Genomic DNA, 57,671 nt, shown 5'->3' with positions numbered 1-57,671 from the left:
GATCATGACCGATGCGGGCTACGGGCTGTTGCTGCTGGCGCTGTTGTTCGCCTTCCGTGGCCGATTTTCCGGCTCGCCGACCAGCCGGCGGATGCTGGTGATGGGATATTGGCTGGCGCTGTCCACTACGGTATTTGGCGTGCTGACCGGCAGTTATTTCGGCGTCGAGCCAAAGGCGGGCACCGTCTTCGCCCGCCTCAATCTGGTGGATCTTGCCAATGTGGACGCGATGATGAAGGTCACCGTCGGCATCGGCGTTCTGCATCTCGTCATCGCCAATCTGGTGAGTGCCTGGCACGGGCGGGGGACCGTCGGCCGGTTGCCGCCGCTCGGCTGGTGCCTGGTGGCACTGGGTGGGCTCACCGCCTATCTCGCCGGCGGAACGGGCGTGATCGCCGATCTCGGTATTGCCGGCATCGGTCTTGGGCTTGGCGTCGTGGCGGTCTTCGCCAGCGACCGCCCGGTCTCTTCCCTGCGCGGTCTTGGCGCGCGGGTGGCCGCCGGGCTCATGGGCCTGGCCCGGGTGGTGAATATCTTCAGCGATGTGCTCAGCTACATGCGCCTGTTCGCCCTCGGCCTTGCCGCTGCGTCGCTGGCGGCGACCATCAACGCCCAGGCCGGGCAACTGGTACATGCGGTGCCCGGCGTCGGCGTGCTGCTGGCGCTGGTGGTGCTGGTGGCCGGGCATGCCATCAACATGGGGCTGGGGCTGATCGCCGGCACTGTTCACGGGCTGCGGCTCAACGTCATCGAATTCTTCAATTGGGGTATGTCGGAAGAGGGGCGTCCATTCCGCCCATTCCGCAAAGAGGAGACACGCTTGTGACTGAACTCCTTCTCGTTCTTGGGTGGGTCGGTCTCTTCGCGCCGGTGGCGCTCGGGGCCATCGGCAGCAGCATTGGCTGTGCCCGCGCCGGCAGCGCGGCGATCGGTGCGATGCTCGACACCGAGTCCGGTTATGGCCGGTTCATCGGCGTGTCGCTGATGCCGTCCTCCCAGGTGATCTACGGCATCGTCATCATGTTCTCGCTGCAGCGCGATCCGATGACCGCCGAGGCCGCAACCGCGATCTTCGGCATCGGCCTGCTGGCGGGCATTGCCCTTCTGTACATCGGCCTGCGCCAGGGCGACGTGCTCGCCTCTGCCATCAGCGCCTCCAAGGCCAAGCCGGAAATCTTCGGCATCTCGCTGGCGCCGGCGGCGGTGCTGGAAGGCTTCGCGGTGTTCGCGCTGGTGTTCGCGCTGGTGCTGAGCGGTACCATTCCGGGGTAACCACGCCGCAACGAACGGGAACAGGATCATGGCAAAGACGGGCGACAACAACACCGTTCCAAGCGCGGCGGGCGAGGGCGTTCAGGCGCTGATCGACCGGTTGCGCGGCGAGGGGATCGCCGCCGGGCAAGAGCAGGCCGAGGCCCTGCTGGCCTCCGCCCGTGCCAAGGCGGAGGCGATCATCGCCGAGGCGGAGGCCCAGGCGGCACATCTGCGCGACGCGGCGCACCGGGATGCGGAAGCGGAAAAGGCGGCGACGGCGGATGCCCTGAAGATCGCTGCCCGCGATGTGGTGCTCAGCCTGCGCAACGAGATCGCCGCACGCATTGGCGAGGAAACCTCCCGCCTTTTGCGCGAATCCTTCGCCGACGAGGCTTTCCTGCAAAAGCTGATCCTGGCGATGGCCGGACGCGCGCGGCAGGATGCGGACATGGACAACGCCGATCAGGTGGAGATCGAGTTGCCGGAGCGGGTCGTCACCTTCGAGGAATTGCGCCGCTCTCCCGAAGAGGCGCGCGAGGGCACCCTCAGCCATTTCGTCGTGTCGCTGGCCGCCAATGTGCTGCGCGAGGGTGTGACCTTCAGCGCGGGGGCGGGGTTCGAGGGCATTCGCATTCGCATTGTCAACAAGGACCTGACGGTCAACATCACCGAGGAGGCGATTGCGCCGCTGCTGATGAAGCACCTTCAGCCGCGCTTCCATGCGGTGATGGATGGCGTGGTGCGCTGATCTGATGCCCGGCCGCTACGAGTATGTCACCCTTGCCGCCAGTCTTCCCTATCTGGGGCGGCTCTTCACCGAGGCGCATCTGCCGATCTCCCGGTTTCGGCTGGAAGCCCGGCTGGAACAGCTTAGTGCGGAGCATCGGGCATTGCTTGACGAGGTCGTCGCGGCGATTGCCTGGGACCGGGTGGCGCAACTGGACAGCGATGCGCAGATCATCGATCGCTGCCGGCAGGTGATGGGGCGGCTTGGGGCTTATCCGGCCTTGCAGGAGATCCTGCGGGCCCGGCTGGAGACGCGCACCATCGTCGCGGCCTTGCGGCGGCGGCGGGACGGGGCGGGTGATGCGGGCGAGATTGCCGACTGGGGCTATGGCCGCTGGCTTGGCACCATGCGCGCCAACTGGTCCGATCCCGCCTTCGGTCTCGGCCATTTCATGCCCTGGGTCGGCGAGGCGCAGGCAAAGCTGGCGAAGGATGACCGCATCGGTCTGGAGCGGGTGATCCTGTCGGAGGCCTTCCGGCAGATGGACCGGCTGGCCGAGGGCCACGAATTCGATTTCGAGGCGGTGGTGATCTACGTGCTGCGCTGGCGGCTGGTGGAGCGCTGGCGCCAGTATGACGCGGAGCGGGCTACGGCGCGGCTCGGCGGTTTGCTCGACGCGGCCATGGACGCCGCGCCCTCCGACGGTATTGCCGCCGGTGTGTTCACCCATCGGGAGATCGCTTCATGACCCGGGATGCTGCCCTGCCCGAACCGACCGCCGAGGTCATCGCCGTTCAGGATGACCTGGTGTCCATTGCCCCGCTGGGCGATGCGCCGCTGGTCAAGAACGAGGTGATCTACATCATCCCGCACGGCCCGGAGCGGCTGGGCCGCCCCCGCGAATATCTGAAGGCGGAGGTCCTGCGTGTGCGCGGCACATCCGCCGAGGCGCAGGTGTTCGAAAGCACGCAAGGGGTGCGGATCGGCGACAAGGTGATCCAGAGCGGCGAGATGCTCTCGGCGATGCTCGGACCGGGCCTGCTCAGCGGTGTGTTCGACGGCATGCAGACGCCGCTTGCCGAGGTCGCGGCCAGCCATGGCTTCTTCCTGCCGCGCGGCGTGCTGGTGCCCGCCCTCGACACCCGGCGCAAGTGGGCCTTCACCCCGACGGTGGCCTCCGGCGATGTGGTCCGCGCCGGCGACACCTTGGGCACGGTGCCGGAGGGGCGCTTTGCCCACCGGATCATGGTGCCCTTCGGCTTTCGCGGCAGCTTTACCGTGGAGCGGGTGCGGGAAGGGGCCTTCACCATCGAGGAGGTGGTTGCGACCTTGCGCGATGCGCGCGGCGAGCGCCATGACCTGACCTTGATGCAGCGCTGGCCCGTGCGCCGGTCGATCCCCGAGGCACTGACCCGCACTGGTCAGAGCGAGCGGCTTTACCCGTCCGAACCGCTGATCACCACCATTCGCCTGATCGACACCTTCTTTCCCATCGCCCGTGGTGGAACGGGCTGCATTCCCGGGCCGTTCGGCGCCGGCAAGACCGTGCTGCAATCGCTGATCTCGCGGTTTTCCGCCGTCGATATCGTTATCGTGGTTGCCTGCGGCGAGCGCGCCGGCGAGGTGGTGGAGACGATCACCGAGTTTCCCAGCCAGCCGGATCCGTCCGGCGACGGCACGCTGATGGACCGCACCGTTCTGGTCTGCAACACCTCCTCCATGCCGGTGGCGGCGCGCGAGGCCTCGATCTACACGGGCATCACGCTGGGCGAGTACTACCGGCAGATGGGCTACGACGTGTTGCTGATCGCCGATTCCACCTCGCGCTGGGCGCAGGCCATGCGCGAGACCTCCGGGCGACTGGAGGAAATCCCCGGCGAGGAGGCGTTCCCGGCCTATCTGGATTCGGCCATCAAGGGCATCTACGAGCGCGCCGGCGTGTTCCGTACCGCCCATGGCGAGACCGGCAGCCTGACGGTGATGGGCACGGTGTCGCCGGCCGGCGGCAATTTCGAGGAGCCGGTGACCCAGTCGACCCTCGGCACGGTCAAGACCTTTCTCGGCCTGTCCTATGACCGCGCCTACAAGCGGTTCTATCCGGCGGTCGATCCGCTGCTGTCCTGGTCGCGCTACCGCCCGCAACTCGCCGACTGGTACGCCCGCGAAGCCGGGGATGATTGGGGCGAGCGTGTCGATGAGATGGTGGAACTGCTCAGGCGCGGCGACGAGATCGCCCGCATGATGCAGGTGACCGGCGAGGACGGCGTGACCACCGAGGATTTCGTCACCCAGCAGAAGGCGCTGTTCCTGGATATGGTCTATCTGCAGCAGGATGCCTTTGACGATGTGGATGCCTCCGCGCCGTTGCCGCGCCAGAAGGAGACCTTCGATCTGGTCTATCAGGTGGCGGCGCAGGAGTTCGAATTTCCGGACAAAGCCGCCGTGCGGGCGTTCTTCACCCGGCTGACCGGCCAGTTCCGCAATCTCAACTACGCGGCCGATGGCAGCACGGGGCGGGCGGAACAGATCGCCCATATCCGCCAGACGCTTGCCAGCGCGCCGACGGCCTACAGGGACGCTGCACAATGACCGGGACGAACCAACCGATGAGGGCGGAAGCACAACCCCAGGCGATCCTGTTCGATCTCGATGGGACGCTGATCGATTCCGTGCCGGACCTGACCACATCGGTGAACCTGTTGCTGGAGGCGCGCGGCGAGCCGCCGCTGTCCTCCGATGAGGTGCGGGCGATGGTCGGCAACGGCATCGCCAAGCTGGTGGAGCGGGCGTTTGCCGCGCGGGGACATATGCTTGCGGGCGAAAGGTTCGATGGCGAGGTCGCCGCGATGATGGAGATCTACGGTCGCCATCTCGTCGACGAGACGGTGCTGCTGCCCGGCGCGGCGGACATTCTTGCATTTTGTGCGCAACGCGGCATCGCGGCGGCGGTGGTGACCAACAAGCCCGAGGCCCTGTCCCGCAGGATCGTCAGCCATTTCGGTCTGGATGCGTACGTGGCCCTGATCCTTGGCGGCGACAGCGGACCGGTGCGCAAGCCCGCGCCGGACATGCTTCTTCATACGGCCACCGCGCTCGGGTTTCCGGTCTCCGGCTGCGTGATGGTTGGCGACAGCCCTGCCGATATCGACGCGGCGAAGGCGGCTGCCATGGCCTCCATTGCCGTGCGTGGCGGCTACACCACCGTCCCGGCGGAGGATCTTGGCGCCGATCTTTTGATCGACAGTCTTGAGGACCTGCCCCAGGCACTCACCCGCCTGGGCGTCCCGGCCTGAAGAGGGGGTGAGGCGAGCACGGCCCAAGTGATGCGCTCCGGCGCCGGTGGATGACCTGCCGGCGCCGGAGTTTGTCGGATCAGGCTGCGTCGAAACCGCTGATCACGATCTTGCCCCTGGCGGTTCCGGTTTCGATGCGCCGGTGCGCCTCGCGCAAGGTCGCCGCGTTGATCGGCGATAGCTCCGTGTCGAGGGTGGTGCGAAGAAAGCCGCGGTCGATCTGGTCGGCGATGAAGCACAGCAGCCGGTGCTGCTCGATCATGTCCGGCGTCCGGAACATGGCGCGGGTGAACATCAGTTCCCAGTGCAGACTGGCTGCCTTGGTCTTCATCAGCTCCATGGGCATCGGCAGATCGGTGTCGTCGATGGAGACGATGCCACCCTGCGGCCGGATCAGTTCGACGGCCTCCGCCCAGTGACGCATGTCGTTGAAGATGGCGATGTGATCCACGTGCTCCATGCCAAGCGCCCGCACCTGCTCGACCATCGGTTCGCGGTGATTGATCACGTGATCCGCGCCAAGCTCCTTCACCCAGGCGATGGTTTCAGGGCGCGAGGCGGTGGCAAGCACGGTGAGCCCGGCGCGCTTGGCGAGCTGGATGCCGATCGAGCCGACCCCGCCGGCGCCGCCGATGATCAGGAGTGTCTGGCCGGCATCGGCGCCATCCCGGTCAATGCCGAGCCGGTGAAAGAACGCCTCATAGGCGGTGATCGAGGTTAGCGGCAGGGCGGCCGCCTCCGCGTGACTGAGGCTCTTCGGCTTGCGCCCGACGATCCGCTCATCCACCAGCTGGAATTGCTGGTTGCTGCCGGGGCGGGTGATGTCGCCGGCGTAGAACACCGCATCGCCCGGCTGGAACAGGGTCACATCCGGACCGACCGCCTCGACGACGCCGCTGGCGTCCCAACCCAGAACGCGCGGGGCCTCCTCGACCGCATCCTTGGGGGCGCGTATCTTCGTGTCGACCGGATTGACCGCGACCGCCTTGACCGCGACGAGAAGGTCGCGGCCTTGCGGCTGCGGACGGGGCAGGTCGACATCCAGGAGCGCTTCCGGATCATCGATCGGCAGATAGCGGGTGAGGGCAATGGCTTTCATGGCAGGCTCCATGCGAGAGGGAAGGCGCACGCCGGACCGCCAGCAAGATGTCTTGTCGGTCCAGGGCGTACGCCATCTGTGTGACCGGAGCCTAGCCTCGTTGGTGAGGCACGGAGAATTACCGGAATCACGGAAACAGTATTCGGAATAGCCGAATGCTGGAGCCGCAAGGCGTGGCACCGCCCTGCGTCTGCACGGCAAGCTGTGCGGGCAGGCCGTGGAGCGGGGTACGGGCGATGACGAGACTGGTTCTGAGGCCTCCTTGGAAGCCGTCCGGTCTCCTCCGGGCCGGACGCTGGATCAATGATCTTTGCGGAAGAGACTGAACTGGAAAGACTGCGGCTTTCCCCATGGGGTCTGGTGCAGGTGGTGCCGCTGCGCGACAAGCGCGAAGCGCTCCCCAAGAACCTCGGCAAGGCCTTCCGGGCTGTACCGGGCAACCGGGAGGCCGCTGCAGGTCTCGGGCCCGTCCGGCGCGAAGGTCGCGATCATCGCATGGCCACCAACGACCAATCCTTTTGTGAGGTTGTTCAGATAGGCCGCGCGGTCTTCGGCATCGACCAGGAAATGGAACACGGCCCTGTCGTGCCAGAAATCATACTGGCGGTCGGGGCTCCAGGTTGTGATGTCGGCGGCAACCCAGGTCACGGCGTCGCCGGCTTGTCCCAGCCGCTGCCGCGCCGCATCGAGAGCGACTTGGGAAAGGTCGAGGACCGTGACGTCCCGGAGCCCCAGATCCAGCAGCGTTCCAGCAAATCGGGATGTGCCGCCGCCGATGTCGATGGCGGAGGAGGTGGCGGAAATGCCCGCCAGTTTGGCCAGTTCCAGCGAGAGCTGCGCCTCCTCCTGGTGCCAGCTCAGTTGCATCTCGGACTTCTGGTCATAAACCGTGTCCCAGTGCGCTTTTCTCTTGTCGGTCATGGTGTCTCCGTCATCGCTTGTGCCGCACAGGCGACGCTCAAGCGGATAGCACCTCGACCGGGGCGACTCCAGAGCTTTGCAATGCACGGATGTCATTGCGGCGCGCGAGGATCACGACACGCCGGAAGGAACCGGGATGCTGCAGGAAGGTACGATCAGGCCGACCTGTCCGGCGCGATCTGACGTGCGGGATAAGGGGCGATCTGGGCGCGCGGCCTCTGGCGGAACGGTGGCCATCTCGAGAATTGCACGCAAAAAGAGTATTAAAAGAGAAAACAACCAACAATATCGATATGATTATTTATCTGATCAAATTTTGAGTCGTGGTCCTCCCAGAGGGAGGGCAACCTATTGAAATAAAAGAGACTCAAAAATTCAATAGCGAGTTCGGTTGCGCCTGCGCGTTTTGGTTGTATCATGCATGCGCACTACCGAAATTGAGGTTCCAGCTTTTCGAGAGAGGAATATGTTTACCGGTCGAATAGGTCTGGCAGCGACTGGCGGGGTGGGGTCGATCTCGTCGGTTTGTCGTTCCGGTCAAAGCCCTGAGGTGTGGCAGGCGCGCGCGGTCGCCTGCTTGCGTTGACGAATACGTCTCTCGACCCGCTCCCCAAAACCGAACATGAGAAGGCATTCGATGAATCTCAGGAGGTTACGGTTTTTCGTCACCGTCGCGGAAGAGTTGCATTTCGGACGCGCTGCCGAGCGGTTGTGCATGACACAGCCCCCTTTGAGCCAGGCCATTCTTGCCTTGGAACAGGAACTGTCGGTCACCTTGTTCGAGCGGACGAAGCGCCATGTGGCGCTAACGCCCGTCGGCAAACAATTGCTGCCTCATGTCACCAGGCTGCTGGAGGAGGTGGAGGAGTTGCCCGGCCTTGCCCGCGAGCTGGCGCGCGGAGAGGTCGGGGCGCTGAATCTGGGGTTCGTGACCACTGCGGATTACAGCTTGCTGCCCACGCTGATTGGCCGCTATCGGCAGAGCTATCCCAAGGTGAAGATTTCCTTGCGGGAGATGAACAGCGACCTTCAGGTCGAGGCTCTGTTGCAGGGGGAGATCGATGCCGGATTGATGACCCCGCTGCATACGACCTTGCACGCCTCGTTGTCCTATCTGCCGCTGCACCACGAACCGCTGGTGGCGGCGGTGCCGGAAGCATGGGTCGCGAGCGGACGTCTCACGCCGGTCGAGGGACGGCTGCCACTGGCTGAGGTGGCGCGCGAGCCCCTGGTGCTCTTTCCCCGGCGCAGCGCTCCAGTCTTTCACGATATCATCACCAACTATTTCGAGGTCAACGGCACCCGGCCGGTCATCGGCCAGGAGGCGATCCAGATGCAGACGATCATCAGTCTGGTCTCCGCCGGGATCGGGGTGGCACTGGTGCCTGGCTCGCTGTGTCAGCTTGCCCGGCCCGGTGTGCGCTACCTGTCGCTTGCCGAGAAGCCCCCAACCATCGAGACCGGCCTCGCCTGGCGCCGGGACGATCCGTCGCCGACGGTGAACCGCCTCGTTGAGGCCGCCGAGGCGCAAGGGGACGTGGAAGATATGCCCACGCTGACCCCGGTCCTGATGGCCGCAACGAGAGAGCGGCACCGTCAGAACGGGGCGATCTAGAGGTCACCCAAACGGCGGCGGCCCTCGCATATTCCCCGGTTCAATGGGGCGGGAAACTCGCGTCCCGCCCCTTTCCGGGCCGCCCCTCCGGCAGCGCTCTGATCTGGCCCAAGACCCACCCTGTCGCAGGACATAAAAGGGGTGTCAGCTTCGCGTTGTCTGCGCGGCGATGGCAAAGCCACCAATAAAAACAAATGCGCAACAGGTGTTAAGACGCTACCATCTGGGTAGAACCCGAAGAAAAGGGGCGTCAGAGGGGAAGACGATTTCCCGAATAAAGCGATGTTTGGACGTGGGAGGAGCTGGCGGGCTTCCCTCACACTGAAATTTGTTTTTCCATATCCAGAGATTTTCGTGTGCCTTTGCGGCAGGTCGCCCATGAGGGCGGACGATAGTGAGCATACGGCTCGAGAGGGGCGACGGAGGACAGGCGGATGGGGCGGGATCTGACGGGACGCTGTTACGTGGTCACCGGCGGGGCCTCGGGGATCGGCCTTGCCACCGCGCGCCGGCTGTTGGCGGATGGGGCGCGGGTCGCACTCCTCGATCTCGATGAAGACCGGCTCGCCGAGGCGCAACGGTTGTTGTTGCAGGAGGCGCCTGACCCGGCAGATGAAAGGGTCGCCACGGAGCTGGTGGATATTTGCGACGAGGACAGCGTGTTTGCCGCCTTTGCGGCTGTGCGGGGGCACTTCATGGCGTCGCTCTCCGGCCTCGTCAACTGCGCCGGGATTGCGCGCAATGTGCCATTTGTCGACACTTCGGCGGCGATGATGCGTCAGGTGCTCGATGTCAATGTGGTCGGCACATTCCTGTGTGCGCGGGCCTTTGTCGACAGCGGTCCTGAGGAGGGGGCGGCGATCGTCAACATCACCTCGGTCTCCGGCATGACCGGCAACACCGGCCGTTCCGCCTATGGCGCGTCCAAGGGCGCGGTGATCGCCTTGACCCGGGTGATGGCGACCGAACTTGCCGAACTCGGCATTCGCGTCAACGCGGTGGCGCCCGGGCCGGTGCGCACGCCCATGGTCACCGCGCTCCATGCGGAAGGAGGCGCGGATCAATGGACCGCGCGTATTCCGCTGCGCCGCTATGGCGAGCCGGAAGAGCTGGCCGAGGCAATTGGCTTTCTGGTGTCCCCATCCGCCAGTTTCGTTACCGGAGAGGTGATGGTCGTGGATGGCGGATTCCTGTCAGCGGGCGTCTAGGGCATATCCGCAGCACTGCCCCCGTGTCAGATATGCAGCGCCTTGCCGAGGGCGGCGAGGCAGGCTTCCTGCACGGCTTCGCTCTGGGTCGGATGGGCGTGGATCACCGCGCCGATGTCATCGAGCCGGGCGCCCATCTCGATGGCGGTGGAAAACGCGGCGGAAAGTTCCGAGACGCCGGCGCCGACTGCCTGCAACCCGAGGAGGATGTTGTTGTCCTCGCGGGCGACGGCGCGCACGAAACCGCTCTCTGCCTGCATCGTCATCGCCCGGCCATTGGCGGCGAAGGGGAACTGGCCGGTGCGGATGGCGATCCCTTGCGCCTTTGCCTCCTCCGGAGACAGCCCGCAGGTGACGATCTCCGGATCGGTGAAACAGACGGCGGGAATACAGCGCGCGTCCCACTGGCGACGATGGCCGGCGACGATCTCAGCCACCATTTCCCCTTGCGCCATCGCCCGATGCGCCAGCATCGGCTCGCCGGTGACGTCGCCAATGGCGAAGACGCCGCGCATGGAGGTGCGGCAGGTCGCGTCGATGCGGATGAACCCGCCGTCCATGGTGAGACCGAGATCGGGAATGCCGGCGCCGTCCGACCGGGGCCGCCGGCCAACGGTGACGAGGATCCGGTCCGCCGGCAGGTCGAGGGGCTCCGCGCCGTCTTCACCGCGCCCGACCTGAAGGCCATCATCCGACAGGCCGAGCGCGCGGGTGTCGATCATCACTGTGACCCCCAGCGCCTTGAGGGACGCGAGCACAGGCTTCGTCAACGCGGCGTCGTACTGCGGCAGGATGCGGTTTGTGGCCTCGACCACGGTGACCTGTGACCCAAGCTTGGCAAAGGCCGTGCCGATCTCAAGCCCGATGTAGCCGCCACCGACCACGACCAGCCGTTCCGGCACCGCATCGAGGGCAAGCGCTTCAGTGGAACCGATCACCTTGCCGTCAAAGGGCAGGAACGGCAGCTCCACCGGCGCGGAACCGGTGGCGATCACCACCGCCTCGGCATGAACCTCGCGCACGCCTTCCGGCCCGCGTACCCGCACGGTCTTGCCATCGACGAATTCCGCTCGCCCGGCGAGAATGCGGGTTCCGGCTTTTTTCAAGAGCCCGGCAACGCCCCGGGTCAGGCGTTCGACGATGCCGTCCTTCCAGGAGAGGGTGGCGGCAAGATCGATGGCAGGGGCCTTGGCGGAGATGCCAAGGGGGGAGGTGCCGCCGGCAAAACCGCGCAGCTTGTGAAACTCCTCCGCCGCGTGGATCAACGCCTTGGAGGGAATGCAACCGACGGTCAGGCAGGTTCCGCCGGGGGTGTCTTCCTCCACGAGGATCGTGTCGATGCCGAGCTGGCCGGCACGGATGCCGCAGACATAGCCGCCGGGGCCGCCGCCGATGATCAGAAGCTTGCAGGTCTCTACGCGCATCGGCTCAGTCCTCGATGAACAACAGGGCAGGGGTCTCCAGCAGCTTCTTCAGTGCCTGCACGAACACCGCCGCGTCCCAGCCGTCGATCACCCGGTGATCGAAGGCGCAGGAGATGTTCATCATCTTGCGCGGCTGGAAGGCCTGGCCGTCCCAGATCGGCCGGACCGCCATCTTGTTGATGCCGACGATGGCCACCTCCGGGTGGTTGATGATCGGTGTGGTGGCGATGGCCCCGAGCGGGCCGAGCGAGGTGATGGTGATGGTCGAGCCGGACAGCTCCTCGCGGGTCGCCGCGCCGCTGCGCGCCGCCTCCGCAAGCCGGGTCAGCTCTTCGGCACTGTCCCAGAGCCCGTGGGTTTCCACATGCCCGGCGACCGGCACGGTCAAGCCGGCGCCGGTCTGGGTGGCGATGCCGATATGCACCCCGTCGAACTGGCGGATCACGCCGGCCTCGTCGTCATAATGGGCGTTCATCTCCGGCTGCTCGCGCAGGGCGGTGACGATGGCCCGCATGACGAAGGGCAGCAGCGTCAGCTTGCCGCGCGCGGCGCCATGCCGGGCGTTGAGGCTCGCCCGCAGGTCTTCCAACGCGGAGACATCCACCTCCTCGACAATGGTGATATGCGGGATGCGCGCCTTGGCCAGAGCCATCTTCTCGGCGATCTTGCGGCGCATGCCGACCACCTTGATCTCGCGCACGCCCGTCGCCGGTGGGCGGGCAATACGCCGTGGCGCGGTGCCCGCGGAGCCAGAGGACGGCTCCGCCCAGGCATCGAGATCCTCATGCAGGATGCGCCCTTCCGGGCCGCTGCCGGTGAGAAGGCGCAAGTCGATGCCACTTTCCTGCGCACGCCGACGCACCGAAGGTGCGGCCAGCGGTTTTTCGCCAATGGCCAGCGGCCGGCTGCGGGGCCCGGCGGCAGGAACGCCGGTTCTGGCCTTGCCATTGCCGGTGGCATTCGTGGCCGCAGGCAGAGGAGTTTCGGCGGGTTTCGCCGGCGCAGAGGCGGTTGGCTCCGGTTCCGGTTCCGCTGCGGGGGGCGGTGGCGGCGTTTCGGCTTTCACCGCCGGCGCAGCGGCCGCCTTGTCGGTGTTGCCCGGCCCCTCGACCTCGATCTGAATGAACTTGCCGCCGATGGGAATGAAATCGCCGGGCTCGCCGCACAGCCAGGCCACGGTGCCGGATACGGTCGAGGGCACCTCCACCGCCGCCTTGTCTGTCATCACGATGCCGAGAACGTCGTCCTCTTCCACATGATCGCCGATGGCCACGTTCCATTCGGTCAGTTCCGCTTCAGCGATGCCCTCGCCGACGTCGGGCAGGGTGATCGTGTAAATGCCCATGCCTCAGCCCTCCAGAACCGCTTTGAACGCCCGGCGGATCCGGTCCGGGCCGGGGAAGTAGGCCCATTCCTGCGCATGCGGATAGGGGGTGTCCCAGCCGGTCACCCGCACCACCGGCGCCTCCAGGTGATAGAAGCAGGTCTCCTGCACCAGGGCGCTCAGCTCCGCGCCGAAACCGGAGGTGCGGGTCGCCTCATGCACGACAACGCAGCGGCCGGTCTTCTTCACCGAGGCGGTGATGGTCTCAAGGTCGTAGGGGATGAGGGTGCGCAGATCGATCACCTCCGCATCGACGCCTGCGTCCTCCGCCGCCGCCTCGGCCACATGCACCATGGTGCCATAGGCCAGCACGGTGAGAGCCGAGCCCGGACGGCGGATTGCCGCCTTGCCAAGCGGAACGGTGTAGGGGCCGTCCTCCACCTCGCCCAGCGGATGGGCCTTCCACGGCACCACCGGCCGGTCGTGATGACCGTCGAACGGGCCGTTGTAGAGCCGTTTAGGCTCCAGGAAGATTACCGGATCCGGATCCTCGATGGCGGCAAGCAGCAGGCCCTTGGCGTCCTGCGGGTTCGACGGCACCACCACCTTCAGTCCGGAAACATGGGTGAACAGCGCTTCCGGGCTCTGGCTGTGAGTCTGGCCGCCGAAGATGCCGCCGCCGGTCGGCATGCGGATCACCATCTGGCAGGTGAACTGGCCGGCGGAGCGGTGGCGCATGCGCGCCGCCTCGCTGACGATCTGGTCATAGGCGGGGTACATGTAGTCGGCGAACTGGATCTCCACCACCGGCTTCAGCCCGTAGGCGGCCATGCCGATGCCCGCTCCGACGATGCCGCTTTCGTTGATTGGCGCATCGAAACAGCGGCTGCTGCCGTATTTCTTCTGCAAGCCGGCGGTGCAGCGGAAAACGCCGCCGAAGTAGCCGACATCCTCGCCGAAGACGACGACCCGCTCGTCCCGCTCCATGGCAAGGTCATGGGCGCTGCGGATCGCCTCGATCATGGTCATGCGTGCCATGTCAGTACCCCGCTTCCTGGCGTTGCCTGACGAGGTGGGCCGGCATCTCGGCATAGACATCGTCGAACATGGCGCGCGGGGAGGGATGCGGGCCGGTGATCAGCGTGCCGTTGGCCTCCGCCGCCTTCTGCGCGCTGCGCACCGCGTCGGTGATTTCCGCCAGCGCCTGGCTGTGCCGCTCCTCGGACCATTCGCCGATGGTGACGAGATGCCTCTTCAGCCGGTCGATCGGATCGCCGAGCGGCCAGGCATCGCATTCTTCCTTGGAGCGGTAGGCGGAGGGATCGTCCGAGGTGGAATGGGCGCCGGCCCGGTAGGTGACATGCTCGATCAAAGTGGGGCCGAGGCCGGCGCGGGCCCGCTCCGCCGCCCAACGCGCCACCGCATGCACCGCCAGATAGTCGTTGCCATCGACCCGGATTGCCGGAATGCCGAACCCGTGCCCCCGGGCGGCGAAGGTGACCGCGCCGCCGCGGGCCATGCCCTGGAAGGTGGAGATCGCCCACTGGTTGTTGACGATGTTGAGAATGACCGGCGCCTGGTAACTGGAGGCGAAGACCATGGCCGCGTGGAAGTCGTTCTCCGAAGTGGAGCCATCGCCGATCCAGGCGGCGGCGATGCGGGTGTCGCGGGCAATCGCCGAGGCCATGGCCCAGCCGACCGCCTGGATGAACTGGGTGCCGAGATTGCCCGAGACGGTGAAGAACCCGTGATCGCGCGCCGAATACATCACCGGCAACTGGCGCCCCTTCAGCGGATCCGCGCCATTGGAGAAGATCTGGTTCATCATCTCGGTGAGTGGATAGCCGCCGGCGATCAGCAGACCCGCCTGACGATAGGTCGGAAAGTTCATGTCGCCGTCTTCCAGCGCCATGCGGAAGGCGCAGGCAACCGCTTCCTCGCCGAGGTTCTGCACGTAGAAACTGGTCTTTCCCTGGCGCTGGGCCTTCAACATCCGTTCGTCGAACTGGCGCAGCGTCAGCATGTGTCTGAGACCGGCGCGCAGGTCGTCGGCGGTCAGCCGTCCGGCCCAGGGCCCGACCGCCTCGCCGGCCTTGTTGAGCACCCGCACCACGGAAAAGGCCATGTCGCGCATGTCCTCCGGTGCCTCGTCGATGCCCGGTCGCCGGACCGCACCGGCGCGGGGGATTTCGAACTCGGAGAAGTCCGGTGCATCGCCCGGCCGCACGCCCGGTTCGGGAACGTGAAGCTGGAGCGGTTTGTGTCGCGGGCCTGAAACGGTCTCGTTCATGACGGTCTCCTGTGCCGGAGGATGCAAAGGACGCGAAAGATGTCAGTGCCGGGAGGCGTGGCCCGGATGAGGTAGCGTTGCCGCGATTTTACTCTCTCAGCGGCCGAAATATCCTGCCAGAAGCCCTTATTCTTGGGCAGAATGCGAAATAATCTACTTCGTATCTCCGAAGGGAAGAAGGATCTCTTCTTCGAGGGAGCGGGGCGCGGTCCCTCAGGTTGCACGGGTCTCGGTTGCCGAAAGGGCGGAAAGCATTGAAAAACTCTCCGTCAGAGCGGGATAAAGAGCGGCATAGGCGGAGTAGAGCTCCCGGTAGCGCGCACCGTCGTGCCGGTCGGGGTGTTGCACGGTGAGGGGGCGGCAGAGGCGGGCGGCCTCGCCGGAATCCCTCCAAACGCCGCAGCCGACACCGGCCAGCAGCGCGGCGCCGAAGGCCGCGCCCTCCGCCGCGCCCTCGGTGGTGACCACGTCGCAATCGAACAGATCCGCCTGGATCTGCCGCCACAGCGGCGCGCTGGCCCCGCCGCCGGAGGCCTTGATCAGGCTCCCCTCCACTCCGAGGCGGCGCATCAGCGCGAAGATGTCGTAGAGCGCGAAAACAACCCCCTCCATGGTGGCGCGCACCATGTCGCCGGCGCCATGCCGGGCGGTGAGGCCGATGAAGCCGCCGCGTGCGGCCGGGTCCGGATGGGGGCAGCGCTCACCGTTGAGATAGGGCAGGAACAGCAGGCCGCCGGCGCCGGGGACGCTCTTTTCCGCCGCCGCGACCAGACTGTCGAACGTGGGCGGGGAGCCGGTCCCTTCGGACAACACGTCCCGGAGCCAGGCCATTGCGCCGCCGGCATTGAGCGAAACCCCCATGCAATGCCAGCTCTCCGGCGCCACGTTGCAGAAGATCTGCAACCGTCCATCGTCATTGTCGCGCGGGGCATCGAGCACGGCGGCGAGAATGCCGGCGGTGCCGATGGTGGTTTGCAATTCGCCCGGCGCGGTGATGCCGGAGCCGAGGGTCTGGACCACCGCATCGCCGCCGCCGCCGATCACGGGCGTACCCTCGCTAAGGCCGAACAGCGCGGCGCCGCTCCGGCTTACCCGGCCCGTGACCTCGGAGGATTCGAAACACGGCGGCAGCAGCGCTGCATCGAAGGGCATCCGCGCGAGCAGCTCATCGGACCATTGCCGTCGGTGCGTGTCGAAAAGCCCGGTACCGGAGGCGTCCGACACTTCGGTCGCCACCTCGCCGGTCAGTACCAGCCGGAGATAGTCCTTCGGGTTGAGGGCGTGCCGCATCCGCTCGAACAGATGCGGTTCGTGCCGTTGCAGCCACAGGATCTTGCCGCCGGTGTAGCCGGCCAGCATCCGGTTGTTGGTCATCTGCCGCAGCGCCGCCGAGCCGCCGGCAAGCCGGGTCAGTTCCTCGGCCTCATGGGCGTTGCGCTGATCGTTCCACAGGATCGCCGGGCGCAGCACCTTGTGATCCCGGTCGACCGGCGTCAGCCCGTGCATCTGGCCGGTGAGGCCGATGCCGGCGATCTCATTGGGGCGTACCACGGCCAGAACGCCGGCAAGCGCGGAGCGGACGGCCTCGATCCACAGGGTGGGGTCCTGTTCGCTCCAGCCGGGGCGGGGCTGGGCCAGCCCATAGGCGGCGGTGCCGCGCGCCAGAATCTGCCCTTCCGCCGACAGGGTCAGGATCTTGCAGGCGGAGGTGCCGATGTCGATCCCGAGAAACGCTTCGCCCATGCCGCATCCTCCCCCATAGAAAAGCCCAAGAGCCGCAACAGGTAACGGCGTCCTGTCGAAGGATGCAAGGCAAGGCGCGTGAAGGCTGTGTCAGGCGTCGTCGGGGGAAGGGGCCGTCAGTCGCTTGATCTCTTGCGCCAGCAATTCGCAGATGAAGATCTTGGCGATGGCGGGGCTGGTCTCGCCCCGTTCAGGCAGCGGCGAAAGCGGGGTGGCCAGCAGGATCGTGTCGCACAGGGCACCGAGCTGCGGCATGCGCCGGCCGGAAACGGCGATGGTGTGGGCGCCCGACTTTCGCGCAAGCCGCAGAAGTCCTTCGTTGTGACGGGTCAGCCCGGTTTCGGAAATCACCATGAAGACCGAGCGCCCGCCGGGCTTGTTGGCGACCTCGGCGGCGGCGACCCCGTCCTGAAAGGCGCGGGCGACAAGCCCCAGCCGGGAAAAGCGATAGGCGAACAGCTCGGCGACGATGCCGGACACACCGGAGCCGAACAGGTTGATGCAGCGGGCCGCGATCAACATCCGTGCGACCTGGGTGATCTCGTCATTGGACAGGGCGGCGGAGGTGGCCAGAACGGCGGCATTGACCCGAGCCACCGCCTCCGGCACCGCGTGCGGCTGGGCGCGCTGCTGATAGGCGATGTCGGAGGCCAGGGCGATCTTGAAGTCGCGGAAGCCCTTGTAGCCGAGAAACCGGCAGAAGCGGACGATGCTGGCTTCACCGCTGCCGCACAGTTCCGCCAGCTCCGCCATCGAGGCGCGGGCGGAGCGTTCGGGCTCGCGGGTGATGTAGCTGGCAATGCGCGACAGCGCCTTGGGACAGGTGTCGATGGTGGCTTCGATGCGGGCGATGGTGCCTTGTCCGAAGCCATTTTTTCCGTTCCACTCCGCCGCCATCTCCGTCTCCTCCTCCGCGATGCCGTGTGTGGCGTTGCTGCCTTGCGCCCGTGGGCGCAAGGCGTCGGTCCTCAGGGGGACGGTATGCCGATGGCCGTGTCGGTCAGAACCAGTGCGGGTTCGTCCAGGCGCGCTTGCCTGCCGCATCGGTGACGATCAGGCGCATCCAGGGGCTGCCCTTCAGGCCGTCGAGCGGCAGGACCACCCGGCTGAGGCACTGGCCGAACTGGAAGCTGTACTGGTAGCCCTGACCGATGGCGACGATGCCGGAGGCCGGGCTGCATTCCACCACGATGCCCTCGTCGGTGAGCGCGACCATGTTGATCTGCGGCCCTTGCGTGGAATAGTAGCTGCCGCCCTTCAGCGCTTCGAGGATCGCCTCGGGAGAGCGGTCGGCGGCGCGCAGGTGGATCCAGCCGCCACCGAAGTCCGGCGATTTGAAATGGGCGTCGTCGCAGGCGTAGGTGAGCATCCGGTGGCCCTTGTCGGCCAGCCCGTCGAGCATGTAGGCGCCGTCGCCCTTGTCATGCATCAGGTGGCAGCCGTGATTGTAGATCTCGACCGCATGGCAATGCTCGACCAGCGTTTCCGCGTCATCGAGGGACAGCTCGTACCAGGCCGGATGCGCCATGCCGACGAAGGCACCGGCCTCATAGGCGCGGCGGGCAAGAGCGGGGCCATCCTCGTCGGACCGGGTCGGCGCGAAATCGCGCGGCAGACCAACGGCGACCAGGTGCCACAGATCGCTCATTTCCGTGCGCGGCGCGTGCAGTTCCGCGCCGTGAAGCGGGGTGAAGCTGCTATCGGCGAAGGTCGAGATATCCGTCAGCGGAAAGTCGAACTGCGCCAGGAAATGGTCGGTCATGCACAGGAAGTCATAGCCGCCGGCCTTGTAGCGGCGCACCACTTCCTCCGGCGGCAGGGCGCCGTCGGACCGGGTGGAATGGGTATGAATGTTGCCCTTGAGAAGCGGGCCGGTGCGGTCGAAGGGAGGAAGCGGGGTCATCTCGTCAGTCTCATCGGTTGGGGGCGGACGAATGCAGGTAGTCCTGCAGCTCGGCCATGGAATGAAGGCAGATTTCGGCGCCGGCGGCCAGCAGTTGCGCGGGCGTGCCGTCAGTGATGTGGCTGCCGCCGCAAAAACCGATGGCCCGGGCGCCCGCCGCCCGCGCACCGGCGATGCCGGACACGCTGTCGTCAATGGTGATGCAGCGTGAGGGATCGACGCCAAAGGCTGCTGCGGCGTGCCGGAACAGGTCGGGCGCCGGCTTGGGCGCGGCCACGTCCTCGGCGCTGAACACGTTGCGTCCGAAGTAGCGCAGCAGATCGGTGGTCTTCAGCGTCAGCGCAAGCCGCGAATGGGTGCTGTTGGAGGTGACGCAGACCGGCGCGGAACAAGTCTCCAGCACCTGGCGGATGCCGGCGATCTCGCGCAGCTCCTCGGTGAAACGGCGCATGAGGGCCGCTTCGTGCCGGGCGGCATAGTCCTCCGGCAGCGTCACGTCGTACCGTTCGGCGACCAGCCTGGCCGCATCGCCAATGGTCTTGCCGGTGAAGATGCGGATGGCGTCCTGGACGCTGAGGGCGATGCCGTGTTCGGCAAGGATCTCGCTGGTGGTCGCGGCGGAGAGCACTTCGCTGTCGACCAGCACTCCATCGCAATCGAAAAAGAAAAGCTCTCTCAAATCTTGCTCGTTTCTCTGAAGAAGGGCGCCGCCGGAGGCGGGGCGCTCCGGCTGTAGGCGGAGCGGGTCCGGAACCGGCCCGCCAGAACCAGGGTCCTGGCGGGCCGGGAACCCAGGCTTACTTGCCGATCAGGGCGTTGGTCTCATCGACCATCTCGGCCAGACCGTCCTCGACGGACAGGTCGCCGGCCATCACCGCGCTGATGATGTCGCGCTGGGTGCGCCAGATCTCGACCGCGTTGGTGCCCGGGTAGCCGCCCCACGGGATCGCCCGCTCAAGCTGGTTCAGCGAGGTCTTCCAGTTGGGGTTCTTGGCGTAGAAGTCACCAAGCAGTTCCGGCGCCATCGCCAGCTGGTTGGTGGGCATGTAGCCGGAACCGAGCACGGCGAGCTTCTGTCCCTCGGGGCTCGCAGCGAACTTGATGTACTCGAAGGCGGCCTTCTGCCGTTCTGCGTCCTGGGTGGTGATGATACCGCCGTTGCCGCCGGTCGGCACCTTGCCGTTCGCCTTGTCGGCAACCGGGTAGATGGTCGAGCCGACGGTGAATTTGCCCTTGGCCAGCTCTTCGAAGGAGCGTGCGGAGTTGACCGACTGAATGGTGAAGCCCGTGAGGCCAGCGGCGAACTGCTGACGGCTCTGCGAGAACTCCATCTGCTTCATGCCGGCGTCCTTGACGAAGCGCACGGCCAGTTCCAGGGCCTTCTTGCCGCTGTCGTCATTCCAGGCAACGGCGGTGCCGTCCTCGTTCATGAACGGGGCGCCCTGCTGCGAGATCAGCGCGCGCCACAGCCAGTCGTCCGGCCAGGCGTCGACCGCATAGGACATGCCGGTGATGTCATCGCCGAGCGCGTCGACCTTGCCGGCCAGCTCGATCCAGCCGTCCCAGTCCTCAGGCATGTTGTCCAGATCGCCGCCGGCCTTCTTGACCAGGTCCGCGTTGTAGAAAACGATCGGCGTGGAAGCGTTGAACGGCAGGCCGTAGATCTCACCCTTCACGGTGGTCAGGTTGATCATCGCCGGATTGTAGTTCTTCTCCAGCCATTCGGCACCGCCGGCGGCCTCGATGAACGGGGCAAGCGGCACATCCAGCTCGCGCGCCTGAAGCTGCTCGATCAGCTCCGGCAGCAGGTGGTAGCCGGAGAAGACGATATCCGGGAGATTGCCGGTCAGCGCATCGCGGATGATCGCCTGGTGAGCCTGGTCGTAGCTCTCGGCCGGGGCGAGGAAGTTGATCTTGATGTCCGGGTTCTTCTCCATGAAGGCGTTGGCGACGTCTTCATGGAAGTGGCGGTGGCCCGGCCATGCGTGCAGCACATTCAACGTGACCTCGGCTTGTGCCGCGACCGTGCTTGCCAGTAGAGTTGCGCCAAGGGCGGCGGTGCTAAGCAACTGTTTCATCGTTTTCCCTGTCGAAGGGGGGAGTATCCCCGTTTGATGCGGCCTCAGGGCCGCGGGTTGCGCGGGGGTGGTGGCAGCCACCTTCCGCGTCTCGCGCTTGTCAACGCGATCTCGTCGGGGAGCGGGCCTTGACCTCATGGCGGCCCGGCTCCCGATTTGTCAGCAAGGCGCTTATTTCACGCCGGTCATGGTGATGCCGCGGATGAACTGGCGCTGGGCGAAGAGGAAGGCCAGCATCAGGGGCGCGGTCAGGATGGTGGCGGTTGCCATCAGCGCGCCGTAGTTCTCGCCGCTTTCGGAATCCGCGAAATAGGCCAGCCCCAGCGGCGGCGTCATCAGCTCGTTGGAGCGGATCACGATCATCGGCCAGTAGAGGTCGTTCCAGTGGCTGGTCAGCGAGAACACCGAGAAGGCGGCGATGGCGGGAACCGAGCCGGGCACGACGATGGTCCACAGGATCGCCCATTCCGACATGCCGTCGAGCCGCGCCGCGTGGATGATCTCATCCGGATAGGACTTGAAGCTCTGGCGGAACAGGAAGATCGCGAACACCGAGAGGAAGAACGGCATCATAGCGGCGAAGTAGGTGTCGAGCGCGCCAATCGCGTTGAGCCCGAGAAAGAGCGGCAGCGCCGGCACCTGGATCGGCACCGTCAAGGCGAAGATGACGATGGCGAACAGCAGCTTGCGGCCGCGAAATTCGAACTTGGCCAGCGCATAGGCGCACGGGATCGCCGTCAGCAGTTGCACCAGCAGAATGCCGAGGGAGATGATCACGCCGTTCTTCATGAAGGTCAGCACCGGCGTGGCAGTCAGCGACTCGATGTAATAATGCGCGCCAGTAAAGACTTGCGGCAGCCAGTTGAACTCCGGCGTGAACAGCTCCTGCGGTGCCCGGAACGAGGTCACCAGCATCACGTAGAACGGGAACATGAAGATGAACGCCAGCGCCAGCAGGAATGCATGGGAGGCGAACTGGCCGAGGGTGTAGCGCATGCCGGCGCCGGCCTGTCGGGTCTTTGACATCAGTAGTGCACCTTCCGGTCCAGCACCCGCGCCTGAAGAAAGGCGAAGATCATGATGATGGCGAGGAAGACGACGGTCATCGCCGCCGCCGAACCCATGCGGAAGTAGGTGAAGCCTTCCAGATAGGTGGTGTAGAGCAGCACGTCCGAGGCTCCGCGACGGGGACCGCCCCGGGTGATCACCGCCACCGTGTCGAACACCTTGAAGGCGGTGATGGTGGAGGTGATGATCACGAACATCGTGGTCGGCCCGAGCAGCGGCAGGGTCACGGAAAAGAAGCGGTCGAGCGGGTTTTCCATGCCATCGACCGACGCGGCGTCGTAAAGCTCCTCCGGGATCGCGGTCAGCCCGGCGATGAACAGCACCATGTTGAACCCGGCAAGGCTCCAGATGTTGATCAGGGCAAGGCCGCCCAGCACCAGGTCCGGGTCGCTGAAGAAGTCGATGGCTGGCAGGCCCCAGGATTTCAGCAGCAGGTTGAACGGACCGATGGTGCCGTGCAGCAGGTACTTCCAGACGGTGGCCATGGCGACGAGCGTCGCGGTGACCGGCAGGAAGAAGATGAGCTGGTAGATCTTGCGACCGCGGGTGAGGCCGTTGATCAGCACCGCCAGCAACAGGCCGAGAAAGACGCTGGCCGGCACCACCATCGCCACATAGGTGAAGGTGTTGCCGAGCGCTCGCCAGAAGGCGCGGTCGCTGTTCAGGTCGACGTAGTTGTCGAGCCCGACGAAGGACACCTCCAGCGCGCCGAAGCGGTAGTCGGTGAAGCTGAGCAGGACGATCGCCGCGATCGGCAGCAGCATCAACAAGACCAGCAGGACGACGGAGGGGCCGGCGAGCGACCAGCTGACCCAGCCGGGGATCTGCGCGCCATGCCGGCGGCGCGGCGACACGGCGACGGGGGCAGGGCCGGGGAAGGCGGCGATATCAGCTGGCATGGGACAGCATCCTGTCCGCCGGCATCATGCCGTCAGGTGAAAAGGGCAGGGGCGCGCGCTTGCCTGACGGGTCGAATGCCAGCAGCGCCTCCGGCCGCAGGGTGAAGGCGATCTGGCCATCGGCGACGGCAAGGCCGCTCCACTGCGCGGCGGGAATGCGCCCGGTGACCTCGGTGCCCTGATCGGTCTGCAGGAACACCAGCACGTCATGGCCCAGGAGCTCATGGCGCAGCAGCCGGGCGTCGACGCCGATGCCCGCCGATTTGGGCGTGAAGTCGATAGCCTCGGGACGGAAGGCGATATGGGCGATGCCGTCCGGCAGCGGCTGGCCGGTCCAGCGCGCGGTCTCTTCGGTCGACACCACATTGATTTCCGGCGAGCCGATGAAGCGGGCGACGCGCAGGTCCTGCGGGTTGGTGTAAAGCTCCTGCGGGCTGGCGCATTGCACGATCTCGCCATCCATCATCACCGCCACCCGGTCCGACATGGTCATCGCCTCGGTCTGGTCGTGGGTGACGTAGATGAAGGTGGCACCGAGCCGCCGGTGCAGGCTGGTGATCTCGCCGCGCATGGTGACCCGAAGCCGTGCATCCAGATTGGACAGAGGCTCGTCCATCAGGAACACCTTGGGGTTGCGGATGATGGCGCGGGCAAGGGCGACGCGCTGACGCTGACCACCGGAGAGGGCGGCCGGTTTGCGCGGCAGCAGGTGGCCGATTTCCACCTGATCGGCGACCTCGCGCACGGCCTCCTGAATTTCACGGCGGGCGGTGCGCTGGCCCGGCACCAACCGGCCCAGCACCGGCAGGCGGACTGCGGTGGGCAGCCGGCGGACCCGCAAGGGCGTGCCGATGTTCTGCTCCACGCTCATATGCGGGTAGAGCGCGTAGGACTGGAACACCATGGCGATGTCCCGTTCCCGGGGACGCAAATGGTCGACGCTTGTCCCGTCGATGCGGATTTCACCGGCGCTTTGCGGCTGCAGGCCCGCCATGATGCGCAGCAAGGTGGACTTGCCGCAGCCGGAGGGACCGACCAGGGTCATGAACTCCCCGGCCTCGATGGTCAGGGAGGCGGAACGCAGGGTCTGCGTCGCGCCATAGGATTTCTCGATATTTTCCAGTTCAACCTTCGCGGACACGGATGGTTCCCCAGTGTGTTTGGTCAGCCGTCCGACCGGCCGGCGCGCAAGGCACACGCCGCCCCATCCCGGCCGCTGTACGCTGCCGGGTCTGTCGTCTCGTCTGGATCATTTGAGTGGCTCGCCGGTTGTGCGCTTCTACGGATCTTGTCGTGCGGCACCTGCCGGAAGGCCGATGGTGGGAACCCTATTGGAGTTTTGCTTCAGTTTTGTGATGCCCTGAAATTTTCCTCCGTTCCTGATCAAGGTGTTGAATTATATGAAATAAAAATGGTTTTCACTGGGCGCATTCAGGGAATGGTGCAACCCTTGATGTCGTGCCGCTTTCCGGTGGGGCAGACGCCCGTCTTCGGCATCCCCGGGTGGAAGCGGAGGAGGGAGCGCTGCTCTCGATCCCGGGCCATGGAGGGTGGAATCGGCAGACCAGGGCGCGCGTCACAATGGGCAATTGACACCCCGCTCCGCCGTGCCTATCTGTTTAGGTATGTTGCTCCATGCAGATCATTTTCGATTTCTTCTGCTGACCCGCCCCTTCCCCCGGGCGGCCTAGGCGTATTGCGCCTGTCTTACCCCCGGGGCTTCCTTACATTTTCGAGTTGAAAGGGTGACCGGCCGGTCACCGGAAACATGGCATCCAGGAAGCGGCGAAGGGCATTCGGCTTTCCCTTGATATCCCTGACCACGCTCTTCGACCGGTCGGTCTGCCGGCAGTTCTGATTGAAGTCCGGCTGTTGTCGCAGATGGCGGCCATGGACCTGCAAACGCGCTTCATTCATCCGGTGACTTCTGCCTTGCGTCCCTTGAACGCCGGGTGCGCCGCCGGCCTGATCGTCAATCGTTCCGTTTCTGTCCCCGGCCACTGGCCTTCCAAGGAGACTTCGCATGACCACTGCTGCCAAGCCGCGTCGCCCGTCCGGGCGCCGGCCGAAAATCACCCTCGGCGAGGAGACGCTGGAGCGTCTCGAAGCGCTTGCCGAGGCGGCCATGGCGCGCAACCCGTCCCTGGCCGAACGCCTGCTTGAAGAGATCGACCGCGCCCGTGTGGTGCCGCAGAAGCGCCTGCCGGCCAAGGTCGTGGCGATCGGCAACAAGGTGACCTACCACGACGAGACCACCGGGCAGGAGCGCACCGTCACACTGGTGTTTCCGGACGATGCTGATATCGACCGGCAGCGGATTTCGGTGATGACCCCCATTGGCGTGGCGCTCATGGGCCTGACCGAGGGCGCTTCGTTCCACTGGGATACGCTGGATGATCACCGGCGGCAGCTCACCGTTGTCCGGGTCGAACCGGGCGACACGGAAGAGAAGGACTGACCCATGATCCGGACGAAAGGAGCCCGTGCGGCCGCACGTCCTTCGCCCGGAGCGGGCTGCCCCTGATGTGACAGGCATCGGGGGGCCTTCTCCGGGATCGGCGAACCCGTTTGCGTCCAGTCTTCAGGAGCCCCCGATGAGCTCGTTACTTCCACGTTCGATTTGTGTTCATTGCGATGCGGTGCTGCCCCGTGCCGCGCTGCTGCGCTGCCCCTTGTGCAGCCATCCCGTCAACCGGGCCGTGACGCCAGTCCGTGCGATCTGCCGCCGTTGCGACCGGCCGCTGCCGCGCGCCCATGCGGGGCATTGCCCGGCCTGTAGTGTCGGTTGAGGAAAGCGCCCGCCCGAACGAAAAACGGGCCGCCAACTGGCGGCCCGCTGTGTTTTTCCAATTGCCGATGGGGTGGGGCCCCGTGGCCGGCAAGGTCACACGGTGCTGATCCGCACCGGCAGGCCCTGACGGACGGAAGCGCCGGAAACCGGCTCCAGCCAGGTGCCGAGGGTCTTGCGCGTCGGGTCGGCAAAGCCGAGATCGTTGATGTTCACACCAGCGGCGATCCACGGGTTGCCGGGCACCGTCTCGCCGTCGATGACATGATCCCGCGCCCCCAGTTCGGTATGGCCGAAGCTGTGCTCGATGCCGATGGCCCCGGGCATCACGCCCTTGGTGACGATCGCCAGACCGCGCAACCGGCCGCCCGGGCTTTCGACCAGGATCTCCGCGCCGTGGGCGATGCCAAGCCGTTCCGCGTCGTCGTGATTGACCAGGATCGGGTTGTACGGCTTGATCATCCGCAGCCGCTCCAGTCCGATGGCATAGCTGTTCATCACGTTCGACTTGTAGGAGAACGCCAGCATCGGCCAATCGGCCTCCGCGAAATGGTCGCGCATGGCCGAGCCATCGGCCATCGCCGGACGCAGGAAGCGGGCGGTGCCGAACATCCGTTTGCCGGTCATGCTGTCGATGCAGGTGCCGACCTGTTCGTTCCAGACGCAGAGCGTCCGCTTCCACTGGTTGCCGAGCGCTTCGCCATCGCGGGCCTTGTCGAAGGTCTGATAGCGACCGCCACGGGAGTAAAGATGGGCGACCGGACCGCGCTCGTCGGCCGGAAGCGTCGCCTCGATCTCCGGCAGCAGCCGTTCCAGACCGGAAAAGCGGATGTCATCCTCGCTCGCGTCCGGCAGCGGCTTGCCCATGAAGGCGATGTTGGCCGCCGCACGCAGGTAGAAGTCCTCCGCCCGGTTCAGCGGATGGGTTCCACCCTCCGCATCGGTGATGGCGTTGTCGCCAAAGCCGTCAAGGCCGAGCCGCTTGGCCAGCTTGATGAAGAAGCTTTCCATGCTGACCGGTTGGCCATCGGCGGTCTTCGCCTGGCGCGGCTCGACGATCGGCCAGCAGGCGGTCGTCATCTTGGTCAGGTTGCCCGACCAGGCACCGGCGAAGCCCCACACCTCATACATCACCGAATCCGGCACGATGTAGTCGGCATAGGTGCTGGTCTCGTTGATGAAACCATCCACGGCGACATAAAGCGGCAGAACCTTCGGGTCGCGCAGCTTGTCGGCGATCAGCGTCTTCAGCCCGGCCTGGCCGTAGATCGGATTGCACATCACGCCGATCATCGCCTTGATCGGATAGGGATACCCGTCAATGGCTGCGGTGATGTGATCCGTCAGCACCGGTGGGGCCAGCCGGCGCCAGGGCGCGCGGGCGGGGTAGGGGCTCTTTCCTGCCGCCTTCAGTCGCTTGAATTCGCTGGTCTTCTCATACGGGAAGCGCGAGCGGGACAGGAACACGCCCTTGGGCTTGCGGGCGCCCTTGAAGCCGGCGAGGTTGTAGCGCGGGCCCTTGCCGGCACCGTTGAACTTGCCGCCGCCATGGGCGCTGCCGCCCGTGTGGTTGACGTTGCCGACCAGCACATTGAGCAATTGCAGGGCGTAGGCGGAATAAAAGCCCGCGCCCGACATCATGCCGCCGTGGCAGTCCACCGCCGCCGTGCGGCCGTGCTCCTTCAGCTTGCCGGCCATGTGCTGGAGCTGCTCCACCGACACGCCGCATTCCGCCGCCATTTCGTCGAGCGGATGGGACAGCGCTTCGTCGCGCAGGAGGCGCAGGGAGGTGCGCACCTCGACACTGGTGCCATCGGCCAGCGTGACCTTGGCATCAGTGAAAAGCTCCGCGCGATCCACCGTATTCGCCGGCACGATCGCGCCGGCCGCATCCACGACCATCGGCGCGTCGTCTTCCGCGTCCGCCGGCTTCAGGCCGAGATCGGATTCGCGCAAGAAAGCCCCGGCGCGCGGATGATCGTCGCTGGTGATGACCAGATGCACGGCGTTGCTGTTCGATGGCTCGCCCGCGGCCTTCGCCGCCGCGGCATTGGGGATCGAAAGATATTCCGCCGCATAGCCTTCGGTTTCGAACAGAAGGCGCATCAACGCCATGCCGAGCGCGGTGTCACTGCCCGGACGGATCGGCACCCAGTTGGCGCGCGGACCGGCGGCGCGGGCGACGGAGGCGTTCAGCGCCGGGTCGACGACGATGTACTCCAGCGTTTCGTCGACGCGGGCCTTCGACAAAAGCCGGCCCTGGCGCTTGAACGGGTTGCCCGCCTGCGACGGTGCCGTGCCGATGAACAGGCCGAAGGTGGCCTTCTCGAAGTCCGGCTTCAGATGCGCGTTCTTGGCGAGGTCGTTCATCATCGCGCCGGCGCCCATGCGGAAGGCGAGGCCGCAATAGGAACCGTGGTGGCCGTAGTTGCGGGTGCCGAACGCCTTGTCGGAGAAGCGGCGCAGCACGGCCGAGCGGCCGTAATCGGTCGCTTCCATGACCAGGAGCTGATTGGTCTTCGGCCCGTATTCCGGGTTTTCCGGGTCGAGCGGCGTGTCGTAGTCGTTGATGGCCGCCAGACCGTCCACATGGCCTTCGCCGAACAGGTCGCCGCCCTCGACGATTTCCTCGATCAACTGTTCGAAGCTGATCGTCTCCCACTTGCCTTCGCCGCGCTTGCCGGCGCGCTTCAGGCACTGGGTGATGCGGTGCGGGCTGGTGATCTGGGCGATCATCGCATTGCCGCGCGCGCAGGTGGTCGAGCGCGCCGCCCAGCCTTGATCCTGAAACGCGGTGGTGCGCAGCAGTGCATCCTTGACCGGCAGGGTCTCATCCGCGTGCTCATCCGCCGACAGCGGGTTGAACGGATTGCCGACCGAGCGCAGAACGGTCTCGCTACGGTTGTCGATCCGCACCCGCACGCCGCATAGGGTCGTGCAGCCATAGCAGACGGTGAAGGCGACGCGCTGGTCCGGATTCAGCGTGATGTCTCCGGTCTCCAGATCCACCCGGTATTCCGGATCGAGCGCATTGCCATAGACCGGATGCTTGGGCTTCTCGCCCGAGCTGCCCGTCAGGCCCTTGGCCATGCGGGTCAGGGGTTCGGAATAGCCGGCGGCAAAGGTGGCCGCACCGGCAGCGATGGCGCCGCCCTTGAGCAGATTGCGACGTGTCTTATCCATGGCTCGCGGCTCCTTTCGCCGAGTAGTCTGGGGTCGTGTCCGGCGCGTCTCCGGCGGTGCCGCCAAGAGCCCCGCGCCAGGGCACGAGCATGTCGATGACGAGGATCAGCGCGATCCACAGGCCGAAGGTGCCGACCACGCCGAGCCAGCCGCTGGAGCCCCAGCCAACGGTGTATTCCAGATAGCCCGCCGTCTGTTTCTGCACGGTCTGCACGTCCATCAGCACGACCCAGCGGGCCATCCAGGCAAGGTGCAGGGCGACAAGGCCGACGATCCAGCTCCAGCCGCGCTGGGGCTTGCGCCACAACAGAAGCAGGCAGCCGAGGGTGAGGGCGGTGCCGACGCCCAGGCCCCAGGCGGAGGTGGTGCGCCATTCCGCGCTGTGGCGGACCGAGCGCAGCGCGGCGGCGACCGAGCTGTTCTCCACGTAAAGACCTTCCAGCACCCACATCAGGGCAACGCCAGCGGTGGCCACGGCGGCGGCGGACACCACCCAGAGCATGTTGCGGGCAGTGTCGGGATCGCGCGGGCCGGCGATGCGCGACAGCAGCAGCACCAGACCGCCGGCGCCGATGAGGCCGGTGGTGGCGAAGAACGGCAGCAGCCACACGGTGTTCCACAGCGGCCGTCCCTTGACGATGGCGACCTCGCTGCCGGTGTAGACGGCGATGCCAAGCGACAGCGCGGCGGTCGCCAACGCCAGGGTGACCACGAGGAAGCGCGGGGTCTGCCAGCTGCCCAGCGTCACCAGCCGGGCGATCATGCCGAACAGATCGCTGCGGTCGCGCCAGGCCAGCATCGGCTCGCGCCAGACCAGCCAGGCCAGGGCGATGATCGCGAAGACGAAGGGCGGCAGCATCAGGCTGCCGATCGACATCCAGGACCAGGGGGTGAAATACGCATAGAAATGCCAGAACCGCAGCGGCTGATGCAGGTCGGCCAGCAGCGCGATCGGCGCGACGATTGCCGTCGTCATGGCGCCCAGCATGGCAAAGCGCGCGGTTGCCTTCCAGCGGGCCGCCCCCAGAAGGCCGGGCAGGGCAAGCCACAGCGACGCATAGGCCAGCGCGATCATGAAGAAGTACTGCACGGCCCAGGGGTACCAGGCGATCTGGTAGCGCGGGGCAAGGATCTCAATGACCGCTGAATTCATAGTGCAGCTCCTTGTTGTCCTTGCCGTGAATGTCCCAGATCGAGGCGAAAGCCTCGGGCCGGTCGATGAACCGTTCGTCCATCCCCAGATAGAAGACGTGCGGGCTGGTGCCCTTTTCCGGTTGCAGCACTTTCAGCTCGCCGTGATGCTCGGCGACCATCTTCGAAATCGTGCTCTCCGGATCGTTGAGGTCGCCGATGATGCGGGCGCCGCCGACGCAGCTTTCCACGCAGGCGGGCAAAAGCCCTGCCTCCAGCCGGTGGGTGCAGAAGGTGCACTTGTCCGCCGTCTGGGTCTTGTCGTTGATGAAGCGCGCGTCATAGGGGCAGGCCTGAACGCAATAGGCGCAGCCGACACAGCGCTCGGCATCGACGACGACGATGCCGTCTTCCTGCTGGTAGGTGGCCTGCACCGGACAGACCGGCACGCAAGGCGGGTTGTCGCAATGGTTGCACAGACGCGGCAGGAAGAAGGTCGACATGTCGCCGGTTTCCGGATCGTCGACCTCGTATTGAGAGACGATGGTGCGGAACTTGCCGAGTGGCGCGTCGTTTTCCAGATGGCACGACACCGTGCAGGCCTGGCAGCCGATGCAGCGGCGCAGGTCGATCAGCATGGCGTAGCGTTTGGCGGGATCGCCGCCGCGCCGCGGCGGCTGTTCGTTGATGGCGGCCTCCGCAACGGTGGCCAGCGGCACAAGGCTCGCGCCGGCGGCAAACCGCGCGAGCTGTCCCATGAACATCCGTCTTGCAAGATCCATGTGGCCTCCAGAGTGACTGGCATGCCGGCTGAGGCCGCCCAGAATCGGAACGGTCGTCGCGCCAGCGCAAATTTCGCTGAGCTGAAATTAGGTCGCGGTGTTCAGTGGCGATTTGATCGAGGTCAAAAACCCAAAATAATCAGTCGGTTATGACTTTTATGCATGGGAGGGTGTCCTGGAATGCAGGGCTCTGGACGATCTATCGCAAGGGAAGCATGCACGGCGGCCCGCCTCTCGAAGGGATGTCTGTCTGAATGCTGTAAAGGCGGTCTTCGCCGATGGAAGAGCGGTCTTTCCGCTTTGGCGCTTCGACAGGTTTCAAATCTACCACGCGACGCATGTTGGCGGAGGGACTTGCGCGAGGGGGAGGGAGTTCGTTTCAGGGTCTTCGGCGAGGAGGTCCACAACTTGTTTAGGGGCGGGGCGGGAAAACGCGGCGCTCAGCCTCCCGCATGACGTCCGTCCTTGTGCGGGTTCAACTTCAGGGCGGTGGCGCTGCCGTCTGATCTGGTGTCGCTGGGGGGGCTTCTTAGTCCTGGCCGGAAAACGTGGGATAGGCCTCACCGATGCGTCTCCTGACAATCATTCTGGGCGATCTTGTGCTTCGCGAAAATGGTGTTCGGGCTGCGGCGCGGATCAGCGGGGCGCCGGTGTCGACCGTTGCGTCCGCGCTGACGCGACTGGAGGCGGAGCTTTCCTTGCAACTGGTGCGTCGCGGCGGCGGTGATCTGGCGCTCTCGGTCCAGGGCGAACAGCTGCGCAACAGCCTGGAACGCCTCAGCACTCTATGCCGCCGGGTTTACCGGTTGTCACCTGACGATTCGCTCGGCGCGATCCTCACCACGCCCGTCACCCTGGAGGCTTTGTTCCGCCTGGCCGGCGTCCTGCGGGCTGGAAGCATCCGCAAGGCGGCATTGGAAATGCAACTTGGTCAGCCGCAACTGACCCGCACAATCACCCAGATCGAACAGCGGTTGGGGCGCGTGCTGATGGAGCGCGGCAGCCACGGCGTCACGCCCACGGCGGAGGGTCTGGCCTTGATCGAGGTCATCGACGAGTTGCAGGACCGCTGGTCGCATCTCAGCCGCACTTCGGACAACCGGTTCGAACGTGGCGTGCGCGGTCGTTCCCTGGGATCGGTCATCCCTTCCGGCAGCCAGAGCGAAATTGCGGAGGTGATGGCCCGCATTTCCGTCCGCTGGCTCCAGCGCTTCCCCATGCCACTGTTCATTGCGTCGGCGACGGCGGAGGAATTGATGACCGGTCTCGATGAGGGGCGCTACGACGCCGTTCTTCTGGACAGCGGAACGGTGGAGGACCGCTACCGCTGCGTGCCGATGCTGGCCGGGCGGCTTGCGCTCTATGGCAAGGATTTGCCCGACACGCTCGCCGGTCCTGAGTTGATGGAAGCACTGTCGCGTGCGCCTCTTGCCCTGCAGAGCCTGCGCAGCGGATTGCGTCAGAAGACGACGCAATTCCTGGATGACTTCTGCGGCCCCGACTGGCGCTGGAAGATCCGTCTGATGGAGATAGATTCGGTGCCCGTGACACTGAACGCCGTGCTCTATCAGGGTGCGATCTCGGTCCTGCCGGCTTCGCTGCGCCTGCCGGCCGGGGCGTGCGTCAAGCGTCTTCTGCTACCGGCCGACTACCTTCAGACGCTCTCCCTGATCTCTCGTCATGATGCACGGAGTCAGCGCTTTGTTGAGCAAATTCAAGAGCTTTTCTGAAACATCTCATCGCTCTTCCGCCTGAGCGAAACAGCGCATCGTCTGTCCATGTTTTGGGATATGCCCCTTTTGCGCATCGCTCGCTAGCGTTTTGTCACACAAGACGTGAGGGGGGACATCATGTCCGATTTTGATCTGGTGCTGCGCGGCCGCGTCGTTCTGACGGACCGTGAGGTCGAGGGTGGTTTCGTCGCTGTACGCGACGGCAAGGTCGCCCTGGTGGGCGAAGGCAGCGCCCCGGCCGCGCGTGAGCGGCATGACCTCGGCGCGGCGCTGATCCTGCCCGGTGCGGTCGATGCCCAGGTTCATTCTCTGTCGCAGAAGGGTGCGGAAGGTTTCGCCGCCTCCACCGCCGCAGCTGCTGCCGGCGGTGTCACCACCATCGTCGACATGCCCTATGACGAGGGCAATCTGGTCTGCTCCGCCGAAGCCGTGCGGCGCAAGGCCGCTGAGGCGGAGGCCGAAGCCCGCGTCGACGTGGCGCTTTATGGCACGGTCGATCCGACCGAGGGCCCGGTCCGCGTTGCCGAGCAGGCCGAGGCCGGCGTCGCTGCCTTCAAGTTCTCCACCTTCGGCACCCACCCGACGCGGTTCCCCCGCATTCCGCCGGCCCTTCTGATGGCCTGTTTCGCGGAAGTCGCCAAGACCGGCCTGGCCGCCGGCGTACACAATGAAGACGATGCCTTCGTGCGCGAAGCGGTTGCCGCAGTCGAGGCCGCCGGGATCACCGACTGGCGTGCCCATGGCCTGTCCCGGCCGCCGATGACCGAAATCCTGGCCATGTTGCAGATCTATGAGACCGGAGCGGCGACCGGCTGTCCGGCGCATGTGGTGCATTGTTCCCTCGGGCGCGGCTATGAGATCGCCAGCCGCTACCGTGCGGAGGGGCACCACGCCACTGCCGAATGCTGCATCCATTATCTGACGCTCGATGAGGAAAACGACGTCGCGCGGCTTGGCGGCAAGGCCAAGATCAACCCGCCGATCCGTCCGCGTGCCGAGGTCGAGACCCTGTGGCGCCATGTGGCCGCCGGCAACATCTCCATGGTCTCCACCGATCACGTGAGCTGGTCGGAGGATCGCAAGACCGATCCGGAGATGCTGAAGAACGCCTCCGGCGTGCCGGGGCTGGAAGTGATGGTTCCGCTCTTCGTCAAGGGCGCGCTGGAGCGGGGCATCTCGCTGACCTGGGCGGCCCGGCTGATGGCGGACAATCCTGCCCGCCATTTCCGCCTCGATCATGCCAAGGGCGGCATTGCCGCCGGGCGCGACGCCGACCTCACGGTTCTGGAGCCGGTCGCCCGCGTCTATGACGCAGCCGCCAGCCGTCATTCGCTCGCCGGCTGGTCGCCCTATGACGGGATCGAACTGCCCTGGACCACCGCCGCGACCTGGCTGCGCGGCCAGCAAGTCTTCGACGGTACGAGCGTTTGTGCGGCGCCGGGCACGGGCACCTTCGTGCGCCCCGAGCGGCCCCTTGGCCTGCGCAAGGCGGTGCACTGATGCGCAATCTCCGGGTCGACGCCAACCGCATTCAATCCGATCTTGAGGCGCTTGCCGCGATCACCGATCCCGGCCGCCCCTGGACCCGCCGGGCCTTTTCGCCCCGTTTCGATGAGGGGCGGGGGTGGCTTGCCCGCCGCTTCGCGGAAGCTGGTCTCACCGTCTCGCATGATGCTGGCGGCAATCTGATCGGGCGGCGTGCCGGCAGCGCCGGCGGGCTGGGTACGATCCTGCTCGGCTCCCATTCCGACACCGTGCCCGATGGCGGGCGCTTCGACGGTATCGCCGGTGTGGTGGTCGCCCTTGAAGTGGCGCGGACCCTGGCGGAACGCGGTCACGTCCTGCGTCACGATCTCGGCATTGTCGACTTCCTGGCGGAGGAGGTCTCCGTCTTCGGCGTTTCTTGCATCGGCTCGCGCGCCATGGCCGGGGTGCTGCCGGCGGACTGGATGGCACTTACCCACGAGGGACGGACGCTGGAAACGGCGATGCGCGACGTCGGCGGCGCGCCGGAGGGCATCGCCGCGCGTGATGATATCCGCGCCTTCCTGGAACTGCACATCGAGCAGGGGCCCGTTCTGGAAGACAGCGGCTGCGATCTGGGCATTGTCACCGCCATTGCCGGCATCACCCGCGTTGAGATCGTGCTGACGGGCCGCCCGGATCATGCCGGCACCACGCCGATGACCGGGCGCAGCGACGCGCTGGTCGCCGCCGCCGGGCTGGTCTCCGCCATCGAGGCGGAAGCCCGTGACCGTGCCGCACAGGGCAGTCATTTCACCGCCACCGTGGGCGAGTTCTCGATGGAACCCAATGCCGCCAATGTCGTGCCAGGCCGGGTGCGGATGTTGATCGATGCCCGAGCCGCCGACCGGGCGCAGATGCTCGGTTTCCTCGACTGGATTGATGCGCGCTGCGCCGCATTGCCCGAAGCCATTGCGGTGGAGGTGAGGCGCCTGTCCGACAACCAGCCGACGCCGATGGATGGCGCTTTGATCGACCGGCTGGATGCCGCTGCCGACCGCTGCGGGGCGCGGCACCGCCGGATGGTCTCCGGCGCCGGTCACGATGCCGCCTTCATGGCGCGGATTGCGCCGGCGGCCATGGTTTTCGTCCCCTGTCTCGGGGGGCGGTCACACTGCCCGGAAGAATGGGCCGAAACCGCCGACATCGCGCTAGGCGCGGAAGTTCTGGCCGAAACCGTTATCGCCCTGGACCAGGGCTGAGACCTGACGAGAGGAGAGGAAATGCGTCGTACCTTGACCGAAAAGGACGTCGAACCGGCCGTACGCGGCGGCTCGGTCTATGCTGCCGGCGGCGGCGGCTGGGCGGATCACGGCCGCAAGCTCGGCTATGCCGCTGTTGGCGCCGGAGCGCCGGAACTGGTGTCCATCGATGAGTTGAACGATGACGACTGGGTCGCCACCGCTGCCGCCATCGGCGCGCCGGCCAGCACCACCCCCTGGGAAATGCGCGGCGTCGACTACGTGAAGGCCGTGCGGATGCTCAACGAGGCACTCGGCACGCCGGTTTCCGGTCTGATCGTTGGCCAGAACGGCAAATCCTCCACCTTGAATGGCTGGCTTCCGTCCGCGATCCTTGGCTGCAAGGTGATCGACGCGGTTGGCGACATCCGCGCCCACCCGACCGGCGACATGGGCTCCATCGGCATGGCCGGCTCGCAGGAACAGATGATCCAGACCGCCGTCGGCGGCAATCGCGAGCAGAACCGTTACATCGAACTGACCGTGCGCGGCGCCACCGCCAAGGTCTCGCCGATCCTGCGCACCGCCTCGGACATGTCCGGCGGCTTCATCGCAAGCGCGCGCAATCCGCTGCGCGCGTCGTATGTGGCGCGCAATGCCGCGCTCGGCGGCATCTCCATGGCGCTCGATCTGGGCCATGCGATCCTGGCGGCCGAGCCGAAGGGCACGGCGGCGGTGATCGACACCATCGTCGAGCAGACGCGCGGCGCGATCCTGATCGAGGACGTCGTCACGAAGAAGAACGTCGTCTACACGAACGAAGCCTTTGATGTCGGCACCGTGGTTGTCGGCTCGGGCGACAAGGCGCTGACCCTTCATGTCATGAACGAATACATGGCCATCGATGATGCCGGCGGCAATCGCATCGCCAGCTTCCCCGATGTCATCACCACCTTGTCGACCGACGCCGAACCGCTGTCCGTCGGACAGCTTGAGGAAGGCATGCGGGTGCACATCCTGCATGTTCCGAAGTCGGTGATCCCGCTCGGCGCGGGCGTTCTCGATCCGGCCGTCTACCCGTCGGTCGAAAAAGCCATGGGTATTGAACTCGCGAAATACGCGCTGGAGCCGTCGAATGCCTAAACCCAATCCCCGTCATCCCGACTTCCCGATCCCCGGCGGGCCCGAGCGCCGTGCCCGGACCTGGCGCGCGGAAGGCCTGCTGCGGCTGATGGAAAACGTCCTGGCCGTCGGCGAGGCGCCGGAAAAGCTGATCGTCTATGCCGCCCTCGGCCGCGCCGCGCGGACCTGGCCGGCCCATGACGCCATCGTCAAGGCGCTGCTTGAGATGGAAGAGGACCAGACGCTGGTGATCCAGTCCGGCAAGCCGGTCGGTCTGCTGCGCACCCACAAGGATGCGCCCATGGTGATCATGGCCAACTGCAACCTGGTCGGCCAGTGGGCGAAGGCGGATGTCTTCTACGATCTGGAGCGCAAGGGCCTGATCTGCTGGGGCGGGCTGACCGCCGGCGCCTGGCAGTATATCGGCTCGCAAGGGGTCATTCAGGGCACCTACGAGATCTTCATGCGGATCGCCGAGCGCCGCTTCGAGGGCAAGCTGAAGGGCCGCTTCATCCTGACCGCCGGTCTCGGTGGCATGGGCGGCGCCCAGCCGCTGGCCGGGCGCATGGCCGGGGCTGCGATCCTGTGCGTCGACGTGGATGCGGAGCGGGCCGAAAAGCGCCGCGAAATCGGTTTCCTCGACGAGATTGCCACGGATCTGGACGATGCGCTGGCGCGTATCGAGGCGGCTCGTGCGGAAGGCCGGGCGCTCTCCGTCGGCCTCGTTGGCAACGCCGCCGAGGTCTTCCCCGAGATCGCCGCGCGCGGCATCACCCCGGACATCGTCACCGATCAGACCAGCGCCCATGACCTGGTCTACGGTTATGTTCCCGCCGGCTATGACCTTGATCGTGTCCGCCGTCTGCGCGAGCAAAATCCGGAAGAGCTGATCGAGGCGGGGCGCGAGAGCATCACCCATCATGTCCGTGCCATGCTGACGTTTCAGGAGCGTGGAGCGGAGGTGTTCGACAACGGCAATCTGATCCGCACCCAGGCCAGGGAGGGCGGGGTCGAGAACGCTTTCTCCATTCCGATCTTTACCGAAGCCTATCTGCGTCCGCTGTTCGCCCGTGCCATTGGCCCGTTCCGCTGGATGGCGCTGTCGGGCGAGGAAAGCGACATTGCCCGGATCGACGATCTCCTTCTGGAGATGTTCCCGGACAACAAGATCGTCACCAACTGGATCAGGCTCGCCCGCGAGAACGTTCCCTTCGAGGGGTTGCCGGCGCGCATCGCCTGGCTCGGTCACGGCGAACGCACGGAGCTTGCCAAGGCGGTCAACCGTCTGGTCGCCTCCGGTGAACTGGCCGGGCCGGTCGCCTTCTCGCGCGATCATCTCGATGCCGGCGGCATGGCGCATCCCAACATCATGACCGAGGGGATGCGCGACGGATCGGACGCCATCGCCGACTGGCCGTTGCTCGATGCCATGGCGCTGTGCTCCTCCGGCGCGGATCTGGTCGCCATTCACTCTGGCGGTGGTGGATATGCGGGATACATGACCTCCGCCGGCGTGACCGTGGTTGCTGACGGGACGGAAGATGCCGATACCCGTATCGACCTGTCTTTGACCAACGACACGGCGCTCGGCGTCATCCGCTATGCCGATGCAGGCTATGCGGATGCGCTCGACGAAGCACAAAAGAAGAGCGTCGGACACATCAGGACCTGAGTTCTGCCCGCTCCGGCCGGCACGCTGGCCGGAGCACCTTCCACCAATAAACAGCACAAGGGGAACACCATGCTGGCACTGCGCAAACTGAAACTGGGAAGCCTCATCGCGGCCGCGGCACTCACACTGGCCACTCCGGCCATTGCCGAGGAGCAGGCGACGCTGAAATATTCCTCCTTCCTGCCGGCGACGACGGTCAACAATGCCCTGTCGGCCAAGGCGTTGATCGACAAGGCGGCTGAACTGTCCGACGGCACCTTGAAAATCGAGCTTTATCCGGGCGGTTCGCTTGTCTCCGGCGGCGAGGTCCAGCTCAAGCTGGTGCAGGACGGTGTCGCCGATATCGCCGAGATTCCGCTGCCCTATACCCCGGGCCGCATTACCGGTCTTGACGTGTTCGAACTGCCGGGCCTGACCTCCAGCAATTCCGACGGCGCCCTCGCCAGCCTCGCCCTGATCGAGCAGGGGTTGATCGACGGGATGGACGGGTTGATCCCGCTCGGCATGTTGCAGTCCGGCCCGTACTTCATTCATCTCGCCGAGCCGATCAAGAGCCTGGCCGATCTGCGCGGCAAGAAGCTGCGGATCTCCGGCCAGATGCAGGCGCAGATCGTTGCCCGCCTCGGCGCGGTGCCGGTCTCCAACATCCCCGCCACGGCGCTTGCCGAAAACGTCAGCCGCAGCCTGATCGACGGCGCGCTGGTGGACACCGGCAACCTCTACAACTTCGGCGTCGGCGATCTTCTGACCTATCACGTCACCAATCTGCCGCTCGGCGCGTTCGCCGTGCTGTTCGGTTTGTCGGAAGACAGCTATGAGGCGCTGCCGCCCAAGGCCAAGGCCGCCATCGATCAGCTCAAGGGCGAGTGGTACACGACGGAACTCGGCAAGAACATGGATGGCCAGACCGCCGATGTCGTGGCGCGGCTGGAAGCCTCGGACGCCCACCACTTCATCGAGTTGTCCGAGAGTGACCTGACCAAGGCCAAGACCGTGCTGAAGCAGGTCGAGAAGCAGTGGCTCGCGCGGTCGGACAAGAATGCCGACATTCTCGCGGCGGCGCATGCCGCGCTCGGCAAGTGAGAGGCGAACCACTCCTGGTGAGGCTGGCCAACGCGATCGCGGTGGTCGGCCTGACCGCCTTGCTGGCGGTGACGGCTCTGGTTCTGCTCGATGTGTTGCTGCGTTCGAGCGCCGTCCTCGCCCTGCGGGACAGTTGGCCACATCTGGACATGTGGCTGCTGGAACATGGGTTCGACGGGCTGTCCGACCTTTACGCACCGCTGGGGATCGTCGCCGTCGCGGCCTGTTTCCCGGCGATGCTGGTCACCCGCTCGGCGATCACCGTGCGCTTCCTCACCCAAAACTTTCCCTGGCGCTTCCGGGAAGCCTTCGAGGCGTTCGGGGCCGGCATGCTGCTGGCGATGTTTGGCCTGATGGCCTGGTGGACGAGCGAATACGCGCTCGACCTCTGGCACTCGGGCGAAACGACCTGGCTCTTGGAAATCCCCCGCTGGCCGGCCTTCGCCATCACCTGTGTCTGTCTCTGGCTCGGCGTCGTCATTCAGACGGTCGTGGCCCTCCGGCAGGTGGCGGTGGTCTTCGCAAAGGTCGAACCGCCCACCCTTCCGCCCAGCGTTAGCGAGATCGAGTAGCCCATGTCTCCTGTCCTGATCGGCCTTCTGGGCTTGGCCGCGCTGCTTGCGGTCATCCTGCTCAATGTCCCCATCGCCGCCGCCATGGCTGCGGTCGGCGTCCTCGGAACCCTGTTCCTCGATGCCCAGGCTTCCGTCTTCTCCCTGTTCGGCACCGCCACCGTGCAGGCTCTTTCCTCGCAGGAACTGATCGTCATTCCGCTGTTCATCCTGATGGGCGGTTTCGCGATCATTGCTGGCCTGTCGAAGGAGATCTACCGCCTCTCTCATGCCTGGATCGGCCACTTTCGTGGCGGTCTCGCCCTGACCACCGTCGGTACCAGCGCGATCTTCGGGGCGATCTGCGGCTCGTCCGTCGCCACCACGGCAACGATGGTGCAGGTTGCCTTGCCGGAAATGCGCAAGCGCGGCTATTCCAACGCGCTGATTGCCGGCTCCATCGCCGGTGGCGGCACGCTCGGCTCGCTCATTCCGCCCTCCGTGATCATGGTCGTCTACGCCATTCTCACCCAGCAGAGCGTGCTTGACCTGTTCCGGGCGGCGATCGTTCCCTCGATTGTGGCCGTGCTTCTCTACTTCGTGGCGATCCGTCTGGTCCTCTTGCGCAATCCGCAGGACGGCGAGGCCCTGCCGCGCTCCACCTGGGGCGAGCGGGCGCGTGCCACCGGACAGGCCCGGCTGACGCTGATGGTCGCCGGCGTGATGCTCGGCGGCATCTATTCCGGCATTTTCACCGTCAACGAGGGAGCGGCCATCGGCGTGCTTATGGTGCTGGTGACCTGCCTGGTTCGCCGCCGGCTGACCCGTGAGAACTTCATCCAGACGCTGATCCGCGCGGCCTCCAACATCGGCATGATCTACCTGATCCTGATCGGGGCGGAGATCTACAAGAGCTTCCTCACGCTTTCCGGCCTGCCGGCCGCGACGGTCGATTGGGTCGGCGGTCTCGACCTGCCGCCGCTGTTGATCGTCTCGGTGGTGATCCTGCTCTACATCCTGCTCGGCTGCCTGTTCGACGCCATGGCCGCGATGATCCTGACCATGCCCTTCGTCTTCCCGCTGGTGGTCGGCCAGCTCGGCTACGATCCGGTCTGGTGGGGCATCATGAATGTGATGATCATCGAGATCGGCATGATCACGCCGCCGGTGGGCATCAACATCTTCGTGCTGCATGGCATGCGGCCCGACCTGAAGCTCAGGCAGATCTATGCCGGTCTGACGCCCTTCGTGCTCGTCGACGTGCTGCGCATCGTGATCTTCCTGCTGTTCCCCGGCCTGATGCTGGCCCTCGTCTAAGGAGACAGACATGTCGACCGCTTCCGGCCGTCCGCTGGACGGGGTGAGGATTCTCGACTTCACCCGCGTTCTGGCCGGCCCCTTCTGTACCGCGTTGCTTGCCGATATCGGCGCCGATGTCATCAAGATCGAAAGCGCTTCGGGTGATGACCAGCGGCATATGGGTGCCGTTCGCAATGGCCACTCGATCAATTTCGAGCTGATCAACCGCAACAAGAAAAGCCTGTGCCTCGACCTCAAGTCCGAAGCCGATCAGGAGATCGTGCGCCGGCTGCTGCCCTCCTGCGATGTGGTGGTGGAGAACTTCCGCCCCGGCGTCGCCGCGCGGCTGGGGCTCGACCATGAAACCCTGTCGGCCCTGCGTCCCGATCTGATCTACTGCTCGATTTCCGGCTTCGGTCAGGACGGGCCGCTGGCGCGGGCGCCAAGCTATGATGTTGTCGCGCAGGCCATGAGCGGCTTCATGAGCGTGACCGGCGAGCCGGACGGGTCGCCCGTCTTCGCCGGGGATTCCATCGGTGACACGGTGCCGGGCATCTATGCCGCCTGGGCGATCTGCGCCGCGCTGTTCAAGCGTGAGCGGACAGGGCAGGGCGAGCGCATCGATGTCGCGATGTTCGACAGCCTGTTCTCGCTCCTGCCCACCGCGCTGTCGCAGCTTCAGTCGACGGGGGAGGCGCCGCAACGCTCCGGTGCGATCCACCCCTTGTCCGCGCCGTTCGGCGCCTATCGCGCCGGCGACGGCTATTTCATCCTCGCCGTGGCCAACCGTCCGCTGTTTCAGCGCCTGGCGGAGCTGATCGGCCGCCCGGACTTGCCCGACGATCCGCGCTTTGACAGCGATCAGAACCGGCGTGCCAACGAACCGGCGCTGCGCGAGATCCTCGAAGGATGGGCAGGCGCCTTCTCCGCCGCCGAGGTCATTGCCCGGCTGGAAGAGCACGGCATCCCCGCCGCGCCGATCTGGGATGTCGCGGAAGCGGCGGCGAGCCCGCAGGTCGCGGCGCGCAACCTTCTCACCCGTCAGGTCGCGACCGCCGCCGGTCCGCTCGACCTGCCCGAACAACCCGTCGTCTTTTCCGGCTCCCCGCGTGGGCAGCAGGCGTCGGCGCCCGCCCTCGGCGGTGACCGTGCGCATGTGGATGCGATCCTCGCCAAGAGCCGCGAACAGGAGAATACCTGATGGATTTGGCCTTTTCGCCCGAGGACCGGGCGTTTTTCGACCACGTGAAAGCGACCTTGTCCGCCGAACTCGATCCGGCGATCGCCGCCAGGGTGCGGCGCAACGAAATCCTGGAGCGGGCCGAGCATCTCGCCTGGCAGGATGTTCTGGCGCGGCACAACTGGCTGGCCGCCGGCTGGCCGGCGGAATTCGGCGGGCCGGGCTTCACGCCCACCCAGCGCTATCTGTTCGAGCAGGCCTATGGCGCAACCTATGCGCCGCCGCCGGTTCAGTTCGGCATCACCATGGTCGGACCGATCCTCTACACCTATGGCAACGCGGCGCAGAAGAACCGGTTTCTGCCCGATATCCGCCAGAACAAGGCGTGGTGGTGTCAGGGCTATTCCGAGCCGGGTGCCGGATCCGATCTTGCCAGCCTGCGGACGACCGCCGTGCGCGATGGCGATGCCTATGTGGTCAACGGCCAGAAGACCTGGACGACCTGGGCGCAATGGGCCGATTGGATGTTCTGCCTGGTCAAGACCGACCTGACGGTGAAGCCGCAGGCGGGTATCAGTTTCCTGCTGATCGACATGAAGACACCGGGCATCACCATTCGCCCGATCCGCACCATCGACGGCGACACCGAGATCAACGAGGTGTTCCTCGACAATGTGCGGGTGCCGGCAGAGAACCTGATCGGCGCGGAAGGGCAGGGCTGGACCTATGCGAAGGTCCTCTTGGAGCATGAGCGCTTCATCATGTCCGGCTCGTCCCGCTCGCGCCGCGATCTCGATGCCTTGCGGGCGCTCGACGATGGCCGGTTCGCAGAACGGTTCCGGCAACTCGATGTGGAGCTTCTGGCGCTGGAATATCTGGAGCTGCGCCTGCTCTCCACCATGAATGCGGGCCAGAACCCGGGCCCGCGCACCTCGGCCCTGAAGATCCGGGGAACCGAGATTGCGCAAGCCATCTCGCTGTTGCGGCTCGATATGGCCCGCGCCTGGGCGGCGCCGCTTCCCGACATTCTGCACAACGCCGAGGAAACCTGGCTGAACCTGCGCAAGCTGACGATCTGGGGCGGCTCGAACGAGATCCAGCGCAATGTCATGGCCAAGGTCGTGCTCGGCATCTGAGGAGGCGAAGATGGACTTCGAACTGAACGACACCGAGCGGATGCTGGCCGACAGTCTGGCCCGTTTCGAAGAACAGGCGGTCGGCTGGGACGCGGACCGGCAATGGGCGCACAGCCGGGAAATGGGTTGGCATTGCGCCTCTGTTCCCGAGGATCAGGGCGGTTTCGGCCTCGGCCTCAATGGGCCGTTCCTGATCGCCGAAAGCTTCGGCGCGGCGCTCTCACCGATCCTCTGGCAGTCTTTCGCGGTGCTTCCGGCCATTGCGCTCGGCGCGCTTGCCGAAGCCGGCGACAGCGCACCGCTCGATGCCTTTCTTGGCGGCGAGCGCAGCTTCTGCATGCTCGCCGGGACCGGCACGACCACGGCGGAGGGCGCTTGCGTGCTGCGCAAGCCGCAGGATCTTGAGGCCGATGTCTATCTGGCCCTGTTGCCGGCGGGCGAGGGGCAGGTGCTTGCGCTGATCGAGGCTGGCGACCTGCCGGCGCCTGTGTCGGAGGAAAGCTGGATCGACGGCCGCCGGATGGCCGAGGTCGCCGTTCTGCCGTCCGCTCATGCCGGCGTCCCGGTCTCCGCGGATCTGGCGGCGCGCCTGCGCGTCGCCGCCGAGGTGACGGCCGCCGCCGATCATCTGGGCGCCATGCGACAGTTGTTCGATCAGACGCTGGAGTACACCAAGACCCGCAACCAGTTCGGCCGGGCGCTGTCCGCCTTCCAGGCGCTGCAGCACCGTCTGGTGGATATGTCGATCGCCCTGGAGGAAACCCGCGCTCTGGTGATGGCGGCGGCCATGGCCGCCAGCCAGAACCATGAGGACAGCGCCCGTCTGGCATCCGCCGCGTGGAGCAAGGCACGTGCCGCAGGTCAGAAGGTGGGGGAGGAGGCGATCCAGCTTCATGGCGGCATCGGCATGACCGAAGAATGCCAGGTCGGCACTTATGTCAAACGGATGATGCGCAACGCTCCGGTGATCGCTGCCGCGTGAGCCGCGCGCCGGGGCACTGCTCTGATCAAGGTCGGCGGAACAACGCGAGGGGTTTCCCGCCCCGGTATTGTTCCGCCGGCAACGATCCGCGTTTCGGCGGGCCGTCAGTTCTCGTCGGCCTCGTCGTCCTGTAGTGCGCGTTGCAGGCGTCGGATCAGGACATCGCGCGAGCGCTCGTCCGCAGCGCCGGCCAGGGCATCGTTGATATCCAGAATGAGCCGCGACACGTCGTTGTGCCAGTCGAGCCGCGCGATCTTTTCCGGACCGAGGCGCGGCGGCGTGGGGACGGAGAGACGCTCGACGCCCGTTCGCGTCAAGACAAAGCTCTCATCGAGCACTGGCCGCAGCACATGGCCGAGATCGACGATCCCTGCCAGCCGTGCCGCCAGCCCGTCAATCGCCGCTTCTTCTCCGTGCACCAGAAACAGGTCGTGGCGCAGCGGCAGGCGGGCCTTGATCCAGTCGACCAGTTCGGTGCCATCGGCATGGCCGGAATAAAGGTCGAGCGAGCGTATCCGTGCCCGCACCTTGAACTCCTCGCCCTGAATGCGCACCGAGCGCGCCCCGTTCTGCAGAATGCGCCCCAGCGTGCCTTCGGCCTGGAAGCCGGTGAACAGCACGGTCGCTTCATCGCGCCACAGCCAGTTCTTCAGCCGGTGACGGATGCGCCCCGCATCGCACATGCCGGAGGCGGCAATGACGATGTGAAAGCCGCGCACGTGGTCCAGAGCGATGCTCTGTTCCCGGGTTTCGGTGAAGTGCAGGTGCCGGGACGCGAGGCCGCGCATCAGCACCGCCCCTTCTTCCAGTTCCTTGTTGTGCTTGGCAAAGACTTCCGTCGCCCGGGTGGCGAGCGGACTGTCCACATAGATCGGGATCGGCGGCAACCTGCTTTCGGCGATCAGGCGGCTGAGGTCGCTGATCAACTCCTGTGCGCGTTCCACCGCGAAGGAGGGGATCAGCAGCGCACCATTGGGGTTGGTTGCCGCGCGCACTTCCTCGCACAAGAGTTCGCGGCGGCGTTCGGCGGTGGCGTCGATGCGGTCGCGGTCGCCATAGGTGGATTCGCAGATCAGATAGTCGATCCCGCTCGGGCCTTCCGGATCGGGATGCATCAGCTTGTAGTCCGGCCCGATATCGGCGGAGAACAGAAGCCGCATCGGCTCCGGGGTGCCCTCCTGTGCCACCTCGATTTCGACCGAGGCCGAGCCGAGCAGATGCCCTGCATTCCAGAACCGGGCGCGCACGCCGGGCAGGACCGCGAACCAGGTGTCGTAGTCATGCGCGCGGAACTGCATGAGGCAGGCCGCCGCATCGGCGCCGGTATAGATCGGCGAGACCTGACCGCGATTGCGGCGGGCGGCGCGGCGGTTGAACTGCTGGACCTCATATTCCTGGATATGGGCGCTGTCCGGCAGCATCACCCCGGCCAGATCGGCGGTTGCCTGGGTGGCGTGAATCGGACCCTTGAACCCGTGGCGCACCAGCTTGGGCAAAAGGCCGGAATGGTCGATATGCGCGTGGCTGAGGATCACCGCGGTAATCTTGTCCGGCTCAAAGGGAAAGGGGCGGTAGTTCAGTTCCTTTTCGGTCTTGGCGCCCTGGAACAACCCGCAATCAATGAGGATCTGGCCGTGATCGGTCTCCAGCCGGAAGCAGGAACCGGTGACGGCCCGCGCGGCACCATGGAAGGTCAGTCGTGGATCGGGCATCTTCTTTCCTTCCGGTTCGTGCCGCGCCAGTGGGGAGGGCGCCTCAGTGCCTTGCCCCAACATATGTGTGATATTCGAACCGGAACATGTTCTAAATCAAAGGGAAAGTGCTTTCTGGACCTTACGTTTGGTGAATATAGGTGCCGGGTGCTGCCGTGATCGGGGGATAGCCCAACTCCGGGGCGCCCATGGCCGGGGCGCTCGTCTTGCCACTGCTGTTGTCCATCAGCCACTGTGACCATTCCCCCCACCAGGAGCCTTGTCTTGGCGCATGTCGGGCGAGCCATGCGTCGGGGCCCATATAAAGCGCGCCGGCTGGGCGAGGCGAAATGCGATAGTGACGCCCGGCATGGCCCGGCTCGCTGAGGATGCCGCCATTGTGGCCGCTGTTGGTCAGCACGAATGTCAAATCGTTGTCGGTGAACAGCTTGGTCTTGTAGACCGATCTCCATGGGGCAATATGGTCGGCCTCCGTGCCGACCACGAACATCGGCGCCTGGATATCCTTCAGGGCAATCACCTGGCCTTCGACTGCGAAACGCCCCGCCGAGAGCCGGTTTTCCAGGAACAGGCCACGCAGATACTCCGAATGCATGCGCGCAGGCATGCGCGTGGTGTCGGCATACCACACGCCCATATCGGTCGGCGCGTCTTCCTGCCCCAGAAAATAGCGTCGCACGGCACGGGAGTAGATCAGGTCCTCGGCGCGGATGGTCGCGAAGGCGCGGGCCATCTGCGGGCGGTCGAGATAGCCCTGATCCCACATCATGTCCTCAAGGAAAGCCACCTGGCTTTCGTCGAGAAACAGCAGCAACTCGCCGGCTTCGGCGAAGTCGACCTGGGCCGCCATCAGCGTGATCGAGGCCAGCCGGTCATCGCCGTCGCGCGCCATGGTGGCCGCGGCGATGGCGAGGATGGTGCCGCCAAGGCAATAGCCGACCGCCTGCACCTTTTCTCCCGGCACGATCGCACCGATGGCATTGAGCGCCTCCATGACCCCGTGTTTGCGGTAGTCCTCCAGAGAGAGAGCGGCCTGTTCGGCGGTGGGATTGCACCACGAGATCACGAACACGGTGAAGCCCTGGTTGACGAGGTATTTCACCATCGAGTTTCTTGGTGACAGATCGAGAATGTAATACTTCATGATCCAGGCGGGGACGATCAGGATCGGTTCGGCCTGCACCGTCTCGCTCTGTGGCGCATACTGGATCAGCTCGAACAGATCGTTGCGGAACACCACCTCGCCCGGGGTGCAGGCCAGATCCTTGCCGATTTGGTACCCCGGAGGGGCGGGGATGTGCGCCTGCGTCAGCGTATGCAGGTAATCGTGGGCGAAATGAGCCGCGCCTTCGCTCAGGTTCCGGCCCCTGGTCTGAACGGTTGCCTCGATGATCTCCGGGTTCAGCGCCGGGAAATTCGATGGTGACATCAGGTCCAGCATCTGCCGCATCATGAAGCGGGTCCGATCCGCATCGTCGGGCCTGAGGCCGCGCAGGTGATCCGTCGCGTAGTCCCACCAATCCTGTGCGGCGAGAAAGCCTTGTGCCCAGATTTCAAATGGCGCCCTGTTCCAACCGGCGTGTGCGAAGCGATGGTCATGAGCCTTGGGCGCAAAGGGCGGTTCGGCAGCGTCATCGATGTTCAGAAGATAGTTTGTCAGCTTGAATACGTTCTCCTGGGCGTGCTCAATCAGCTCAAGCTGCCGTCCGGGAGAGCGGGCCATATGCAGTGTCCAATCGCTCCAGGCCTCAATGAACGCATGGGGAGACACGCCGCCGGTCAGCCGGGCTGCGGTCGCCCGCACCGTGCGATCAAGGTTTTCGTGCGGATGCTCTGGCCCTGCTCCGCTATCCGGTTTGGGCTGGTAGTCGGTCTGAGGATAGATCAGCGCACGTAACTGGGCGGCGGCATGGTCGCTCCCGGGCGGCTGGGCCGTTTTCCGCGCTCTGTTTACGGTCATGTCTTCCTCCCGGTATCCGACTGATCATGTTTCCCCCCAAGTTCCAACGGTCCTCGCCGTGCCGTCGCGCCGTGGTGGCCATCGTGCGAACGCCGCATGTGGATCGGTCATCGGGAACCGCGATGTTCGATCCGGAATGCGATCGGCCCTCCAGCACGCAACCCATCGCCTCGCCAATACCGGCGCGCGCGATTGACAGCTTACGACACCAGTGTGTCGCATCTGCGGCCATGGTTCCCGCGACGGAGCAAGGCGCCTCTTGAAACCGGTGGGCACACGAAACGCGCCCGGCGGCCGGAGGAGGCCAGTTGCCACACGATGGAACCCGAACGGGGGGACAGCCATGCCAAAGGGCGGCCCTGCTTCGCTTGCGGGAGGGGGACAACGGGACGCAGGCAAACCTCTCTCACCTCAGCCACTGCCGTTTTCAGGATAGATATCGGAGGTGCGGAGTATTCGCATTGATGAATGTCAATCGGTTGTGCTGGAGATGAAGTGCATGTCCCGCTGGTGTTGCGAAGAGTGACGCTGCAAGGGGCGCCAGCCCGGACGCGCATCCGATAGCCTTCACCGCCTGGTGCTGGCGACAGAACCTGACGGTCCCGCGAGGAAAGACTGTCGTCGGGGCGCGGGAGTGCCATCGCCAGCAGCATCTGAAGACCGAGCCTGCCAATCAGGCCGCGTTCACCTTGATTTTGCGCTCCTGCTGCTTCGCTTCCGCGCTCTTGGGCAGCGTCACGGTCAGGACGCCATTGGAGACGCTTGCGGAGATGCCATCCACGTCAACGCCCGGAGGAAGGGGAAGACTACGATGGAAACTGCCATAGCGACGTTCCTTGAGCAGGTAGTTCTCCTTCTCTTCTTTCTTTTCCTCCGACTTTTCGCCCCGGATCACGATCGAGCCGTTGGCCAGTTTGATCTCGACGTCTTCGGGCATGAGGCCAGGAAGCTCCGCCGTGATCCGGTAGTCGCCATCGCAATCGGCCAGTTCCATTGCCGGGATCACCGCCCAAGTGTCTGCTGCGGGAAAAAGGTCGTGGAGCCGGCGCGAAAACGGCCTGTGCCACAAACCTGCTCCGAAATCGTCGAACAACCGATCGATTTCGCCTCGCAACGACATGAGCGGAGTCCAGCCTTCAGCCTGAGTGGGAGCGGATGCTGTCGGCTCACGCTTGACCTCAATATTCGACGGTTTGGCGGACATCCTTCGACCTCCCTTCATCGACGCCTGTGCTGCATGGCGTGGTATTGACAACGGGAACGACACTAGATCGGCCTGGATTTATTGCATTGATGGCTGTCAATCAGGCGGCGATATCTCGCCTGTTGTGGCGCCGCGCGGCCATGGCGGCCTGCGGTGGGGCGCAGTCCGCTCTTGGGTCCATGCCGGCAAGGCGGATCAGACATGCCGGGTCTGCGATCCAATAGCGGTCGGGGGCAAGGGGCTTGACCAGCCCCTTTTCCGAAAGCTGGCTCATCACACGGCTGATCGATTCAACCGTGGTGTTGGACAGGGCCGCCCAGTCCTTTCGGGCAAGCTCAATGGTGACGACAATGCTGCCGTCGGGCCCTGGGACGGTAGGCATGGCCCTGACGGACAAAGCAAGAAACGCCAGGATCCGTTCGCGGCAGGTCAGCGCACCGCGTTGCCAGATTGTCTCTTGCAGACGTGCAAGCTGGTCGGCTGTCGCTTGCAGCAGGCCAAGGCGGAACTGTCCGTCTGTTGCCATCATGCGCCGTACGGTCTGGTCGTCGAATAAGCAGATCTCCGCATCCGTCGCCGCCTCCAGTGAATAGGTGAGGCTGTGTCCCGGAAGCTCGCCGATGATGTCCCCCGGCACGGCCAGGTCGAACACCGTACGCCGCCCGACCCGGTTCAATCTTTCCTTGCGCAGGTAGCCCCGGCGGAGCACGCCGATGGTGCCATGCTGCTTGCCTTGTTCGAACACCAGACCGTTGCGTGCAATTCGGCGCAATCGAACCGGCCGGGCTCCCGGCAGGTCGGCGGCGTCGATGAGATCACACAGGGAGGCACCGCGCAGCGCACAGTGGAGGCACCTGTCGGGGATGGGCCGGCCAACGGTTTGGGGCATATCCGCTCTCCTTCCGCGAAGGGCGCTGATATGGTGCGTCTGGACTGTTCCACGTGCTCCGCCCGTGCGGCCTGGCGAAGGACGTGCCATCTCTTCAGCTCAGGGCCATCCACGAGGCTGAACGGGACAGTCGGGCGACCGGGCACCGCGCGCATCCAGTCGTTCGCCTATTCGCAATCTGTGGCGATTGCCTCGATCCGACTGCCCGATCGCCTGCCTGCTCGTCGAACGGCTTCGGCACCCGGACGTACGTTCAGGGTGCGCGGTTACTCCCAAAAATGCATATGCCTTGGGCCTCGCCACAGTCTTGATAATACGCATTTCAGGCTGTTCGCTGCAAACGGGAAATGAATCTTCTTGCATCCTCAGAGGATTGTGAGAGTCGATCGAGCGGGCGCGAAGTGCAGGATCGAGATGACGCGCCGAACAATTTTACCCGCTGTGGTATTATGTCGATCCGGGAATGGGAAAACATGCCAATATGTTGCGCCTAAGGTAATTTTGTTGCAGCGCCGGTCGAGGGTGCGATGGTTCGGGAACGGGGCGGGATCCTTCATTCTTGCGTGGGCTGCGGGCTGGCGCAGGTGCCGTGGCTGGCGAACGTGCCGGCGGAGACCTTGCAGGAGTTGGCGGCGATCTGCCGGCGCAAGAGTTTCCGTGCGGGAGAAACCGTTGCGCGTGAGGGGGAAGCGCCCGACCGCATCTGCTGCGTCGTCAAAGGAATCCTGCGGATGCAAAAGACCCTGGGCGATGGCCGTCAGCACATCGTGGGGCTTTTGTTCGAGGGAGATATCTTCGGGAGCATGGACGGCGGGTCCCTGGCGGTCTCCATCGAAGCGGCCAGTGATGCCGAGGTCTGCGCCTTCCAGCGTGAACCTTTCAAGACGCTTGTCCTACGCTCTCCGGCTCTGGGCCAGGGCGTTCTCGTGAACCTGCGCAGCGAACTGGAGCGGGCCCGCGACTGGATGGCCATTCTGGCAATCCCGAAGGTGCGGGGTCGCCTGGCGGGCTTTCTTCTGGCGCTCTGCTCCCGGTTCGGCGGCGTTTCCGCCGTCAAGAGTTTCGGACACGGCACGTTTGAGGTGAAGATACCGATCAGCCGGGCCGATCAGGCCAATCTCCTGGGCGCGCGCCCTGAATCCATCAGCCGCGCCTATCACGCTCTGGCCGATGACGGAAAAATCGCAATCCTGCGCCCGGACCTGATTGAGATCCGCAACATTGAGGCCCTCGCCGCCGAGGCGGACGAAGGGGAAATGGACGCACGCGATCGCTGAACGGCGTGAAACAGCCGTCGTCAGGGCGCGACCGCAGGGAGCCGCTTGGCGATTGCCCGCCAAACGGCTTCACCGACCTCCGCTGGCGACAGGCGGGGCGTCAGGCGTGGCGTCAGGCGTGGTGTTCGGCTACTGCGTGCAGAAGCTCGCCCGACAGCTCGTGATTGACTGCATGTGCGATGTCACCAAGACCGAGCATACCCACCAGTCGCTTGTCTTCGTCGATGACCGGGAGACGGCGGATCTTCTTCTGGTCCATCAGGTGGATGGCATCCTCCACCGTCTCGTTGGTCCGGCAATAGATGATACCCTTGGTCATCACGTCCTCGACCGTGGTCTTTTCGGGATCGCGTCCCGCAGCCACGATCCGCAGCGCGATGTCCCGGTCGGTGATCATGCCGATCAGCTTGTCGTTCTTGCCCACAGGGATCGCGCCGATGTCGTCCTTCTGCATCATCCGTGCGGCCTCGCAGACGGGAGTATCGGCACTGACCCAATCGGCGTGCTCATGCATTGCCTTGCGTATGTCCATCAGCGCATCCTCCATGATGAGATGAAGCGACAGTATGGACCGTTGTGGCAGCGGCCTCATTGACAGCCGTCAACGAGGTGGGCGGATCAGGGGATCAGGACGGCGGCGCCCGACAGAGTGCCCTCGCGCAGGGCGCTCAGCGCCTCGTTGGCGCGGACCAGGGGAAACTCGGTGACCTCGGTGCGAACAGGGACTTTCGGCGCCAGTGCCAGGAAGTCGACGCCATCCTGCCGCGTCAGGTTGGCGACCGATCGCACGCAGCGCTCGCCCCATAGGAGCCGATAGGGGAATGCCGGGATGTCGCTCATGTGAATGCCGCCGCACACCACCGTTCCCCCCTTGCGCACCGCGCCGAGCGCTGCCGGCACGAGTTCCCCTGCGGCGGCGAAGATGATTGCAGCATCCAGCGGGGCCGGAGGCGCCTCATCCGACCCGCCCGCCCAGGTCGCCCCCATGCGCCGGGCGAACTCTTGCGCCGCGGTATCGCCCGGCCGCGTGAAGGCGAAGATCCGGCGACCCTCGAAGGTCGCGATCTGGGCGACGATATGCGCCGCTGCGCCAAAGCCGTAGATCCCCAGCGTGTTGCCGTCGCCCGCCATGCGCAGGCTCCTGTATCCGATCAGCCCCGCGCAAAGAAGTGGCGCGGCCTCGGCATCGCCATAGCTGTCGGGCAGGGGGAAACAGTAGCGGCTGTCGGCCAGGGTATACTCCGCATATCCGCCGTTGCGGGTGTAGCCGGTGAACTCCGGCGCGTCGCACAGGTTCTCCGCCCCCATCCGGCAATAGGGGCAGGAGCCACAGGTTTCGCCAAGCCAGGGAACGCCCACCCGTTCACCGACAGACAGTCCGCTCACATCCGCTCCCATGCGTTCGATGGTGCCGACGATCTCGTGCCCGGGGACCAAGCCGGGCCTGACCCCGGGCAACTCGCGATCCACCACATGCAGGTCGGTGCGGCAAACGCCGCAGGCGCGAACCCGGATGAGAACCTCCTGCGCGCCTGGGGAGGGAATGTCCCGCTCCACCTGTTCCAGGCGGCCGGGGGTTTCGCTGACGGTCATTGCAAGCACAGGGGGATCCTCCGGGGCGGTTCCGAACATACTCCCAAGGGAGCCTCTTCCTTGTGACAGGGCGGTCCGGCCGGCTCATTGCGCGCGATCAATGCGCCCCGCAGTTCCATCGGATATTGCTGCGATATGGATGATCGAGAAAGGGTGTTCACCAACCGGGCCGAGGCGGGAAGGCAACTGGCGGCCCGGCTTGCGTCTATGGGGCTGGACCGCCCGGCGGTCTATGCGCTTCCGCGTGGCGGGGTGCCCGTCGCGGTGGAGATATCGCGCGCGCTCGAAGCTCCGCTCGATCTTGTGATGGTCCGCAAGATCGGTGCGCCCTCAAATCCCGAAGTGGCGCTGGGCGCAGTTGTCGAAGGCGCGGTGCCCCAGACGATCCTGAATGAGGATGTTCGGCGGATCTCGGGTGCCGATGAGGCCTATATCGAGCGCGCCCGTACCCAGGAGCTGGCCGAGATGGAGCGGCGCCGTGCACTTTACCTCGGCGACCGTGAGCGGGTTGACCCCACGGGACGGACGGCGATCCTCGTCGACGACGGCCTGGCGACCGGGGCCACCATGAAAGCCGCGATTGCCGCCATCCGGCGGCAGGGGGCTGCGCGCATCGTGGCCGCCATTCCCGTCGCGCCGGAGGAAACGCTGGTCGAGATCGCGGCTCTGGCCGACGATGTCGTCTGCCTGACGCCGTCGCGTGCCTTTCGCGGTGTGGGCGGGTTCTTTGCGGATTTCCATCAACTCACCGATGAGGAGACGATCGGCCTGTTGCGCCAGGGGTGGAGTGCGCAGGTTCCGGCATCCGGGGGCGAAGCGCGTTCGGTCTTGATCCCGCCCCATGGCCTTGCGGCGGATCTGACGGTTCCCGCCAATCCCCGTGGCATCGTGCTGTTCGCCCATGGAAGCGGGTCGAGCCGGTTGTCGCCACGCAACCGTGCCGTCGCCGCAAGCCTTAACGGGCAAGGCTTCGCGACACTCTTGATGGATCTGCTGACGCCGGACGAAGCGCGCGACAGACGCAACGTCTTCGACATCCCGCTGCTGGCCGAGCGGCTCGCCGAGACGGCACTTTGGATCGCCTCCGAACCGGATATCGCTGATCTGCCGCTCGGTCTGTTCGGCGCCAGCACCGGCGCCGGGGCGGCACTTCTGGCGGCGGCCGAGATGCAGGACCGGGTTTCTGCGGTGGTGTCGCGCGGCGGGCGCCCCGATCTCGCCGGCCCGCGACTGGGGCAGGTCCGGGCGCCGACGCTTTTGATCGTCGGTGGCAATGACGATCAGGTGATTGAGCTCAATCGAAAGGCGTTGACGGCGCTCACCTGCGAGAAGCTTCTGAAGATCATTCCCGGTGCCGGGCATCTTTTTGAGGAGCCGGGCACGATGGATCAGGTGATGGCGGCGGCGGGCGCCTGGTTCCAGCACTACCTTGAACCCGAGAGGCAAATTGCCGTTCGGCCGACGGCCGTCGATCCGTTGCGCGCGGCGGCCGAACCCTTGCCGGCGCCGGAAGATCCGGAATTCGCGGCTCTCTTCGATCGGTTTGCGGATGCCCGTGTGGTGCTGCTCGGCGAAGCCACCCATGGCACCTCGGAATTCTACCGCGCCCGCGCCGCGATCACCCGGCGCCTGATCGAGCGGCACGGCTTCACCATTGTCGCCGTCGAAGCGGATTGGCCGGATGCCGCCGCAATAGACCGCCATGTGCGCCACTTGCCGCACCAGCCGATGCACACGCCGCCCTTTACCCGCTTCCCCACCTGGATGTGGCGCAACAAGGATGTGGACAGCTTCGTTGCCTTCCTGCGGCGCCACAACGCGGGCAAACCGCCGGATGAGCGGGCGGGGTTTTATGGTCTCGACCTTTATAACATGACCGCCTCCATCGCCGCCGTGCTGACCTATCTCGACAGGGTCGACCCCAAGGCGGCGGCGATCGCGCGCGAGCGCTATGGCTGTCTGGAACCCTGGGCACGGGAGCCAGCCGCCTATGGCCGCGCGGCGCTGAGCCGCGGCTATGCCATGTGCGAAGACCCCGTGACGCGAAGCCTGGTGGACATGCTGCGCAAGGAACTGGCCTATGTCCCGCATGATGGCGAGCGTTTCTTCGATGCCACGCAGAACGCGCGGCTGATCGCCGATGCTGAGCGCTACTACCGGATCATGTATTACGGGTCGCACCATTCGTGGAACCTGCGCGACAACCACATGTTCGACACGCTGCAGCGCCTGCTGGCGTGGTCGGGCGGCGACAGCAAGGCGGTGGTCTGGGCGCATAACTCGCATATTGGCGACGCGCGCGCGACCGACATGGGGGCCGAGCGTGGCGAGTTGAACCTCGGGCAGCTTTGCCGTCAGACTTATGGCCGGGAGGCAGTGCTCATCGGCTTCGGGACCCATTCGGGGACTGTGGCCGCTGCCTCCGATTGGGATGCGCCGATGGAAATCAAGGCGGTGCGGCCCTCGCGCGCCGATAGCTACGAGGAGCTGTGCCACAAAATCGGAGAAGAGCGCTTCCTGTTCGACCTTCGGCCCGATCGGAATGCCGATCTGCGCAAAGCCTTGTCCGCCCGACGGCTGGAGCGGTACATCGGTGTCATCTACCGTCCGGAAACCGAACGCTGGAGCCACTATTCCTACGCCTGCCTTCCCGACCAGTATGATGCCTTCGTCTGGTTCGACGAAACCACCGCCGTGGTCCCCCTGCCAACGGAGGTCGCCAAGGGCGAAGACGAAACCTACCCCTTCGGCCTCTGACAAGGCCGAATGCCGATGCCGCAACCTGGTCTTTCCAGAAGGGGCCCGATTGCCGCCCTTGACCTGCATCAACGACCTTGAGCGAGCGATTTGCGAGGGTTTAGGCTGCGATAGCTGAGGTGCGAGCGTGGCAATATGGGCAACAGCGGACAAAAACAACCCGGCGACGGCTCCAACGGCTTGCAATGGCTGATATGGGGGCTGTTCAGTGCGGTCCTGATGATGGCCGTGCTCAGCAACGCCTTGTTCGACACCCGTACGGGGCCGAGCACCGTTCCCTACAGCGCGGTCAAGAAGCTGATCCGCGACGGTCAGGTGGTTTCCGCCGATCTGCAGGAACATGCCATCGTTGTCACCACCGGTGAGGCCAACGCGGCCAAGGTCGAGGCGTTCCGGGCGGTGACCCCGGCGCAGGGCGATCCGGAATTGTTGCCGCTCCTGGAGCAGCACAACGTGGAGATCCGCGCCGAGGCGCCGGCCGGGGTCTCGCTGCTGACCTACATCCTGCCCTGGATCGTCATTCTTGCGGTTTACCTGTGGCTGCAGCGGCGGATGATGGGCAACATCGCCGGCGGAAACGGGGGGCTTGCCGGCGGCCTGTTGGGCGGGCGTTTTTCCAAGCCGAGCGCCACCCGCGAGAAGGTTACCTTCAGCGATGTCGCCGGCCAGGATCAGGCCAAGAAGGAGGTGGCGGAACTGGTCGACTTCCTGCGCGAGCCGCAGCGGTTCGAGCGGGTCGGCGCCAAGGTCCCTCATGGTGTCCTGCTGGTCGGCCCTCCCGGCACCGGCAAGACCCTGCTGGCCAAGGCGCTGGCCGGCGAGGCGGATGTTCCGTTCTTTTCCACCTCCGGCTCGGAATTCATCGAAATCTTCGTGGGGGTCGGCGCGGGGCGGGTGCGTAAGATGTTCGAGGCCGCGCGCGAGGCGGCCCCTTCGATCATCTTCATCGACGAGCTCGACAGCATCGGGCGCACGCGCGGCACCGGGCTTGGCGGCGGGCATGACGAGCGCGAGCAGACGCTGAACCAGATCCTGGCCGAACTCGATGGCTTCGCCGCGCGCGAGGCGGTCGTCGTGCTGGCGGCCACCAATCGGCCCGACGTGCTGGATCCCGCGCTGTTGCGCCCCGGTCGCTTCGACCGTCATGTGACCTTGAACCTGCCCGACAAGGACGCGCGCCGCGCGATCCTCGATATCCATGCCCGGGATCTGCCGCTGGCCGATCCGGGCGATCTGGATGTCATGGCGGCGGGCACGCCCGGGTTTTCCGGTGCCGATCTGAAGAACCTGCTCAACGAGGCGGCGATCACCGCCGCCCGACGCAATGGCGAGCGCATCACCCGCGAGGATCTGGGCGAGGCGCGCGACAAGGTGATGATGGGCACGGTGCGCTCCCTCGCCATCCGGCCGGAGGAAAAGCACCGCCTTGCCGTGCATGAGGCGGGTCATACAGCTGCCGCCTATTTCACGCCCGGGGCCGATCCCTTGTACAAGGTCACGATCATTCCGCGCGGACATGCGCTGGGCGGCACCCATATGCTGATGGAAAGCGAACGGCACACGCTGGATGAGGCCTATCTGCGCGGGCAGCTTGTCACGCTTCTGGCCGGGCGGTCCGCTGAAAAGCTGCTGCTCGGCACCGTCAGCTCCGGGGCGGATGACGATATTCGCCGGGCGACGGAGCTGGCCCGGTCGATGGTGGCGCGTTGGGGCATGACCGAGGGACTGGGGCCGGTCGACCTGCGCCAGAGTGAGGATCATCCCTTCCTCGGCCAATCCATCGCCCAGCCGCGCAACCACGCCGATGCCACCGCCGCCCAGGTCGACGCGGCGATCATCGACTTGTTGAAGGACGCCGAAGCGCAGGCCCTCAGCGTTCTTGCCGAGCATCGCCCTCGGGTCGAGCGTCTGGTCGCGTCCCTGGAGGCCAAGGAAACGCTGAACTTCGATGAGATCCGGCAGTGCCTGGAACCCGACAATAAGGTGACCCCGCTGAAACGCCCAAAGGGCGGGAGGGATGAAGCCCCGCCGGACCTGTGAATGACGCGCCCCAAGGTCTTGAATACAAAACGGAAAGGGGAGGGCG

At 65.5% G+C, this 57,671-nt stretch carries 47 protein-coding genes (2 of these 47 only partly in view); 24 read left to right on the top strand and 23 right to left on the bottom strand.

The features are described from left to right. The 6 genes in view from LC062_RS03305 to gph are tightly spaced (at most 28 nt apart) and all read left to right on the top strand, a layout consistent with a single transcriptional unit that may run on beyond the window. Positions 1–826, top strand: the 3' end of a protein-coding gene (locus tag LC062_RS03305) for a V-type ATP synthase subunit I (RefSeq protein WP_224909580.1). Its footprint begins 971 nt before the window's first position; the window shows 826 of its 1,797 coding nt (coding positions 972–1,797); the start codon falls outside the window, past its left edge; its stop codon occupies positions 824–826. Further along, the gene (locus LC062_RS03300; RefSeq protein WP_181758277.1) at positions 823–1,272 is read left to right on the top strand and encodes an ATP synthase subunit C; all 450 of its coding nucleotides are present in this window, start codon (positions 823–825) and stop codon (positions 1,270–1,272) included. Before LC062_RS03305 ends, LC062_RS03300 begins: the two co-directional genes overlap by 4 nt. 28 nt (positions 1,273–1,300) lie before the next feature. Continuing rightward, positions 1,301–2,002 carry a hypothetical protein gene (locus LC062_RS03295; protein WP_224909579.1) on the top strand — a complete coding sequence of 234 codons (702 nt, stop codon included), beginning with the start codon at positions 1,301–1,303 and terminating at the stop codon, positions 2,000–2,002. Then, a complete protein-coding gene (locus LC062_RS03290; protein WP_224909578.1) occupies positions 1,986–2,729 on the top strand; it encodes a hypothetical protein in 744 nt (247 codons plus the stop codon). Before LC062_RS03295 ends, LC062_RS03290 begins: the two co-directional genes overlap by 17 nt. Next, complete coding sequence (locus tag LC062_RS03285; RefSeq protein WP_224909577.1) at positions 2,726–4,570, top strand: V-type ATP synthase subunit A; 1,845 nt, start codon at positions 2,726–2,728, stop codon at positions 4,568–4,570. The genes LC062_RS03290 and LC062_RS03285 overlap by 4 nt, the downstream gene beginning before the upstream one ends. Next, positions 4,567–5,274, top strand: coding sequence for a phosphoglycolate phosphatase (gene gph, locus LC062_RS03280; protein ID WP_224909576.1), 708 nt, complete (start codon positions 4,567–4,569; stop codon positions 5,272–5,274). The genes LC062_RS03285 and gph overlap by 4 nt, the downstream gene beginning before the upstream one ends. A 79-nt stretch (positions 5,275–5,353) precedes the next feature. Here the strand turns inward: gph and LC062_RS03275 are convergent, their stop codons facing one another. Both LC062_RS03275 and LC062_RS03270 read right to left on the bottom strand, forming a co-directional pair. Then, positions 5,354–6,373 (bottom strand): zinc-binding alcohol dehydrogenase family protein, encoded by a 1,020-nt coding sequence (locus tag LC062_RS03275; RefSeq protein ID WP_224909575.1) that lies wholly within the window; start codon positions 6,371–6,373, stop codon positions 5,354–5,356. 300 nt (positions 6,374–6,673) lie between these two features. Next, entirely contained in the window at positions 6,674–7,294 is a 621-nt protein-coding gene (locus tag LC062_RS03270) for a class I SAM-dependent methyltransferase (protein ID WP_224909574.1), read from the bottom strand. Positions 7,295–7,916: 622 nt separating this feature from the next. Between LC062_RS03270 and LC062_RS03265 the strand changes: the two genes are divergently transcribed. Continuing rightward, entirely contained in the window at positions 7,917–8,909 is a 993-nt protein-coding gene (locus tag LC062_RS03265) for a LysR family transcriptional regulator (protein WP_318246092.1), read from the top strand. 434 nt (positions 8,910–9,343) lie between these two features. Next, the gene (locus tag LC062_RS03260) at positions 9,344–10,117 is read left to right on the top strand and encodes an SDR family NAD(P)-dependent oxidoreductase (RefSeq protein WP_224909572.1); all 774 of its coding nucleotides are present in this window, start codon (positions 9,344–9,346) and stop codon (positions 10,115–10,117) included. Positions 10,118–10,143: 26 nt separating this feature from the next. Here LC062_RS03260 and lpdA read toward each other — a convergent pair whose 3' ends face one another. The 12 genes from lpdA to LC062_RS21450 form a co-directional block, all read right to left on the bottom strand. After that, a complete protein-coding gene (gene lpdA / locus LC062_RS03255; RefSeq protein WP_224909571.1) occupies positions 10,144–11,541 on the bottom strand; it encodes a dihydrolipoyl dehydrogenase in 1,398 nt (465 codons plus the stop codon). A gap of 4 nt (positions 11,542–11,545) precedes the next feature. After that, on the bottom strand, positions 11,546–12,886 hold the full coding sequence (locus LC062_RS03250; RefSeq protein WP_224909570.1) for a dihydrolipoamide acetyltransferase family protein: 1,341 nt from the start codon (positions 12,884–12,886) through the stop codon (positions 11,546–11,548). Positions 12,887–12,889: 3 nt separating this feature from the next. Further along, on the bottom strand, positions 12,890–13,903 hold the full coding sequence (locus tag LC062_RS03245) for an alpha-ketoacid dehydrogenase subunit beta (protein ID WP_224909569.1): 1,014 nt from the start codon (positions 13,901–13,903) through the stop codon (positions 12,890–12,892). Position 13,904: 1 nt separating this feature from the next. Then, positions 13,905–15,155: a 3-methyl-2-oxobutanoate dehydrogenase (2-methylpropanoyl-transferring) subunit alpha gene (locus LC062_RS03240; RefSeq protein ID WP_224909568.1), complete on the bottom strand. Its 1,251-nt coding sequence runs from the start codon at positions 15,153–15,155 to the stop codon at positions 13,905–13,907. Positions 15,156–15,368: 213 nt separating this feature from the next. Continuing rightward, the gene (gene xylB, locus LC062_RS03235) at positions 15,369–16,898 is read right to left on the bottom strand and encodes a xylulokinase (protein ID WP_224909567.1); all 1,530 of its coding nucleotides are present in this window, start codon (positions 16,896–16,898) and stop codon (positions 15,369–15,371) included. A gap of 90 nt (positions 16,899–16,988) precedes the next feature. Further along, complete coding sequence (locus LC062_RS03230) at positions 16,989–17,795, bottom strand: MurR/RpiR family transcriptional regulator (protein WP_224909566.1); 807 nt, start codon at positions 17,793–17,795, stop codon at positions 16,989–16,991. Positions 17,796–17,898: 103 nt separating this feature from the next. Beyond that, a complete protein-coding gene (locus LC062_RS03225; protein ID WP_224909565.1) occupies positions 17,899–18,801 on the bottom strand; it encodes a PHP domain-containing protein in 903 nt (300 codons plus the stop codon). A 10-nt stretch (positions 18,802–18,811) separates the two neighbouring features. Then, positions 18,812–19,480 (bottom strand): HAD family hydrolase, encoded by a 669-nt coding sequence (locus LC062_RS03220; protein WP_224909564.1) that lies wholly within the window; start codon positions 19,478–19,480, stop codon positions 18,812–18,814. A 118-nt stretch (positions 19,481–19,598) separates the two neighbouring features. After that, the gene (locus tag LC062_RS03215) at positions 19,599–20,879 is read right to left on the bottom strand and encodes an ABC transporter substrate-binding protein (protein ID WP_224909563.1); all 1,281 of its coding nucleotides are present in this window, start codon (positions 20,877–20,879) and stop codon (positions 19,599–19,601) included. A 171-nt stretch (positions 20,880–21,050) separates the two neighbouring features. Continuing rightward, a complete protein-coding gene (locus tag LC062_RS03210) occupies positions 21,051–21,905 on the bottom strand; it encodes a carbohydrate ABC transporter permease (RefSeq protein ID WP_404829668.1) in 855 nt (284 codons plus the stop codon). Beyond that, positions 21,905–22,846 (bottom strand): carbohydrate ABC transporter permease, encoded by a 942-nt coding sequence (locus LC062_RS03205; protein WP_224909562.1) that lies wholly within the window; start codon positions 22,844–22,846, stop codon positions 21,905–21,907. The genes LC062_RS03210 and LC062_RS03205 overlap by 1 nt, the downstream gene beginning before the upstream one ends. Next, on the bottom strand, positions 22,836–23,987 hold the full coding sequence (locus tag LC062_RS21450; RefSeq protein ID WP_318246091.1) for an ABC transporter ATP-binding protein: 1,152 nt from the start codon (positions 23,985–23,987) through the stop codon (positions 22,836–22,838). The genes LC062_RS03205 and LC062_RS21450 overlap by 11 nt, the downstream gene beginning before the upstream one ends. Positions 23,988–24,869: 882 nt before the next feature. On the opposite strand from LC062_RS21450, the gene rnk reads away from it, so the two are divergent. Further along, a complete protein-coding gene (gene rnk / locus LC062_RS03195) occupies positions 24,870–25,304 on the top strand; it encodes a nucleoside diphosphate kinase regulator (RefSeq protein WP_224909561.1) in 435 nt (144 codons plus the stop codon). Between the two features lie 426 nt (positions 25,305–25,730). On the opposite strand, the gene LC062_RS03190 is transcribed toward rnk, so the two are convergent. The 3 genes from LC062_RS03190 to dsrO are packed head-to-tail and all read right to left on the bottom strand — an operon-like array spanning position 25,731 to position 30,730. Next, on the bottom strand, positions 25,731–28,817 hold the full coding sequence (locus LC062_RS03190; protein ID WP_224909560.1) for a molybdopterin dinucleotide binding domain-containing protein: 3,087 nt from the start codon (positions 28,815–28,817) through the stop codon (positions 25,731–25,733). Next, a complete protein-coding gene (gene nrfD, locus LC062_RS03185; RefSeq protein ID WP_224909559.1) occupies positions 28,810–29,970 on the bottom strand; it encodes an NrfD/PsrC family molybdoenzyme membrane anchor subunit in 1,161 nt (386 codons plus the stop codon). Before nrfD ends, LC062_RS03190 begins: the two co-directional genes overlap by 8 nt. Beyond that, positions 29,951–30,730, bottom strand: coding sequence for a sulfate reduction electron transfer complex DsrMKJOP subunit DsrO (gene dsrO, locus LC062_RS03180; protein ID WP_224909558.1), 780 nt, complete (start codon positions 30,728–30,730; stop codon positions 29,951–29,953). The genes nrfD and dsrO overlap by 20 nt, the downstream gene beginning before the upstream one ends. A gap of 566 nt (positions 30,731–31,296) precedes the next feature. Between dsrO and LC062_RS03175 the strand changes: the two genes are divergently transcribed. The 11 genes from LC062_RS03175 (at position 31,297) to LC062_RS03125 (ending at position 44,193) form a co-directional block, all read left to right on the top strand. After that, on the top strand, positions 31,297–32,460 hold the full coding sequence (locus tag LC062_RS03175) for a LysR family transcriptional regulator (RefSeq protein ID WP_224909557.1): 1,164 nt from the start codon (positions 31,297–31,299) through the stop codon (positions 32,458–32,460). 120 nt (positions 32,461–32,580) lie between these two features. Beyond that, on the top strand, positions 32,581–33,963 hold the full coding sequence (locus LC062_RS03170) for a dihydroorotase (protein ID WP_224909556.1): 1,383 nt from the start codon (positions 32,581–32,583) through the stop codon (positions 33,961–33,963). Continuing rightward, a complete protein-coding gene (locus LC062_RS03165; RefSeq protein ID WP_224909791.1) occupies positions 33,960–35,189 on the top strand; it encodes a Zn-dependent hydrolase in 1,230 nt (409 codons plus the stop codon). Before LC062_RS03170 ends, LC062_RS03165 begins: the two co-directional genes overlap by 4 nt. Before the next feature lie 21 nt (positions 35,190–35,210). Next, entirely contained in the window at positions 35,211–36,311 is a 1,101-nt protein-coding gene (locus LC062_RS03160) for a DUF917 domain-containing protein (protein WP_181758303.1), read from the top strand. Further along, positions 36,304–37,962: a urocanate hydratase gene (locus LC062_RS03155; protein WP_224909555.1), complete on the top strand. Its 1,659-nt coding sequence runs from the start codon at positions 36,304–36,306 to the stop codon at positions 37,960–37,962. Before LC062_RS03160 ends, LC062_RS03155 begins: the two co-directional genes overlap by 8 nt. A gap of 69 nt (positions 37,963–38,031) precedes the next feature. Beyond that, the gene (locus tag LC062_RS03150) at positions 38,032–39,045 is read left to right on the top strand and encodes a type 2 periplasmic-binding domain-containing protein (protein ID WP_224909554.1); all 1,014 of its coding nucleotides are present in this window, start codon (positions 38,032–38,034) and stop codon (positions 39,043–39,045) included. Positions 39,046–39,062: 17 nt separating this feature from the next. Then, positions 39,063–39,617, top strand: a complete 555-nt coding sequence (locus LC062_RS03145; RefSeq protein ID WP_224909553.1) for a TRAP transporter small permease — start codon at positions 39,063–39,065, stop codon at positions 39,615–39,617. A gap of 3 nt (positions 39,618–39,620) precedes the next feature. Continuing rightward, positions 39,621–40,913 (top strand): TRAP transporter large permease, encoded by a 1,293-nt coding sequence (locus LC062_RS03140; RefSeq protein ID WP_224909552.1) that lies wholly within the window; start codon positions 39,621–39,623, stop codon positions 40,911–40,913. Positions 40,914–40,923: 10 nt separating this feature from the next. Beyond that, positions 40,924–42,096: a CaiB/BaiF CoA transferase family protein gene (locus tag LC062_RS03135; protein WP_224909551.1), complete on the top strand. Its 1,173-nt coding sequence runs from the start codon at positions 40,924–40,926 to the stop codon at positions 42,094–42,096. After that, positions 42,096–43,211, top strand: a complete 1,116-nt coding sequence (locus tag LC062_RS03130) for an acyl-CoA dehydrogenase family protein (RefSeq protein ID WP_224909550.1) — start codon at positions 42,096–42,098, stop codon at positions 43,209–43,211. The genes LC062_RS03135 and LC062_RS03130 overlap by 1 nt, the downstream gene beginning before the upstream one ends. Positions 43,212–43,221: 10 nt before the next feature. Then, positions 43,222–44,193, top strand: a complete 972-nt coding sequence (locus tag LC062_RS03125) for an acyl-CoA dehydrogenase family protein (protein WP_224909549.1) — start codon at positions 43,222–43,224, stop codon at positions 44,191–44,193. A 104-nt stretch (positions 44,194–44,297) separates the two neighbouring features. Here the strand turns inward: LC062_RS03125 and LC062_RS03120 are convergent, their stop codons facing one another. The 4 genes from LC062_RS03120 to LC062_RS03105 all read right to left on the bottom strand — a co-directional run bounded on the left by LC062_RS03120 (position 44,298) and on the right by LC062_RS03105 (position 49,958). Then, the gene (locus tag LC062_RS03120) at positions 44,298–45,905 is read right to left on the bottom strand and encodes an MBL fold metallo-hydrolase RNA specificity domain-containing protein (protein WP_224909548.1); all 1,608 of its coding nucleotides are present in this window, start codon (positions 45,903–45,905) and stop codon (positions 44,298–44,300) included. A 121-nt stretch (positions 45,906–46,026) separates the two neighbouring features. Next, the gene (locus LC062_RS03115; protein ID WP_224909547.1) at positions 46,027–47,865 is read right to left on the bottom strand and encodes a PHA/PHB synthase family protein; all 1,839 of its coding nucleotides are present in this window, start codon (positions 47,863–47,865) and stop codon (positions 46,027–46,029) included. A gap of 673 nt (positions 47,866–48,538) precedes the next feature. Next, positions 48,539–49,069 carry an Hsp20/alpha crystallin family protein gene (locus LC062_RS03110; RefSeq protein ID WP_224909546.1) on the bottom strand — a complete coding sequence of 177 codons (531 nt, stop codon included), beginning with the start codon at positions 49,067–49,069 and terminating at the stop codon, positions 48,539–48,541. A gap of 100 nt (positions 49,070–49,169) precedes the next feature. After that, positions 49,170–49,958: a Crp/Fnr family transcriptional regulator gene (locus LC062_RS03105; protein WP_224909545.1), complete on the bottom strand. Its 789-nt coding sequence runs from the start codon at positions 49,956–49,958 to the stop codon at positions 49,170–49,172. A 527-nt stretch (positions 49,959–50,485) separates the two neighbouring features. Between LC062_RS03105 and LC062_RS03100 the strand changes: the two genes are divergently transcribed. Next, positions 50,486–51,235, top strand: coding sequence for a Crp/Fnr family transcriptional regulator (locus tag LC062_RS03100; RefSeq protein ID WP_224909544.1), 750 nt, complete (start codon positions 50,486–50,488; stop codon positions 51,233–51,235). Positions 51,236–51,347: 112 nt separating this feature from the next. Here LC062_RS03100 and LC062_RS03095 read toward each other — a convergent pair whose 3' ends face one another. Together LC062_RS03095 and LC062_RS03090 are read right to left on the bottom strand one after the other, a co-directional pair. After that, entirely contained in the window at positions 51,348–51,767 is a 420-nt protein-coding gene (locus LC062_RS03095; RefSeq protein ID WP_224909543.1) for a CBS domain-containing protein, read from the bottom strand. A gap of 86 nt (positions 51,768–51,853) precedes the next feature. After that, the gene (locus LC062_RS03090) at positions 51,854–52,837 is read right to left on the bottom strand and encodes a zinc-dependent alcohol dehydrogenase family protein (RefSeq protein WP_404829667.1); all 984 of its coding nucleotides are present in this window, start codon (positions 52,835–52,837) and stop codon (positions 51,854–51,856) included. A 126-nt stretch (positions 52,838–52,963) separates the two neighbouring features. Between LC062_RS03090 and LC062_RS03085 the strand changes: the two genes are divergently transcribed. The 3 genes from LC062_RS03085 to LC062_RS03075 form a co-directional block, all read left to right on the top strand. Then, positions 52,964–55,585 (top strand): erythromycin esterase family protein, encoded by a 2,622-nt coding sequence (locus LC062_RS03085; RefSeq protein WP_224909542.1) that lies wholly within the window; start codon positions 52,964–52,966, stop codon positions 55,583–55,585. A gap of 135 nt (positions 55,586–55,720) precedes the next feature. Then, positions 55,721–57,625, top strand: a complete 1,905-nt coding sequence (gene ftsH / locus LC062_RS03080) for an ATP-dependent zinc metalloprotease FtsH (protein ID WP_224909541.1) — start codon at positions 55,721–55,723, stop codon at positions 57,623–57,625. Positions 57,626–57,670: 45 nt separating this feature from the next. Beyond that, position 57,671, top strand: partial view of a cation-translocating P-type ATPase gene (locus tag LC062_RS03075; RefSeq protein WP_224909540.1) — a 1-nt sliver only. It continues 2,699 nt past the right edge of the window; a 1-nt sliver of its 2,700-nt coding sequence is all that appears in the window; only part of the start codon is in view: it crosses the right edge, with 1 base visible at position 57,671; its stop codon lies off the right edge, out of view.

Origin of the sequence: Stappia indica (assembly GCF_020177335.1) — a bacterium.
Taxonomy (GTDB): Bacteria; Pseudomonadota; Alphaproteobacteria; order Rhizobiales; family Stappiaceae; genus Stappia; species Stappia indica_B.
Note: the sequence above shows the minus strand (reverse complement) of the source record. Positions and strands in the feature narration are given on the sequence as shown.

Excerpts from the sequence above, each read along its gene's own strand:
- LC062_RS03295 (WP_224909579.1), top strand. The coding sequence starts at position 1,301 with ATGGCAAAGACGGGCGACAACAACACCGTTCCAAGCGCGGCGGGCGAG.
- LC062_RS03290 (WP_224909578.1), top strand. The coding sequence starts at position 1,986 with ATGGCGTGGTGCGCTGATCTGATGCCCGGCCGCTACGAGTATGTCACC.
- LC062_RS03285 (WP_224909577.1), top strand. The coding sequence starts at position 2,726 with ATGACCCGGGATGCTGCCCTGCCCGAACCGACCGCCGAGGTCATCGCC.
- gph (WP_224909576.1), top strand. The coding sequence starts at position 4,567 with ATGACCGGGACGAACCAACCGATGAGGGCGGAAGCACAACCCCAGGCG.
- LC062_RS03275 (WP_224909575.1), bottom strand. The coding sequence starts at position 6,373 with ATGAAAGCCATTGCCCTCACCCGCTATCTGCCGATCGATGATCCGGAA.
- LC062_RS03270 (WP_224909574.1), bottom strand. The coding sequence starts at position 7,294 with ATGACCGACAAGAGAAAAGCGCACTGGGACACGGTTTATGACCAGAAG.
- LC062_RS03265 (WP_318246092.1), top strand. The coding sequence starts at position 7,917 with ATGAGAAGGCATTCGATGAATCTCAGGAGGTTACGGTTTTTCGTCACC.
- LC062_RS03260 (WP_224909572.1), top strand. The coding sequence starts at position 9,344 with ATGGGGCGGGATCTGACGGGACGCTGTTACGTGGTCACCGGCGGGGCC.
- lpdA (WP_224909571.1), bottom strand. The coding sequence starts at position 11,541 with ATGCGCGTAGAGACCTGCAAGCTTCTGATCATCGGCGGCGGCCCCGGC.
- LC062_RS03250 (WP_224909570.1), bottom strand. The coding sequence starts at position 12,886 with ATGGGCATTTACACGATCACCCTGCCCGACGTCGGCGAGGGCATCGCT.
- LC062_RS03245 (WP_224909569.1), bottom strand. The coding sequence starts at position 13,903 with ATGGCACGCATGACCATGATCGAGGCGATCCGCAGCGCCCATGACCTT.
- LC062_RS03240 (WP_224909568.1), bottom strand. The coding sequence starts at position 15,155 with ATGAACGAGACCGTTTCAGGCCCGCGACACAAACCGCTCCAGCTTCAC.
- xylB (WP_224909567.1), bottom strand. The coding sequence starts at position 16,898 with ATGGGCGAAGCGTTTCTCGGGATCGACATCGGCACCTCCGCCTGCAAG.
- LC062_RS03230 (WP_224909566.1), bottom strand. The coding sequence starts at position 17,795 with ATGGCGGCGGAGTGGAACGGAAAAAATGGCTTCGGACAAGGCACCATC.
- LC062_RS03225 (WP_224909565.1), bottom strand. The coding sequence starts at position 18,801 with ATGACCCCGCTTCCTCCCTTCGACCGCACCGGCCCGCTTCTCAAGGGC.
- LC062_RS03215 (WP_224909563.1), bottom strand. The coding sequence starts at position 20,879 with ATGAAACAGTTGCTTAGCACCGCCGCCCTTGGCGCAACTCTACTGGCA.
- LC062_RS03210 (WP_404829668.1), bottom strand. The coding sequence starts at position 21,905 with ATGTCAAAGACCCGACAGGCCGGCGCCGGCATGCGCTACACCCTCGGC.
- LC062_RS03205 (WP_224909562.1), bottom strand. The coding sequence starts at position 22,846 with ATGCCAGCTGATATCGCCGCCTTCCCCGGCCCTGCCCCCGTCGCCGTG.
- rnk (WP_224909561.1), top strand. The coding sequence starts at position 24,870 with ATGACCACTGCTGCCAAGCCGCGTCGCCCGTCCGGGCGCCGGCCGAAA.
- LC062_RS03190 (WP_224909560.1), bottom strand. The coding sequence starts at position 28,817 with ATGGATAAGACACGTCGCAATCTGCTCAAGGGCGGCGCCATCGCTGCC.
- nrfD (WP_224909559.1), bottom strand. The coding sequence starts at position 29,970 with ATGAATTCAGCGGTCATTGAGATCCTTGCCCCGCGCTACCAGATCGCC.
- dsrO (WP_224909558.1), bottom strand. The coding sequence starts at position 30,730 with ATGGATCTTGCAAGACGGATGTTCATGGGACAGCTCGCGCGGTTTGCC.
- LC062_RS03175 (WP_224909557.1), top strand. The coding sequence starts at position 31,297 with ATGCGTCTCCTGACAATCATTCTGGGCGATCTTGTGCTTCGCGAAAAT.
- LC062_RS03170 (WP_224909556.1), top strand. The coding sequence starts at position 32,581 with ATGTCCGATTTTGATCTGGTGCTGCGCGGCCGCGTCGTTCTGACGGAC.
- LC062_RS03160 (WP_181758303.1), top strand. The coding sequence starts at position 35,211 with ATGCGTCGTACCTTGACCGAAAAGGACGTCGAACCGGCCGTACGCGGC.
- LC062_RS03155 (WP_224909555.1), top strand. The coding sequence starts at position 36,304 with ATGCCTAAACCCAATCCCCGTCATCCCGACTTCCCGATCCCCGGCGGG.
- LC062_RS03150 (WP_224909554.1), top strand. The coding sequence starts at position 38,032 with ATGCTGGCACTGCGCAAACTGAAACTGGGAAGCCTCATCGCGGCCGCG.
- LC062_RS03140 (WP_224909552.1), top strand. The coding sequence starts at position 39,621 with ATGTCTCCTGTCCTGATCGGCCTTCTGGGCTTGGCCGCGCTGCTTGCG.
- LC062_RS03135 (WP_224909551.1), top strand. The coding sequence starts at position 40,924 with ATGTCGACCGCTTCCGGCCGTCCGCTGGACGGGGTGAGGATTCTCGAC.
- LC062_RS03130 (WP_224909550.1), top strand. The coding sequence starts at position 42,096 with ATGGATTTGGCCTTTTCGCCCGAGGACCGGGCGTTTTTCGACCACGTG.
- LC062_RS03125 (WP_224909549.1), top strand. The coding sequence starts at position 43,222 with ATGGACTTCGAACTGAACGACACCGAGCGGATGCTGGCCGACAGTCTG.
- LC062_RS03120 (WP_224909548.1), bottom strand. The coding sequence starts at position 45,905 with ATGCCCGATCCACGACTGACCTTCCATGGTGCCGCGCGGGCCGTCACC.
- LC062_RS03115 (WP_224909547.1), bottom strand. The coding sequence starts at position 47,865 with ATGACCGTAAACAGAGCGCGGAAAACGGCCCAGCCGCCCGGGAGCGAC.
- LC062_RS03110 (WP_224909546.1), bottom strand. The coding sequence starts at position 49,069 with ATGTCCGCCAAACCGTCGAATATTGAGGTCAAGCGTGAGCCGACAGCA.
- LC062_RS03105 (WP_224909545.1), bottom strand. The coding sequence starts at position 49,958 with ATGCCCCAAACCGTTGGCCGGCCCATCCCCGACAGGTGCCTCCACTGT.
- LC062_RS03100 (WP_224909544.1), top strand. The coding sequence starts at position 50,486 with ATGGTTCGGGAACGGGGCGGGATCCTTCATTCTTGCGTGGGCTGCGGG.
- LC062_RS03095 (WP_224909543.1), bottom strand. The coding sequence starts at position 51,767 with ATGGACATACGCAAGGCAATGCATGAGCACGCCGATTGGGTCAGTGCC.
- LC062_RS03085 (WP_224909542.1), top strand. The coding sequence starts at position 52,964 with ATGGATGATCGAGAAAGGGTGTTCACCAACCGGGCCGAGGCGGGAAGG.
- ftsH (WP_224909541.1), top strand. The coding sequence starts at position 55,721 with ATGGGCAACAGCGGACAAAAACAACCCGGCGACGGCTCCAACGGCTTG.